General features: G+C 65.7%; 57 protein-coding genes (2 of these 57 running past the window's edge). 26 read left to right on the forward strand and 31 right to left on the reverse strand.

Annotated elements, in window-relative coordinates:
- Window positions 1–169, reverse strand: the 5' portion of a protein-coding gene (dapE, locus tag AQZ49_RS12190) for a succinyl-diaminopimelate desuccinylase (protein WP_067615927.1). 965 nt of this gene lie to the left of the window's left edge; only the first 169 of its 1,134 coding nucleotides appear in the window; the start codon lies at window positions 167–169; the stop codon falls past the left edge of the window.
- A complete protein-coding gene (locus tag AQZ49_RS12195; RefSeq protein WP_067615928.1) occupies window positions 166–831 on the reverse strand; it encodes a glutathione S-transferase family protein in 666 nt (221 codons plus the stop codon). Before AQZ49_RS12195 ends, dapE begins: the two co-directional genes overlap by 4 nt.
- Window positions 832–999: 168 nt before the next feature.
- Here AQZ49_RS12195 and AQZ49_RS12200 point away from each other — a divergent pair, with 168 nt between their 5' ends.
- On the forward strand, window positions 1,000–2,967 hold the full coding sequence (locus AQZ49_RS12200; protein WP_067616122.1) for a putative bifunctional diguanylate cyclase/phosphodiesterase: 1,968 nt from the start codon (window positions 1,000–1,002) through the stop codon (window positions 2,965–2,967).
- Between the two features lie 26 nt (window positions 2,968–2,993).
- Here the strand turns inward: AQZ49_RS12200 and yihA are convergent, their stop codons facing one another.
- The 7 genes from yihA to AQZ49_RS12230 all read right to left on the reverse strand — a co-directional run bounded on the left by yihA (window position 2,994) and on the right by AQZ49_RS12230 (window position 8,403).
- Complete coding sequence (gene yihA, locus AQZ49_RS12205; RefSeq protein ID WP_067615930.1) at window positions 2,994–3,662, reverse strand: ribosome biogenesis GTP-binding protein YihA/YsxC; 669 nt, start codon at window positions 3,660–3,662, stop codon at window positions 2,994–2,996.
- 2 nt (window positions 3,663–3,664) lie between these two features.
- Window positions 3,665–5,482, reverse strand: coding sequence for a membrane protein insertase YidC (yidC, locus tag AQZ49_RS12210; protein WP_067615932.1), 1,818 nt, complete (start codon window positions 5,480–5,482; stop codon window positions 3,665–3,667).
- Window positions 5,483–5,566: 84 nt separating this feature from the next.
- A complete protein-coding gene (gene yidD, locus AQZ49_RS12215) occupies window positions 5,567–5,779 on the reverse strand; it encodes a membrane protein insertion efficiency factor YidD (RefSeq protein WP_067615934.1) in 213 nt (70 codons plus the stop codon).
- Window positions 5,776–6,153 (reverse strand): ribonuclease P protein component, encoded by a 378-nt coding sequence (rnpA, locus tag AQZ49_RS12220; RefSeq protein WP_082701750.1) that lies wholly within the window; start codon window positions 6,151–6,153, stop codon window positions 5,776–5,778. The genes yidD and rnpA overlap by 4 nt, the downstream gene beginning before the upstream one ends.
- Window positions 6,154–6,197: 44 nt before the next feature.
- Window positions 6,198–6,332, reverse strand: a complete 135-nt coding sequence (gene rpmH, locus AQZ49_RS21855; RefSeq protein ID WP_028641598.1) for a 50S ribosomal protein L34 — start codon at window positions 6,330–6,332, stop codon at window positions 6,198–6,200.
- A 403-nt stretch (window positions 6,333–6,735) separates the two neighbouring features.
- The gene (locus AQZ49_RS12225) at window positions 6,736–7,521 is read right to left on the reverse strand and encodes a class I SAM-dependent methyltransferase (RefSeq protein WP_231739208.1); all 786 of its coding nucleotides are present in this window, start codon (window positions 7,519–7,521) and stop codon (window positions 6,736–6,738) included.
- A gap of 102 nt (window positions 7,522–7,623) precedes the next feature.
- A complete protein-coding gene (locus AQZ49_RS12230) occupies window positions 7,624–8,403 on the reverse strand; it encodes a universal stress protein (RefSeq protein ID WP_067615937.1) in 780 nt (259 codons plus the stop codon).
- Window positions 8,404–8,560: 157 nt separating this feature from the next.
- On the opposite strand from AQZ49_RS12230, the gene AQZ49_RS12235 reads away from it, so the two are divergent.
- Window positions 8,561–9,220 carry an HAD-IA family hydrolase gene (locus tag AQZ49_RS12235; RefSeq protein ID WP_067615939.1) on the forward strand — a complete coding sequence of 220 codons (660 nt, stop codon included), beginning with the start codon at window positions 8,561–8,563 and terminating at the stop codon, window positions 9,218–9,220.
- Here AQZ49_RS12235 and AQZ49_RS12240 read toward each other — a convergent pair.
- Window positions 9,217–10,092: a LysR family transcriptional regulator gene (locus AQZ49_RS12240; protein ID WP_067615942.1), complete on the reverse strand. Its 876-nt coding sequence runs from the start codon at window positions 10,090–10,092 to the stop codon at window positions 9,217–9,219. The genes AQZ49_RS12235 and AQZ49_RS12240 overlap by 4 nt on opposite strands.
- 90 nt (window positions 10,093–10,182) lie before the next feature.
- Here AQZ49_RS12240 and AQZ49_RS12245 point away from each other — a divergent pair, with 90 nt between their 5' ends.
- The 3 genes from AQZ49_RS12245 to AQZ49_RS12255 are packed head-to-tail and all read left to right on the forward strand — an operon-like array spanning window position 10,183 to window position 12,211.
- Complete coding sequence (locus AQZ49_RS12245; protein WP_067615944.1) at window positions 10,183–10,893, forward strand: CoA transferase subunit A; 711 nt, start codon at window positions 10,183–10,185, stop codon at window positions 10,891–10,893.
- Window positions 10,893–11,528 carry a 3-oxoacid CoA-transferase subunit B gene (locus tag AQZ49_RS12250; protein ID WP_067616128.1) on the forward strand — a complete coding sequence of 212 codons (636 nt, stop codon included), beginning with the start codon at window positions 10,893–10,895 and terminating at the stop codon, window positions 11,526–11,528. Before AQZ49_RS12245 ends, AQZ49_RS12250 begins: the two co-directional genes overlap by 1 nt.
- The gene (locus AQZ49_RS12255) at window positions 11,528–12,211 is read left to right on the forward strand and encodes a glutathione S-transferase family protein (RefSeq protein ID WP_067615946.1); all 684 of its coding nucleotides are present in this window, start codon (window positions 11,528–11,530) and stop codon (window positions 12,209–12,211) included. The genes AQZ49_RS12250 and AQZ49_RS12255 overlap by 1 nt, the downstream gene beginning before the upstream one ends.
- Here AQZ49_RS12255 and AQZ49_RS12260 read toward each other — a convergent pair whose 3' ends face one another.
- The gene (locus AQZ49_RS12260; protein WP_082701736.1) at window positions 12,212–12,571 is read right to left on the reverse strand and encodes a DUF983 domain-containing protein; all 360 of its coding nucleotides are present in this window, start codon (window positions 12,569–12,571) and stop codon (window positions 12,212–12,214) included.
- Between the two features lie 112 nt (window positions 12,572–12,683).
- On the opposite strand from AQZ49_RS12260, the gene AQZ49_RS12265 reads away from it, so the two are divergent.
- Window positions 12,684–13,298, forward strand: a complete 615-nt coding sequence (locus AQZ49_RS12265; RefSeq protein WP_067615948.1) for a lysophospholipid acyltransferase family protein — start codon at window positions 12,684–12,686, stop codon at window positions 13,296–13,298.
- Here the strand turns inward: AQZ49_RS12265 and AQZ49_RS12270 are convergent.
- From AQZ49_RS12270 to AQZ49_RS12285, 4 genes are all read right to left on the reverse strand, one after another.
- Window positions 13,282–13,650: a (2Fe-2S) ferredoxin domain-containing protein gene (locus AQZ49_RS12270; RefSeq protein WP_067615950.1), complete on the reverse strand. Its 369-nt coding sequence runs from the start codon at window positions 13,648–13,650 to the stop codon at window positions 13,282–13,284. The genes AQZ49_RS12265 and AQZ49_RS12270 overlap by 17 nt on opposite strands.
- A complete protein-coding gene (locus tag AQZ49_RS12275; RefSeq protein WP_067616129.1) occupies window positions 13,650–14,126 on the reverse strand; it encodes a DUF2497 domain-containing protein in 477 nt (158 codons plus the stop codon). The genes AQZ49_RS12270 and AQZ49_RS12275 overlap by 1 nt, the downstream gene beginning before the upstream one ends.
- 83 nt (window positions 14,127–14,209) lie before the next feature.
- The gene (locus tag AQZ49_RS12280) at window positions 14,210–15,688 is read right to left on the reverse strand and encodes a TolC family outer membrane protein (protein WP_067615953.1); all 1,479 of its coding nucleotides are present in this window, start codon (window positions 15,686–15,688) and stop codon (window positions 14,210–14,212) included.
- A gap of 5 nt (window positions 15,689–15,693) precedes the next feature.
- The gene (locus tag AQZ49_RS12285) at window positions 15,694–16,284 is read right to left on the reverse strand and encodes a protein-L-isoaspartate O-methyltransferase family protein (RefSeq protein WP_067615955.1); all 591 of its coding nucleotides are present in this window, start codon (window positions 16,282–16,284) and stop codon (window positions 15,694–15,696) included.
- Window positions 16,285–16,447: 163 nt separating this feature from the next.
- Between AQZ49_RS12285 and AQZ49_RS12290 the strand changes: the two genes are divergently transcribed.
- The 3 genes from AQZ49_RS12290 (at window position 16,448) to AQZ49_RS12300 (ending at window position 20,266) form a co-directional block, all read left to right on the forward strand.
- Window positions 16,448–17,971, forward strand: coding sequence for a fumarate hydratase (locus AQZ49_RS12290; protein WP_197411023.1), 1,524 nt, complete (start codon window positions 16,448–16,450; stop codon window positions 17,969–17,971).
- A gap of 185 nt (window positions 17,972–18,156) precedes the next feature.
- Entirely contained in the window at window positions 18,157–19,521 is a 1,365-nt protein-coding gene (locus AQZ49_RS12295) for a sensor histidine kinase (RefSeq protein ID WP_067615957.1), read from the forward strand.
- On the forward strand, window positions 19,514–20,266 hold the full coding sequence (locus AQZ49_RS12300) for a LytR/AlgR family response regulator transcription factor (protein ID WP_067615959.1): 753 nt from the start codon (window positions 19,514–19,516) through the stop codon (window positions 20,264–20,266). The genes AQZ49_RS12295 and AQZ49_RS12300 overlap by 8 nt, the downstream gene beginning before the upstream one ends.
- 3 nt (window positions 20,267–20,269) lie before the next feature.
- Here the strand turns inward: AQZ49_RS12300 and mdlC are convergent, their stop codons facing one another.
- The 7 genes from mdlC to AQZ49_RS12335 form a co-directional block, all read right to left on the reverse strand.
- On the reverse strand, window positions 20,270–21,835 hold the full coding sequence (gene mdlC, locus AQZ49_RS12305; RefSeq protein WP_067615961.1) for a benzoylformate decarboxylase: 1,566 nt from the start codon (window positions 21,833–21,835) through the stop codon (window positions 20,270–20,272).
- Window positions 21,835–23,136, reverse strand: a complete 1,302-nt coding sequence (locus AQZ49_RS12310; RefSeq protein ID WP_369819122.1) for an MFS transporter — start codon at window positions 23,134–23,136, stop codon at window positions 21,835–21,837. Before AQZ49_RS12310 ends, mdlC begins: the two co-directional genes overlap by 1 nt.
- Window positions 23,137–23,182: 46 nt before the next feature.
- Complete coding sequence (locus AQZ49_RS12315; protein WP_067615965.1) at window positions 23,183–24,184, reverse strand: alcohol dehydrogenase catalytic domain-containing protein; 1,002 nt, start codon at window positions 24,182–24,184, stop codon at window positions 23,183–23,185.
- 19 nt (window positions 24,185–24,203) lie between these two features.
- Window positions 24,204–25,262 (reverse strand): aromatic ring-hydroxylating oxygenase subunit alpha, encoded by a 1,059-nt coding sequence (locus AQZ49_RS12320; protein ID WP_067615967.1) that lies wholly within the window; start codon window positions 25,260–25,262, stop codon window positions 24,204–24,206.
- A gap of 11 nt (window positions 25,263–25,273) precedes the next feature.
- A complete protein-coding gene (locus tag AQZ49_RS12325) occupies window positions 25,274–25,804 on the reverse strand; it encodes a 2,4'-dihydroxyacetophenone dioxygenase family protein (protein ID WP_067615970.1) in 531 nt (176 codons plus the stop codon).
- A 13-nt stretch (window positions 25,805–25,817) separates the two neighbouring features.
- On the reverse strand, window positions 25,818–26,354 hold the full coding sequence (locus tag AQZ49_RS12330; RefSeq protein WP_067615971.1) for a 2,4'-dihydroxyacetophenone dioxygenase family protein: 537 nt from the start codon (window positions 26,352–26,354) through the stop codon (window positions 25,818–25,820).
- Between the two features lie 74 nt (window positions 26,355–26,428).
- A complete protein-coding gene (locus AQZ49_RS12335; RefSeq protein WP_067615973.1) occupies window positions 26,429–29,029 on the reverse strand; it encodes a TonB-dependent receptor in 2,601 nt (866 codons plus the stop codon).
- 356 nt (window positions 29,030–29,385) lie between these two features.
- Between AQZ49_RS12335 and AQZ49_RS12340 the strand changes: the two genes are divergently transcribed.
- From AQZ49_RS12340 to AQZ49_RS12360, 5 genes are read left to right on the forward strand one after another with little or no spacing between them, the layout of a single operon-like run.
- Entirely contained in the window at window positions 29,386–30,600 is a 1,215-nt protein-coding gene (locus AQZ49_RS12340; RefSeq protein WP_067615975.1) for a Tm-1-like ATP-binding domain-containing protein, read from the forward strand.
- The gene (locus AQZ49_RS12345) at window positions 30,597–31,052 is read left to right on the forward strand and encodes an acetyl-CoA carboxylase biotin carboxyl carrier protein (RefSeq protein ID WP_067615977.1); all 456 of its coding nucleotides are present in this window, start codon (window positions 30,597–30,599) and stop codon (window positions 31,050–31,052) included. The genes AQZ49_RS12340 and AQZ49_RS12345 overlap by 4 nt, the downstream gene beginning before the upstream one ends.
- Window positions 31,049–32,383, forward strand: coding sequence for an acetyl-CoA carboxylase biotin carboxylase subunit (locus tag AQZ49_RS12350; protein WP_067615979.1), 1,335 nt, complete (start codon window positions 31,049–31,051; stop codon window positions 32,381–32,383). Before AQZ49_RS12345 ends, AQZ49_RS12350 begins: the two co-directional genes overlap by 4 nt.
- On the forward strand, window positions 32,380–33,849 hold the full coding sequence (locus AQZ49_RS12355) for a biotin carboxyl carrier protein (protein WP_067615981.1): 1,470 nt from the start codon (window positions 32,380–32,382) through the stop codon (window positions 33,847–33,849). Before AQZ49_RS12350 ends, AQZ49_RS12355 begins: the two co-directional genes overlap by 4 nt.
- Window positions 33,846–34,688, forward strand: coding sequence for an HAD-IIA family hydrolase (locus AQZ49_RS12360; RefSeq protein WP_231739210.1), 843 nt, complete (start codon window positions 33,846–33,848; stop codon window positions 34,686–34,688). Before AQZ49_RS12355 ends, AQZ49_RS12360 begins: the two co-directional genes overlap by 4 nt.
- 223 nt (window positions 34,689–34,911) lie before the next feature.
- Here AQZ49_RS12360 and AQZ49_RS12365 read toward each other — a convergent pair whose 3' ends face one another.
- The 4 genes from AQZ49_RS12365 to AQZ49_RS12380 all read right to left on the reverse strand — a co-directional run bounded on the left by AQZ49_RS12365 (window position 34,912) and on the right by AQZ49_RS12380 (window position 40,283).
- On the reverse strand, window positions 34,912–35,922 hold the full coding sequence (locus AQZ49_RS12365) for a zinc-dependent alcohol dehydrogenase family protein (protein WP_067616136.1): 1,011 nt from the start codon (window positions 35,920–35,922) through the stop codon (window positions 34,912–34,914).
- A 72-nt stretch (window positions 35,923–35,994) separates the two neighbouring features.
- The gene (locus AQZ49_RS12370; protein WP_067615983.1) at window positions 35,995–36,696 is read right to left on the reverse strand and encodes a superoxide dismutase; all 702 of its coding nucleotides are present in this window, start codon (window positions 36,694–36,696) and stop codon (window positions 35,995–35,997) included.
- A gap of 101 nt (window positions 36,697–36,797) precedes the next feature.
- Window positions 36,798–38,702 carry an NAD(P)/FAD-dependent oxidoreductase gene (locus tag AQZ49_RS12375; protein WP_067615985.1) on the reverse strand — a complete coding sequence of 635 codons (1,905 nt, stop codon included), beginning with the start codon at window positions 38,700–38,702 and terminating at the stop codon, window positions 36,798–36,800.
- Between the two features lie 75 nt (window positions 38,703–38,777).
- Entirely contained in the window at window positions 38,778–40,283 is a 1,506-nt protein-coding gene (locus AQZ49_RS12380; protein WP_067615987.1) for a YifB family Mg chelatase-like AAA ATPase, read from the reverse strand.
- 175 nt (window positions 40,284–40,458) lie between these two features.
- Here AQZ49_RS12380 and AQZ49_RS12385 point away from each other — a divergent pair, with 175 nt between their 5' ends.
- On the forward strand, window positions 40,459–41,187 hold the full coding sequence (locus AQZ49_RS12385) for a hypothetical protein (RefSeq protein ID WP_067615989.1): 729 nt from the start codon (window positions 40,459–40,461) through the stop codon (window positions 41,185–41,187).
- A gap of 196 nt (window positions 41,188–41,383) precedes the next feature.
- On the opposite strand, the gene AQZ49_RS12390 is transcribed toward AQZ49_RS12385, so the two are convergent.
- Entirely contained in the window at window positions 41,384–41,683 is a 300-nt protein-coding gene (locus tag AQZ49_RS12390; RefSeq protein WP_067615991.1) for a hypothetical protein, read from the reverse strand.
- A 123-nt stretch (window positions 41,684–41,806) separates the two neighbouring features.
- Between AQZ49_RS12390 and AQZ49_RS12395 the strand changes: the two genes are divergently transcribed.
- The 5 genes from AQZ49_RS12395 to AQZ49_RS12410 all read left to right on the forward strand — a co-directional run bounded on the left by AQZ49_RS12395 (window position 41,807) and on the right by AQZ49_RS12410 (window position 44,302).
- Window positions 41,807–42,238 carry a CBS domain-containing protein gene (locus AQZ49_RS12395; RefSeq protein WP_067615993.1) on the forward strand — a complete coding sequence of 144 codons (432 nt, stop codon included), beginning with the start codon at window positions 41,807–41,809 and terminating at the stop codon, window positions 42,236–42,238.
- Window positions 42,239–42,269: 31 nt separating this feature from the next.
- Entirely contained in the window at window positions 42,270–42,602 is a 333-nt protein-coding gene (gene erpA / locus AQZ49_RS12400; RefSeq protein WP_067615995.1) for an iron-sulfur cluster insertion protein ErpA, read from the forward strand.
- Between the two features lie 20 nt (window positions 42,603–42,622).
- Entirely contained in the window at window positions 42,623–43,396 is a 774-nt protein-coding gene (gene xth / locus AQZ49_RS12405; RefSeq protein ID WP_067616138.1) for an exodeoxyribonuclease III, read from the forward strand.
- Window positions 43,397–43,652: 256 nt separating this feature from the next.
- Entirely contained in the window at window positions 43,653–43,793 is a 141-nt protein-coding gene (locus tag AQZ49_RS22570; RefSeq protein WP_197411024.1) for a hypothetical protein, read from the forward strand.
- Between the two features lie 44 nt (window positions 43,794–43,837).
- On the forward strand, window positions 43,838–44,302 hold the full coding sequence (locus AQZ49_RS12410) for a Fur family transcriptional regulator (protein ID WP_067615997.1): 465 nt from the start codon (window positions 43,838–43,840) through the stop codon (window positions 44,300–44,302).
- Here the strand turns inward: AQZ49_RS12410 and AQZ49_RS12415 are convergent.
- Window positions 44,299–44,832, reverse strand: a complete 534-nt coding sequence (locus AQZ49_RS12415; RefSeq protein WP_067615999.1) for a GNAT family N-acetyltransferase — start codon at window positions 44,830–44,832, stop codon at window positions 44,299–44,301. The genes AQZ49_RS12410 and AQZ49_RS12415 overlap by 4 nt on opposite strands.
- A gap of 97 nt (window positions 44,833–44,929) precedes the next feature.
- On the opposite strand from AQZ49_RS12415, the gene dxs reads away from it, so the two are divergent.
- A complete protein-coding gene (gene dxs, locus AQZ49_RS12420) occupies window positions 44,930–46,852 on the forward strand; it encodes a 1-deoxy-D-xylulose-5-phosphate synthase (RefSeq protein WP_067616141.1) in 1,923 nt (640 codons plus the stop codon).
- A gap of 149 nt (window positions 46,853–47,001) precedes the next feature.
- Here the strand turns inward: dxs and AQZ49_RS12425 are convergent, their stop codons facing one another.
- A complete protein-coding gene (locus tag AQZ49_RS12425) occupies window positions 47,002–47,691 on the reverse strand; it encodes an NnrU family protein (protein WP_067616001.1) in 690 nt (229 codons plus the stop codon).
- 164 nt (window positions 47,692–47,855) lie between these two features.
- Window positions 47,856–49,655: a peptide MFS transporter gene (locus AQZ49_RS12430; protein ID WP_067616003.1), complete on the reverse strand. Its 1,800-nt coding sequence runs from the start codon at window positions 49,653–49,655 to the stop codon at window positions 47,856–47,858.
- Window positions 49,656–50,009: 354 nt separating this feature from the next.
- On the opposite strand from AQZ49_RS12430, the gene AQZ49_RS12435 reads away from it, so the two are divergent.
- Window positions 50,010–50,297, forward strand: a complete 288-nt coding sequence (locus AQZ49_RS12435; RefSeq protein ID WP_067616005.1) for an integration host factor subunit beta — start codon at window positions 50,010–50,012, stop codon at window positions 50,295–50,297.
- 150 nt (window positions 50,298–50,447) lie between these two features.
- Here AQZ49_RS12435 and AQZ49_RS23000 read toward each other — a convergent pair whose 3' ends face one another.
- Window positions 50,448–51,401: a c-type cytochrome gene (locus AQZ49_RS23000; RefSeq protein WP_082701739.1), complete on the reverse strand. Its 954-nt coding sequence runs from the start codon at window positions 51,399–51,401 to the stop codon at window positions 50,448–50,450.
- A gap of 216 nt (window positions 51,402–51,617) precedes the next feature.
- On the opposite strand from AQZ49_RS23000, the gene AQZ49_RS12445 reads away from it, so the two are divergent.
- From AQZ49_RS12445 to AQZ49_RS12460, 4 genes are all read left to right on the forward strand, one after another.
- On the forward strand, window positions 51,618–52,508 hold the full coding sequence (locus AQZ49_RS12445; RefSeq protein ID WP_067616007.1) for a prephenate dehydratase: 891 nt from the start codon (window positions 51,618–51,620) through the stop codon (window positions 52,506–52,508).
- A gap of 66 nt (window positions 52,509–52,574) precedes the next feature.
- Entirely contained in the window at window positions 52,575–53,234 is a 660-nt protein-coding gene (locus AQZ49_RS12450; protein WP_067616143.1) for a hypothetical protein, read from the forward strand.
- On the forward strand, window positions 53,231–54,586 hold the full coding sequence (locus tag AQZ49_RS12455; RefSeq protein ID WP_067616009.1) for a hypothetical protein: 1,356 nt from the start codon (window positions 53,231–53,233) through the stop codon (window positions 54,584–54,586). The genes AQZ49_RS12450 and AQZ49_RS12455 overlap by 4 nt, the downstream gene beginning before the upstream one ends.
- Window positions 54,583–55,358 carry the 5' portion of an AAA family ATPase gene (locus AQZ49_RS12460; protein ID WP_067616011.1) on the forward strand. The gene runs 181 nt beyond the window's last position, so the window shows 776 of its 957 coding nt (coding positions 1–776); the start codon lies at window positions 54,583–54,585; its stop codon lies off the right edge, out of view. Before AQZ49_RS12455 ends, AQZ49_RS12460 begins: the two co-directional genes overlap by 4 nt.

A 55,358-nucleotide genomic window follows, 5' to 3' on the forward strand; every position in this document is an offset into this window, starting at 1 on the left:
CAACCGGGCCATCGGGCGCCTCCCCGGCGACGAACCGGTGCACTGCAAACCCCAGCGGTTCCAGCATCGCCGCCAGTTCGGCAAACACAGTGCCGGTGGCGGGGGTCACGCTGTCGCAGGCAATCAGGCGTTCCGTCAAACAGACCGGGTCGGTCACGTCAAAACTCATGCAAGGGGGCTTTCATAGCTGTCGATGCGCCAGGTCTCGGCGGCGGCTTCGGCGCGCCAGGCGGCAATCCACGGGTGTTCGTCGATGATCGCGGCATAGCTCTGCGCAAAGCCGGGCAACGCCACGCCATAGCTGATCAGCCGCAGCACGACCGGGGCAAAGGCAATATCGGCGGCGCCAAACGTGCCGAACAGATAGGGCCCGCCTTCGCCAAACCGCGCCCGCGCCTCGGCCCACAGCGTCAGCACGCGGTCGATATCGGCGGTCACCGCCGCATCGATCGCCACGGGTTCACCCTTGCGTCCCAGATTGAACGGCAGCGCTGTGCGCAGCGCGGCAAACCCGCTGTGCATTTCGGCCACGATCGACCGCGCCAGCCCCGCCGCCGCTGTCTCGCGCGGCCAGAACCGGTCGCGCCCGACCCGATCGGCCAGATAGTCCAGAATGGCCAGGCTGTCCCACACCACCGCCTGCCCATCCCACAGAACCGGCACTTTGCCCGCCGAGGGTGCAAGCGCGGGCAGAGTGCGGCGCACGGCATCCCAGTCGGGTCCGAACAACGGCACCACTTCGACCTCGAACGGCAGTCCCGCCTGGCGGCAGGCCAGCCAGGCCCGCAACGACCAGCTTGAATACCTGCGATTGCCGATCACCAGTTTCATCGTCACGACACGCTCCTGTTGTCGCGGGTGATAGAGGCTTTCCCGCTGCTGCGAAGCCAATATTTCAACCAAATATCTGCAAACTCCCTTCATGCGCAAACGCTACATGGTCCTTTGCCTGTCCGATTGACCGACGGGTCCTTCATCCGGCGATCCGACAAACCCTTGATGACAGATGTTCCCGCCACGGCAGACGACGATGTCGAAACAGTGGTCAGCGCCAGGCTGTTGCCGCTGGCGCAGTATCGCAACCTGTCGCGGCAGGTGCCCGTGCTCTATGTCCTGCTGGCAATCAACGCGACCGCCGTCGGCTGGGCCTATGCGCGGATTGCGCCGCCATCGCTGACAATCGGGGTACCGGTGGTCGGCATAATGCTGGCGCTGTGGCGCATCATACACTGGTCGACGCCGCAGACCACACCGGTGGAGATGCTGCAACAGGCGCGCACCAGCATCCGCCGCGCCGAATACTTCTCGGTCAGCGTGGGGCTGACATTCGTGGCCTGGGCCATCACGCTCGATCGCTATGGCGGGCCCTACGAACACGCCCATATCACGCTGTTCGTGGCGATCACGGTGATCGGATGCATATTCTGCCTGACCTATGCGCCGCGTGCCGCGCGTGCGGTCACGCTGTCAGTGCTGGGACTTTATCTGCCCTATTGCGTGCTGCGCGGGCCGTCAGAAGTGGTGGTGATGGCCGTTGACATCGCCATGGTCGGGCTGCTGGTGCTCAAGGTGCAATCGGACAGCTTTGCCGCGTTCGTGCTGCTGGAAAGCTCGCAATTCGAATTGCGCACCGAACGCAGCCAGGCCCAGCGGCTGGGCGCGGAAAACGCGCTGCTGGCGCACACCGACGCGCTGACCGGGCTGCCCAACCGGCGCCATTTCTTCAACCGGCTCGACATATTGCTGGCCAGCGCAGCGCCCGACACCCGCTTTGCCGTCGGGGTGATCGACCTCGACCGGTTCAAGCCGGTCAACGACACGCTCGGGCACAACTTTGGCGATCGGCTGCTGGCGATCCTGGGCGAACGGTTCGGCGCCATGGCCAACGATCGCGTCACCGTGGTCCGGCTGGGCGGCGACGAATTCGGGCTGATCATCACCGATGCGATCGAGCCTGCCGAAGCGATCACCGCGCGGCTGGTCGAGCTTGTCCAGACCCCGTTCGATCTGGGCGAAGCACAAGTGCGCATCGGCTGCTCGTGCGGGCTGGCCGCCTATCCCGAAGCCGGCGACAACGCGCATGACTTGTTCGACCGCGCCGATTTCGCGCTGTACCATGCCAAAAATCAGCAGCGCGGCGGCATTGTGCGCTTTTCCGAAGCGCTCGAACACCTGATCCGGTCGGAACAGTCGCTCGAATCCGCGCTGCAGACCGCCGATCTGGCGCGCGAGCTGACACTGGCCTATCAACCGATCGTGGTGGCCCGCACCCTGCAATTGAGCGGGTTGGAAGCGCTTGCCCGCTGGGAATCGCCGAGCGTGGGCGCGGTGCCTGCCGAAATGCTGATCGCCACCGCCGAACGGCTGGGCATGGCGCGGCAGGTCACGCTGGCACTGTTCGATCGCGCACTGGCCGACCTGGCCCTGATCCCTGATCATCTGCGCCTGTCGTTCAACTTGTCCGCCGCCGATCTGATCGATCCCGAAACGATCAACGCGCTGGTTGCGCGTATTGCCGCGCTGCGCGGCAGCCAGCGCCGGATCATCCTTGAAATCACCGAAACCAGTCTGATCCCCGATTTTCAGGTTGCTCGCGCGGCGCTGGCGCGGCTGCGCAGCGAAGGCGCAGCGATCGCGGTTGACGATTTCGGCACCGGCTATTCCAGTCTGGCCCGGCTCAACGAACTGCCGATCGATCTGGTCAAGATCGATCGCAGCTTTGCCACGCGACTGACCGACCCGGCCGGGCGCCGGCTGATGGCGGCGGTGCGCAATCTGGCCAGCGCGCTCGAAGTCGAATGTGTGTTCGAAGGGATCGAGACCGAAGGCCAGTTGCTCGAAGCCACACTGGCCGGGTTCCACTATGTCCAGGGCTATTATCTGGCGCGGCCCGACCGGCTCGACCGGGCGCTGCGGTTTGCCACCAGCGAGACCGACGACCGCCCCGACGCAGTCGGCGTCGGCTGATCAGATGGGCTGATCAGATGGGCTGATCAGATTTCCGAATCTTCCAGGATCGCCGCGCGCAGGGCGGCAATGCCAAGGCGCTTTTCCGCCGAGGTGATCATCACCCCCGGATAGGCGGCGATGTGCTTGCGCGCGACCACTTCGGTGGCGGCGTGGACCGCGGCCAGTTCGTCGGAACGGATCTTGTCGGCCTTGGTCAGCACGATGCGATAGCCGACGGCGGCTTCATCGAGCATCGTCATCATGTCGAGATCGACCGGCTTTACCCCGTGGCGCGCATCGATCAGCAACAGCGTGCGTTTGAGCACCACGCGCCCGCGCAGGAAATCGCGCACCAGCTTGCGCCAGGCCTCGGTCACTTTGGGTGGGGCCTTGGCAAAGCCATAGCCCGGCATGTCCACCAGCCGCAGCACGGTCGGTTCGCCCACTTCGAACCAGTTGAGTTCCTGCGTGCGCCCCGGCGTGACCGAGGCGCGCGCAATCGACTTGCGCCCGGTCACCGCGTTGAGCAGCGAGCTCTTGCCCACATTGGACCGCCCGGCAAAGGCGATTTCCGGCTCGACCGGATCGGGCAGGAATTTCAGCGCAGGCGCCGATTTCAGGAATTCGACACGGCCCGAAAAGAGCGCGCGGGCGCGCTCTTCGAGTGCCATCAGGCGCAGCCCTTCTGCATCGGGGCCGGTGGGTGATACCATGATCAGGCTTTCTTGTTGTCGCGCTTGACCACCCGGTTGATGTCGGTCTGATCCTTGTCGGCCTGCGCCTTCAATTGCGGATGGCGGGCATAGAGATAGCGCTGCTGTGCAATCGTCAGCAGGTTCGACGTGGTCCAGTACAGCAACAGGCCCGATGCAAACGTCGACATGACGAACATCATCATCCACGGCATAAGCGCCATGACCTGCTGTTGCGAGGGGTCCATCGCCGCCGGTTGCAGTTTGAACTGCAGCCACATCGTCGCACCGAGCAGGATCGCCAGCACGCCGATGCCGAAAAAGCCGGTAGGGGTGAACGGCAACAGGCCAAACAGGTTCAGCACGTGGCTGGGATCGGGCGCCGACAAGTCGTGAATCCACAGCACGAACGGCTGGTGCCGCATTTCGATGGTCAACGTCAGCACTTTGTACAACGCAAAGAACACCGGGATCTGCAGGAACATCGGCAGACACCCGGCCAGCGGATTGACGCCTTCTTCCTTGTACAGCGCCATGACTTCCTGCTGCGCGCGCTGCTTGTCATCCTTGTAGCGTTCCTGGATTGCCTTCATCTTGGGCTGGATCGCGCGCATTGCCGCCATCGAGGCGAACTGGCGCTGCGCCACCGGAAACATCAGCCCGCGCACGATCAGCGTCAGCAGGATGATCGCCACGCCGAAATTCTTGACCGCGTGGAACAGTCCGTCGAGCAGCCAGAAGATCGGCTTTTCAAACCAGCGGAACCAGCCCCAGTCGATCGCCAGCGAGAAATTGGCGATGCCCTGCTTTTCATAGGCTTCGAGCACGCTGTTCTGCTTGGCCCCGGCAAAGATGCGCGAGCGCAGGGTGATCGTCTGATGCGGCGCGATCGTCACCGGCTGATAGACCAGATCGGCACGGAACAGCCCGCCGCCCAGCGCGCGAAAGCTGCCCGCCGGATGCGCACCCGCATCGGGGACCAATGCCGACAGCCAATAGATGTCGGTAAACCCGATCCAGTTGGCCTGGCCCGCCGGGGTCACTTCGCCCGCGGTGGCGACATCCTTGTACTTGTTGGCAAAGCTGACTGCGCCGTCAAAGGCGCCGATCGGGCCCGAATGGATCTGCCACGAATCGAGGCTGGCGGTGCGGTCGGTGCGGTTGATCAGCGCAAACGGCTGCACCGTCACCGGGCTGGCCCCGGCGTTGGTCACGCTCTGTTGGACCGTCAGCATGTAATTGGCGTCGATGGCGTATTTGATTGCGAAAGTCTGCCCGGTGGCATTGGCCCAGGTCAGCGTGACCGGGGTGGCCGGCGTCAGCCGACGGCCATCGGCCTGCCACAGCGTGTTGGCCGCAGGCGTCGCGATACCGTTGGTGCCGACCCAGCCGGTTTGCGCAAAATGCTGCGCCGGGGTCCCGGCAGGCGAAAACAGGCGCACCGGCGCGCTGTTGGGCTCGGCCGTTTCGCGATAGTTGTTGAGCGTCAGATCATCGACCAGTGCGCCGTTCAGATTGATCGAACCCTTCACGCCGGGCGCATCGATCGCCACGCGGGTCGGCGCGGCCAATGCGGACTTCAGCCCCTGCGTTTCGGCCAGCAGATCGGTCGGGTCCTGCAGCCCGCCTTCACGGGTCGGCTTGGCCGGCATCGCATCGGCGCCCACCGGCGCGGTATGGACCGTATGGATCACCCCGCCGGGGCCGGTGACCGGGGCACTGGCGGCGATCACCGGCTTTTGCCCGAGGTGGGGGTAGAAATAGCGAAGACCCAGATCCCAGCCGATCAGGATGATCCCCATCAGGACCACCGCCCAGATCATGTTGCGCTGATTTTCCACTCTGCCTCACATTGTTTGGTCGGTACGGGGTTTGATCGGTTTGGGAACTGGTCGGGGGCCACCTGGCCACCCCACCCGATGCCGTCAGGGAACGGGATCGAACCCGCTGCCACCCCACGGGTGGCAGCGCAATAGCCGCTTCAACGTCAACCAGCCACCCCTAAACGCACCGTGGCGTTCCAGCGCCTCGATGGCATAGGCCGAACAGCTTGGGGCAAAGCGGCAGGTCGGCGCCATGACCGCCGAAGGGCCGATCTGCCAGGCCCGCACCAGCAGGATCAGCACCCGCCGGATCATCGTTTGCCGCCCGGCCGTGGCTTGCGCGGCGGATCGCCCTTGCCGGCAGCGACCCGTGCCAGCGCGGCCTCAAGCTCGGCGCGCAACAGCGCAAAATCGCGTTCGACCCCGCCTTCGCGACCGATCAGCACATGATCGGCGCCGCCAATCCCCTGCGTCGGCAGGATGTCGCGCAACAGCGCGCGAAACCGGCGCTTCATACGGTTGCGGCAGACCGCGTTGCCGATCTTGCGGGTGACCGTCACGCCAAAGCGCACCTGATCAACCGCCTGCACACCGGGGCGCACCAAAAGCACAAATCCGGGCCTTGCGACCCGGACTGCATGGTTGGCCGCGACGAAATCCGCGCGTTTGCGGATGACGCCAAGGCGCATCGGGCTGCGCAGCGCGGGGGATTCATCCCCCAGCACCGGCTGGATCAGGCCGACAGCTTCTTGCGGCCGCGCGCGCGGCGGGCGCGCAGGATGTTGCGGCCACCGACAGTCGCCGTGCGGGCGCGAAAGCCGTGACGACGGGCGCGGACAAGACGGCTGGGCTGAAAGGTGCGCTTCATGGTTCTGCTCTTTTAGGTTCGAATGAAAGGCGCGGATCGGCATCGGCACGCAGGCGAATCTGCGCAAAGCTACCCCCCGTGCTCGGGAATCAGGCGGTGGCGGATACGCAAAGCATGGGGTTTCGTCAAGTTGCGAAGATCCGGGCAAACTTGCGGTGAACCGGGCACCATTCGCTTGCCCCAAACAGCCCGGTCAAAAAAGCCCGACCCAAAAAAAAGCCCGACCGTTGCCGGCCGGGCCTTGAAAGTTTGGGAGAGGATGCCTGAAAGGCAGGATCTATATGCAGTGCACCCGGAATTTGTGCAAGTGCGAAATGATACGGATAACTTGCATTTTTTGCATGCGTCGCAATTTTTGCTGCGTCTCGTCCGGCAATCGCTTGCCATTACCCGATTCGGCGGCTCACGATGGTTTCACGAAGCGCAAGACAAAGCGGTCGGTGTGCCCGCGCACGCTTGCGTCGAACACCGGCACGGTGTGCGGATCATCATCGCGGTGCAGCACGGCGCTTTCTTCTTCGAGCACGAAGCCCGCACGCGCGAAATCGGCCTTGACCCGCGCGGGATCGATACGGTGGAATTTCTCGACCGTTTCGCGCGGATCTGCGCCCAGCGCGGCATGATCGACCACGATCACGCGCCCGCCGGGACGCAGCGCGGCAAACCAGTTGCGCACCACCGCATCCACATCGCGGGTCGGGTAATGGTATTTGGCCGATGTCCAATAAAGATCATGGTATTCGAGGTGTGCGAAAATCGCATCCAGGCTGTTCGGCGCCAGCGCCTGCGCATCGCCCGGTACGAACAACGGGCGCACATTGGCGTGATGCGCCAGCACTGGCGCCCAGGCGTCGGCATGGTAATTGGCGGCAATGCCGATGGCATAGACCACGCCCTTGGGCCCGACCGCATCGGCCAGCAACTCGCTGTAATACCCCGCGCCCGCACCCCAATCGGCCACCACGTCGCCGCGCCGCAGTTTCGCAAAGGCGAGCACCGCCGCGGGCTTGCGCCCCTCATCGAGCGCGCGGTTGTCGGCCTCGCGCGTGGAATCGGCCACGGCCGCCGCGATCTGCGCGGGCGAGACGGCGGGGTGATCGTCGCCGCTGCCTTTGGCGGCAGCCATGGCCGGGGTCAGCGCAATCAGCGCGACGGCCATCAGCGATCGGGTCAGGTGTAGGGATGACATGGCGGGGGGCCTCCTCTGCTGTGTGCGGCGTGATGGTGTCACGACCGCGCCCAGCATCGGCAGGCTACCCCGCCTGCGTCAATTGCGATTCGGTGAACGACGTCAGTGCGCGAGAAGTAGCGGCAGCACCGACCGGTCGAGCAGCGCGCGCGACACCCCGCCCAGCAGCAATTCGCGCAGGCGGCTCTTGCCGAACAGCCCCATCACGATCAGCCCGGCCTCGATCTCGCGGGCAAAGGCCTCGATTGTCGCCGAAATCGATCCCGTGGGTTCTGCCTCGTGGCATTCGGCATGGATGCCATGGCGCGACAGATAGCTGGCCGCATCGGCGGCGGGATAATCGTCGCCCTTTTCGCGCACCGTCAACAGATGCACCGCGCTTGCCAGCCGCAGTAGCGGGATCGACGCGCGCAAGGCCGCCGCGCTTTCATGCCCGCCGTCCCAGGCCACCACCACCGGCTTGTCGAATGCCAGCAACGGCGCGCCCTTGGGTACCGCCAGCACCGGCGCGCGCACGCCAAGGCCGATTTCTTCGAGCGTCGGATCTTCCAGGCTGGTCACCACAATGTCGGTGAAACGCGCCGCGCTGGCCACGCCCTCGATCCGCCCTTCATCGACCACCACCACATCGAAAGCCACGTCCTGCGGCGCCAGCCGGGCATCGAGGTCGGTGGCCAGCCGTTCGTCCGACGCGCGCACCTGGTTGATCGCCTCGGCCGACAGCGCGGCGCCGCCAAACGGTTCCCACAAGGCCAGTTCGGCAAACGGCGTGGCGATCTGGAACGTGACATGGCCGCCGATCACCCGCGCCAGCGCCAGCGCGGTTTCAACGCGATCATCAAGCGTCGGGGAATTATCGACGGGGCACAAAATGGAGCGCATGGGGATCCTCCTTCGTTGTCGGTCACGGACTTGCGCCGGATGAATCGAGTCGGCCATGATCCAGGTCAATTCCGCGACTATTGACCCCTTGCCCGATTTAAGCGAGCCATTAAGAAGAAAATGGACCTGACAAGTCGTTGAAACAAGGGAAGGCAAGATGGCCACAGCACAGCGGTTTCAGGCCGTCGTCTTCGATTTCGGCGGGGTGATCACCAGTTCGCCGTTCGAGGCGTTCAACCGGCTGGAGGCGGAACGCGGCCTGCCGCACGATTTCATCCGCCGCGTCAACGCCACCGATCCCGACAGCAATGCCTGGGCGCGGTTCGAACGCGCCGAAATCGATGCCGCCCAATTCGACGCGCTGTTCGCTGCCGAGGCACAGGCGCTCGGCCATCCGCTCGACGGCGCATCCGTGCTGGCGGTGCTGGCAGGGGCCGTGCGCCCGGCCATGGTCACCGCGCTCGATCGCCTGGCCGAGGCGGGCTATCGCCTGGCCTGCATCACCAACAATGTGCCCACCGGCCACGGTGCGGGCATGGCGCGCAGCGGCGACCGCGCCGATGCGCTGGAGGCAGTGTTCGCGCGGTTCGAACATGTCATCGAAAGCTCGAAAGCGGGCGTGCGCAAGCCCGATCCACGCATCTATACGATGATGTGCGATCATCTGGGCGTGCCGCCGCAGGCCTGCGTCTATCTCGACGATCTCGGCATCAACTGCAAACCCGCCAGCCAGCTTGGCATGCATGCCATCAAGGTGACCAGTGGTGAACAGGCGCTGGCCGACTTGTCGGCGGTGCTGGCCATCCCGTTGATTTAGGGATCGATCTGCAAGAGCGACGCGCGGCGGAACAGTTCGAGCACCAGCGGGTCGCGTTCGGTTTCGCGGATCGCGGCTTCGAACTGCAACTGACGGCGCGGGCGCGGTGCCACTTCGACCAGCGCGCCGCTGGCCAGATCGGCGCGCACCATCGTTTCGGGCATCACCGCCGCGCCGCACCCGGCCAGCACGATATCGATCAGCGTGCGCACGTTGTCGCACGTCGCCACCGCACGCGCGGATATCCCGGTCTGCGCCAGGCATTCATGCGTTACCGCGTTGAGCGGCGAACTGGCGGGCAGCGCCCAGATCGGGATCGGGTCCCGGCTCGGCGCGATCGTCGCCGCCGTGGCCGCGCTGGCGGCAAACACCAGTGCCACCGCGCCGATCGGCGCGGTGCGGATGCCCGGATTGGCCACCGGCCCGGCCAGAAACACCAGATCGCTGCGCCCCGCCATCAATTGCTGCACCATGCGCGTGGTCAGATCGAGTTCCACCTCCAGCGTGACGCCGGGCAGATCGCGTTCGACATCGCGCACAAACCCCGGCAGGCACCCCGCGGCGGCGATCTCGCCCGCGCCCACCCGCACCACGCCGGCCACCCCGGCAAAGCCGCTGGCCCTGGTCAGCGCGCGTTCGAACCCCGCGCACAGCGGTTCAACTTCGCGCACCAAATCGCGTCCACGCGCGGTCAGCACCATCACCCGCCCCTCGCGGCGGAACAGTGCGACGCCAAGCTGATCCTCGATCTCGCGCACCCGCGCCGAAATCGCCGGCTGGGTGGTGTTCAACCGCTCCGCCGCAGCGCGAAACGTGCCGAGCCGGGCAATCCACAGCAGGGTGTCGAAGTGATAGATGGCCAATCGAGACATGCCCAAGTCTTATCGGATTTCATAAAAAAGTATCGCTGTTTTCGATTGATGGACGCGCATAGGATGGCGCCAACTCGATGGGAGAGATTCATGGCCAACAAGCTCTATCCCGACGCCGCAGCCGCGCTTGACGGCGTGTTGCGCGACGGATTGCTGATTGCGTGCGGGGGCTTTGGCCTGTGCGGCGTGCCCGAACGGCTGCTCGACGCGGTGCGCGATGCGGGCGTGAAGGATCTGACCTTTGCCTCGAACAACGCTGGGATCGACAACGAAGGCATCGGCAAGCTGTTGCGCACGCGGCAGGTCAAGAAGATGATTTCGTCCTATGTCGGCGAAAACAAGGAATTCGAACGGCAATATCTGTCGGGCGAGCTTGAGGTCGAATTCTGCCCGCAGGGCACCCTGGCCGAACGCATGCGCGCAGGCGGCGCGGGCATCCCCGGTTTCTATACCAAGACCGGCGTCGGCACGCTGGTGGCCGAGGGCAAGGAAGTAAAGAATTTCGACGGGCAGGACTACATCCTCGAACGCGGCATCTTTGCCGACCTGGCGCTGGTCAAGGCGTGGAAGGCGGATGAAACCGGCAACGTGGTGTTCCGCAAGACCGCGCGCAATTTCAACGTGCCGGCCGCGCAATGCGGCAAGATCTGTGTGGTCGAAGTCGAAGAGATCGTGCCCACAGGCAGTCTCGACCCCGACGCCATCCATCTGCCCGGTGTCTATGTGCAGCGCCTGATCGTCGGCGCGCCCTATGACAAGAAGATCGAATTCCGCACCACCCGCGCACGGGAGAACGCATGATGCCCTGGACCCGCGACGAAATGGCCGCCCGCGCCGCGCGCGAATTGCAGGACGGGTTCTATGTGAACCTGGGCATCGGCATCCCGACACTGGTGGCCAACCACATCCCCGCCGGGATGACGGTGACGCTGCAATCGGAAAACGGCATGCTGGGCATCGGCCCGTTCCCTTATGACGAAGACGTTGATCCCGACCTGATCAACGCCGGCAAGCAGACCATCAGCGAACTGCCGCAATCGGCCTATTTCGACAGCGCCGCCAGCTTTGCGATGATCCGTGGCGGGCATATCGACCTGACCGTGCTGGGCGCGATGGAAGTGTCGGAAACGGGCGACATCGCCAACTGGATGGTGCCCGGCAAGATGATCAAGGGCATGGGCGGCGCGATGGATCTGGTCGCGGGCGTCAAAAAGATCATCGTGGTGATGGAACACAACGCCAAGGACGGCAGCCCCAAGTTCATCCCCGCCTGCACCCTGCCACTGACCGGGGTGGGTGTGGTCGACATGATCGTCACCGACCTTGCGGTGTTTGCGCGCCCGGATCATGCCAGCCCGTTCCATCTGGTTGAACTGGCCCCCGGCGTCACCGCGCAAGACGTGGCCGCCAGGACCACCGCGCATTACGTGGCGTGATGGTTACGCTGGTCACCGCCAACCGCAACTATTCAAGCTGGTCGCTGCGTCCGTGGGTGCTGATGCGTGCGCTGGGAATGGCCTTCGAAGACCGCATCGAGCCCTTTGCAAAGCCGGTGAACTGGCAGGAATTCCGCGCCTTTTCGCCCAGTGGACAAGTGCCCGTGCTGATCGACGGCGATGTCACGGTGTGGGATTCGCTGGGTATCACACTGTACCTGGCCGATCGCCACGACGGGATCTGGCCGACCGACCCCACTGCCCGTGCCTTTGCGCAATGCGTGGTGGCCGAAATGCACGGCGGGTTTTCCGCGCTGCGCAACCGCTGCACGATGAATGTGGGCGTGCGCGCCGCGCTGGCCGAAATCCCTGCCGATCTGGCGCGCGATGTGGCCCGCATCACCGAGATCTTTGCCGAAGGGCTTGATCGGTTCGGCGGGCCCTGGCTGGCCGGTGCCGATTTCACCGCCGCCGACGCCTTCTATGCCCCGGTCGCGTTCCGCATCCGCACGTATGGGCTGAATGTCGGTGCCAAAGGCGCGCAATGGGTCGAAACCGTGCTGGCCCACCCGGCGATGGTCGAATGGGAACGCGCCGCGCTGACCGAAACCTGGCGCGAGGCCGAGCACGAGGCCGATCTGGCGCGGTGCGGCCGCGTCACCGCCGACTATCGCGCGCAATGATCACGGCGCGTCGTTGACATATTGCGAGGCGACCAGCCAGCCCTTGAACGGGCGGAGCGAACCGAGGCAACCAAGGGCCAGGATGGGCGCCGACACCAGCGCGTGAACCCACCAGGGCGGCGAAAACGTGACCTCAAGCCAGACCGCGACGAACACCAGCGGAAACGCGGTGATGCACAGCGCAAAGAACGCCGGGCCATCGTCGGCATGCGCAAAGCCATAGTCGAGCCCGCAGGCGGGACAGCGATCGACCAGTTTGAGCCAGCCCCGGAACATCGACGCCTGGCTGCATCTGGGACAAGTGCCGCGCCAGCCCGACCGCACGATGAACCTGAGCTTTTCATTGCCGAGCAAGCCCATGCTGCATCTCCCGCGCGTTGATTTGGGGGGACCGTAGGCCATTGCACCATGGCCCGGCAAGCCGTTCGACTTGGCGCGCATTGCCGTGTAAGGCCGCGCGCGGGGGAGAGGCATGATCGAGACGACCAGCACACCAGCCATCGGCACGCTGTCGCGATGGACGCGCGCGGCGCTGTTGACGTTTTACCGCCGCCAGGGCTGGCGCGCGGTGGGCACGCCGCCGCCGGGCGGGCGCTATGTGATCATTGCCGCGCCGCACACGTCGAACTGGGATTTCGTCTATTTCCTGGGGCTGGCGGGCGAACTTGGGCTCGATCTGCATTTCATGGCCAAGGACAGCCTGTTCCGCTGGCCGATCGGCGGCTTCATGCGCGACATGGGGGGTATTGCGGTCAACCGGTCGGGCCGTCACGACATGGTGGCGGCGATGATCGCCGAATTCGCACGGCGCGACCGCTTTGCGCTGACCATCGCGCCCGAAGGCACGCGCAGCAAAGTCGGCACCTGGCGGACCGGGTTCTACCATATCGCGCTCGGCGCCGGGGTGCCGATGGTGATCGGCATGATGGACTATGCCAGACGCACCGGCGGCCTGGGCCCGGCGATCATGCCCACCGGCGATTACGCCGCCGACATGAAACTGGTGGTCGAGGCCTATCGCGATGTCACCCCGCGCCATCCCGAGCGCGCGACCCGCGATTTCGGCACGCTCAGGTCGGCGGATTGAGGCGGTATTCCTCGACCGGGCGGCCTTCGCCCAGGTGTTCGACGATGATCCGTTCGAGCACCTCCGGGGTACACGAATGGTACCAGACGCCGTCAGGATAGACCACCGCGACCGGCCCGGCGACACAGACGCGCAGGCACCCGGCCTTGTTGCGCAACACACCCGCCGATCCGCCCAGCCCTAGCTCGCCCAGCCGCCGTTTCAGATAGGACCAGCTTTGCTGGCCCTGCTTGCGCGGCGCACACTTGTCCTTTTCGGGATCGACGCACAGGAAAATGTGCCGCTGCGTCGTGAAACCGCCCAGTTTGGCCAGCGCGCTTTCGGCCTCGGCAACGCGATCGGCCTTTGCCATCATGCCTTTTTTCGCACGATCCGGGCGATTTCGGCCGCTACCAGCCGGTCGACCAGCGGCGGCAAGTGCTGATCGAGCCATTCGGCCAGCATCGGACGCAACATTTCGCGCACCAGACTTTCAAGCGAGGTTTCGCCCGAACGCACGATCTGCGGCTGCACACCAGGGGCCGACAGCATCGCCAGCGCGGCCAGCGAATCGTGCATCGTCGACACCGTGGTTTCGCTCAGCAGCGGGCTGTCGGCGCCGGTGTCGGCCACCGGTTCGGCACCCAGCACTTGCGCGGCCACCTCGCTCAGGTCGAGCACGTCGAAACGGTCGCGCAACGCGGCATCGGCACCGGCGGAATGGGCATTGGCGGATTGGGTATTGGCGGCTGGGTCGCGCCGCGCGGTTTCCACGCGGTTGTCGCGCGCGATCACTTTCTTGATCGACGCAAGAATCTCTTCAACTGAGGGTTCACCCGCCTGGCGCATGCTCATTCTATCCCCGAACCGCAAAGACCGCCGCAGCTAACGCCGAATCGACCGCCCCATCAAGCCTTTGTCACGGCGCATTATCACGGAAGCGCGCGCTGCGGAACCGTGGCGTCCTGTGCCGGGGTGGTGTCGGTCGGGGTCGACTGACGAACCGGAGCGGGATCGCGGTGCCAGTCGTTGGCATCGCCCGCATCGCGATCATAATGCGTCTGCGGGTCATAGAGCGCGGCGCCCAGGTCTTCATCGAGCGCCAGATCCCTGGCCTGCGCCTTGCCCATCGCGGCCAGCAGGTTGAAGCCTGCGACATAGGCGTTGCGCTGCGCGGTCACCAGGTTGACCTCGGCGTTGACCAGTTCCTGTTCGGCATCGAGGATGTTGAGAATGGTGCGGTTGCCCACGGTGTTTTCCGCGCGCACGCCTTCCAGGCTCAGTTTCGCCGCGGCAACCGCGGTTTCATTCAGCCCGATCGAATCGTTGGCCGCCCGCCACGCGGCAAAGTCGGCGCGCACGGTGGCGATCACTTCGCGTTCGACCGAAATCTCGTGCTCGTCGGCGGCGCCTTCGTTGGCCTGGGCCTGGCGAATCTGCGCGCTGGGCAAGCCACCCTGATAGAGCGGGATGGTCGCCTGCAATCCGATCTGCGCAGTGCCGGTGTGCGGCAACGTGCCCAGTTCGACCGCCTGCGCGGGCAGGGTGCCCAGATAGTTGGTATAGGCGGTCGATCCCACCATCGCCACTTTGGGCAGGCGCGAGGCATCGGCGGTCTTCACGTCATAGCCCGCCGCCTTGGTCGCCAGCCGGGCCGCGACCAGATCGGGATTGGTGTCGAGCGCGAATTCCACCGCTTCATCGGGCGCCTTGGGCAAGCCGATCAGCGGCGGCGGGGTTTCGAGCGCGCCGGGGGCATGACCGACCTCCTGAATATAATGTTCGCGCGCGGCGATCAGGTTGGATTCGGCGGTGCGCAGCGTGGCGCGCCCTTGCGCCAGCCGCGAATTCGACTGCGCCACGTCGGTGCGGGTGACATCGCCGATTTCAAACCGGTCGCTGGTCGCCTTCAGGTTGACTTCGAGCACTTGCACGTTGTTGCGGTTGAGCGCGACAATCGCGGTGTTGAGCGTGACATCGAGATAGGCCGCGACGACCTGTGAAAACACGCTGATCTCGGTGCTGCGCAGCGTGGCCTGGCCCTGCTTGACGCGCACTTTGGCCGCATCGATCGCGCTGCGCACGCCGCCACCCGAATAGAGCGGCACGTTTACCGAAGTGTTCGCCTGGAACGTGTCGGTGGGATAGAAATCATAGGCACCATAGGCCAGCTTTTCGAGGGTCTTGGTATAGCTTACCGAACCTTGCAGGCTGGGCAGCCCGGCCGCACGCGCGATCGGCACGTTTTCATCGGTGCCGCGCTGGGTGGCGCGCGCCGAGGCCAGGTCGGGGTTGTTCTTGTAGGCGGCGACCAGCGCCTCGCGCAGTGTTTCGGCCTGCGCCCATCCCGGCGCCGCGATGATTGCCACACCGATCAACCACCGCGCCCATTGCCCCCCCCGGCGTGGCATTGCGTTTAGAAACTCCAGCTTTTCTTAGCCGCAAATTCGGGCAGCGGGGCAAAGTCGGCCTCACCCAGGCGGGTGAACACCAGTTCGCCGGCCGCACGACGACCGATTGCCAGCCGCGCCACGCCGCGTTCGATCAGGCCCGTCACCACCCGGCCCTGATCGGCCAGCACGGCGGCAAGCCCGGCGGGCGCGACTTCGATCGCGCCATCGATCAGCACCAGCGAATAGGGTGCCGCCGCCGTCCAGTCGCCGTCGGGCGCGGCTACGGTTACCCGCGCGGCCAATTGCGCGGCGAGCGCGCCGAGATAGGTCCCGGGCTTGCCGATCACCAGTACGTGGTCGTCGGCGACCGGCACTGCGGCGGTCAGCATCTGCCCATGCGTCAACGCCGGGGCGAGCACTGTACCATCGCCCAGCGGCACGGCGCGGTCGATATAGGCAATCGCGCGGGCCGCATCGGGCACGTAATCTTCGCGCGGCAATGCGGCAAATGCGGTCAGGATGGCCGGATCGTTCACCCCGCTGACTCGCAACTGGCTGTCGATCATCGCGCGGCGTGCCGCATCAAACCCCACGCGGTCTTGCACCAAGGTCATGAATTCCCTCGTTAGCTGATGTCCGGACGCACTGGCGCCGCACAAGACTTGTTGCCAAAGCCCTAGATTATCATGCGACGCGCGCCAAGTTATTTGCATGTCGTCCGTCGAGGCGTAAGGGCGTTCGTCGAGTGCCCGTGCCACAGCAAAGGTGACAAGACACATGGCCAACATGGTGACCATCCGCGAAGCAGACCTGATCGACAGTGTCGCCGACGCGTTGCAGTACATCAGCTATTTCCACCCGATGGACTATATCCGCGCCCTGGGTCAGGCCTATGAGGCCGAACAGGGCCCCGCCGCGCGCGATGCCATCGCGCAGATCCTGACCAACAGCCGGATGTGCGCCGAAGGCCACCGCCCGATCTGCCAGGACACCGGCATCGTCAACGTGTTCATCAAATGGGGGCAGAACTGCCGGCTGGAAAGCGACCAGAGCCTGCAGGACGTCGTCGATGAAGGCGTGCGCCGCGCCTATCTCAACCCCGACAACACGCTGCGCGCCTCGGTGCTGGCCGACCCGGCGTTCACCCGCCGCAACACCCGCGACAACACGCCGTGCGTGCTCCATGTCGAAATGGTCAAGGGCAGCAAAATCAGCGTCGATGTGGCGGCCAAGGGCGGCGGCAGCGAGAACAAGTCGAAGTTCAAGATGATGAACCCCAGCGATTCAATCGTCGACTGGGTGGTCGAAATGCTGCCGCAGATGGGCGCAGGCTGGTGCCCGCCGGGCATGCTGGGCATCGGCATCGGCGGCACTGCCGAACATTGCGTGCTGCTGGCCAAGCAGGCACTGATGGAACCGATCGACATGGCGCAGTTGAAGGCGCGCGGGCCGCAGACCGATATCGAGCGGCTGCGCATCGAGATCTTCGACAAAGTCAACGCGCTGGGCATCGGCGCGCAAGGGCTGGGCGGGCTGTCGACCATCCTCGACGTCAAGATCATGGATGCGCCGTGCCATGCCGCCGGCAAGCCGGTGGCGATGATCCCCAATTGCGCCGCCACCCGCCATGCGCATTTCACGCTCGACGGATCGGGGCCCAGTTATCTCGAAGCGCCCCGGCTCGACGAATGGCCGCAAGTGCACTGGGCGCCCGATGCGGCGGCCAAGCGCGTCAATCTCGACACGCTGACCGCGCAGGACGTGCAGGGCTGGAAACAGGGCGATCGCCTGTTGCTCAACGGCAAGATGCTGACCGGGCGCGATGCCGCGCACAAGCGGATCAAGGACATGCTGGCCAAGGGCGAACCACTGCCGGTCGATTTTGCCGGGCGCGTGATCTATTATGTCGGCCCGGTCGATCCGGTGCGCGACGAAGTGGTCGGTCCCGCCGGACCCACCACCGCCACGCGGATGGACGGGTTCATGGACATGATGCTCGATCTGGGCCTGCTCGCCAGCGTCGGCAAATCCGAACGCGGCGCGGCGGCCACCCAGTCGATCGCCAATCACAAGTCGGCCTATCTGATGGCAGTCGGCGGCGCGGCCTATCTGGTGTCGCGCGCGATCAAGCAGTCCAAAGTGGTCGCCTTTGCCGATCTGGGCATGGAGGCGATCTATGAATTCACCGTCGAGGACATGCCGGTGACCGTTGCGGTCGATTCCGAAGGCCAGAATGTCCACCAACTGGCCCCGCTGGTGTGGAAGAAAAAGATCGCCGCCGAGGGCCTGCTGCCGGTTTGAGCATCTGATTCAAAATTCGCGGAAGAGCGAATTTTGAAGGCCGCACCGGCCCGCTCCCCATTCGACCAACGACTGATGGGCCCCGATTGCCGCACTGGCGCAATCGGGGCCTTTCGTTCTAGACGTCAGGTGATGGCCAGCTTTTCGAATGATGTGTGCGTCCCTTCCGCCTGGCAGAGGATCGCATGAACGACGTACCCCACGTTCCCGCACGACAGGTGCTGGCATCGGCGGTTGCGCTGTGGCTGTGCTATTTCGTGCTGATCACGATGCGCGCGCTGGTGGTGGAACTGGGCGAATTCAGCGACATGCTGTGGCGGCGTGCGCTGGTCACGCTGGCCGGGATTGTCGTGACGATGCTGGCCTGGCCGCTGTTGCGCAAATTCGACGGGCGCGCCACGTCGGTGCGACTGGCGGCGGCGCTGGTGATCATGCTGCCCGCCGCGCTGGCGCTGGCGATAGTCAACCAGCAGGCGTTTGCCCCGGTCGAAGCGCAGATGATCGCCCGGCTGACCGACCAGACCCACGATCAGGCCCGCGACCAGACCCACAATCAGTCCATGCCGCCAATGCCCGTGCCGCCGGTACCCCCGCCACCAATGCCGGCATCGCCCGTACCCCCCGTACCCCCCGTCCCGCCCAGCCCCCCGCACACCAAACTGCGCATCGCCCATGATCCGTCGGGCAACATGCTGGTCGATCTTGATGATGATGACACCCCCGACACGGCCCCGTCGGCCAGCCCGGCGCGGCCAATCACGGTGATCCAGAATCCGGTCGAGCAGGAAGGGCTGTGGCGCCAGTTGACCGATGTGGCGCTGGGCCGTTATTTCCTGCTGATCGCCTGGGCGGCGCTCTATCTGGCGCTGGGCAATGCCGAAATGGTGCGCGCCGCCGAACGCCGCGAAGGCGAATATCGCCGTGCTGCCAAGGCCGCCGAATTGCGATCCCTGCGCTATCAGGTCAATCCGCATTTCCTGTTCAACACGCTCAATTCGCTGTCGGCGCTGGTGATGACCGGGCGCGCGGCGGCGGCCGAGCAGATGATCCAGACGATGTCGAGTTTCTACCGCCACAGCCTGGCCGCCGAACCCAGTGCCGAAGTGCCGCTGAACGATGAAATCGCGCTGCAGCGTCACTATCTGGAAATCGAGGCGGTGCGCTTTCCCGACCGCCTGAAGACGGTCTATCACGTGCCCGGCGATCTGGCCCATGCCCCGGTGCCGGGGATGATCCTGCAACCGCTGGTGGAAAATTCGATCAAATATGCGGTTGCCGCGACCACCCGCGCGGTGACCATCACGATCACCGCGCGCAGCCATGCCGGGCAACTGGTGCTGACCGTGGCCGACGACGGCCCGGGCAAGACCGGGCACGAAGCCGGCACCGGAATCGGCCTGGCCAATGTGCGCAGCCGTCTGGCCGCGCGCTATGGCGCGGACGCATCGTTGCACAGCGGGCCGTGCGCCGGCGGAGGCTATGCCACCACGCTGACGCTGCCGCTGCTGCCCCCCGACCATCATCACCAAGGCGGCCCGTTCGATGCATGATCTCCAACCCTTGCGCACATTGATTGTCGATGACGAACCGCTGGCGGTCGAACGCCTGCAGATCCTGGCCGCGCGCATCCCCGCGCTGCATGTTGTGGGCACTGCCAGCGACGGGGCGCAGGCGCTGCGGCTGGCCGAGGCGCTGGCGCCCGATCTGCTGTTGCTCGACATGACGATGCCCGAAATCGACGGGCTTGCGGTGGCGCGGCAACTGGCTGCAGGCGCCAGTCGTCCGGTGGTGATCTTTGTCACCGCGCACGACCAGTTCGCGGTAGAGGCGTTCGACTGCGATGCTGTCGATTATGTGCTCAAACCCGTTGCGCAGGATCGGCTGACCCGCGCGGTCGAACGCGCGCTGGCGCGGCGGACCAGCGACGCGCCTGCGGCACCCCCGGCCGAAGTGGAACCGGGCGACTGGCTGGAAGAATTCTGGGTGCCCCATCGCAGCGAGCTGATCCGGCTGGCCGCGGCCGACATCGACCGCATCGATGCCGAACGCGATTATGTGCGCTTGCACGTCACCGACCGGTCATACCTGATGCTGCACACCATTCAGGGGCTGGAAGACCGGCTCGATCCGGCGCGGTTCATCCGCCTGCACCGTTCGACGATCGTGCGCCGCGACCGCATCGCGGGGCTGCGGCACGACGGGCTGGGCGTATGGTCGGCGGAACTGGCCGATGGCAGCGCGCTGCGCATCGGCCGGACTTATCTGCCCCGCGCCAAGGCGATGGCCGGGCGCTGACCGTTATCTGTCCAGAACCACTTCGATCAATGTCGGGCGGGGCGTGGCAAACGACCGGGCCAGCGCGGCATCCCAATCGTCCGCCGTGTCAACGCGCACCGCGTCCACGCCTTGTGCCTGTGCCAGCCCGGCAAAATCGAGTCCGCCCAGATCGGTGCCCGGCACAATGCCCAGGCCGAACATCTCGGCAAAACTGTGCAGCGCCTGATAGCGCGCGTTGTTGAGCACGACAAAGCTGATCGGCAGATCGAGCCGGGCCGCGGTCCACAGTCCCTGGATCGCATACATCGACGATCCATCGCCCAGCAGCGCGATCACGCGCGTACCCGGGCGCCCCAGCGCGACACCGATCGCGGCGGGCAGGCCGTGGCCCAGTCCGCCCGAGGCCGTGGTGTAAAAGCTGTCGGGTGCGACCATCGGCAGGTGCGTCTGCATCGTCGCGCGGTGGCTGGGCGCTTCTTCGACCACCACGCTGCCCGGCGGGCGATGCGCCGCCAGCAGCGCCAGCGCCTGATCGGCGCGCAACCGGCCACCCGGCGCGGGCGGCACGATCCGGCGCAAGGGCGGCGCGGGCCGCACCGGCGCAGGTGCGCGCAACAGCGCATCGAGCGCGGGGCGCAGACTGGTGACGATGGCGGTACCGACCGGCAGGGCACTGGCGGCGGCAGGATCGTCGACCAGTTGCCACACACCGGCACCTGGCGGCACATGCGGCCCGGCACCCTCGGCGTGATAGGTGAACACCGGCGCGCCGAGCACCAGGATCAGGTCGTGCCCGTCGAGCGCGGCCACGATCGCTTCGCGGAAGGCGGGCAGGAACCCTTGAAACAGCCGATGGTTTTCGGGAAAGCCGTTGCGCGCCGCCATCGGCGCCACAAACACCGCGGCATTGTGCGCCTCGGCCAGCGAGACGGTCTGTGCCCAGGCATCATCGCGCGCCACGCCTGCGCCAACCACGATCGCCGGACGCCGGGCGGCGGCGAGCGCATCGGCCAGCGCATCGAGCAATGCGGCATCCCCGCCGATCTGCCGCGCCATCATGGTCACCGTGACGGGCGCACAGACCCGGTCCCAGTCATCGACCGGCACCGACACGAACACCGGGCCGCACGGCGGGGTCATCGCGATATGCCAGGCGCGCAGAATCGCCCCCGGCACATCTGCGGCGCGCGCGGGCTCGATCGCATATTTGACATAAGGGCGCGGGAATTCGGTGGCGCGTTCGGCAAACAGGAACGGATCGTGCGGCAGGATCGCGCGCGCCTGCTGGCCCGCTGTCACCACCAGCGGGGTCTGGTTGCGAAACGCGGTGAACAGGTTGCCCAGCCCGTGGCCAAGGCCCGCCGCCGAATGCAGATTGACCAGGGCGGCGCGACGGGTGGCCTGTGCATAGCCATCGGCCATGCCGATCACCACGGATTCCTGCAGCCCCAGCACATAGCGGAAATGCGCCGGAAAATCGCGAAACAGCGGCAATTCGGTCGATCCCGGATTGCCGAACACGGTGGTCATGCCCAGCGCATCGAGCAGCGCAACGGTGGCCTGGCGAACCGTGTGCGGCGCGGTCATCAGCGCGCCTGAAGCCTGAACCGCGCCAACAGCGCGAACGCCGCCAGCGACCCGCTGCCCATCACCATGGCCACCACCGGCAGGCCCAGCCCGCCCTTGAACAGATATCCCGCCAGGATCGGCGACAGTGCCCCGCCGAACCGCCCGATGCCCACCGCAAAGCCGGTGCCGGTCGCGCGCACATGGGTGGGAAAGCCGGCCGCAAAGCTGGCATAGAACCCGACGATCGCGGCATTGGCAAAGACCATGCCCAGCGATGCGGCCAGCGACCATACCAAAAGGCTCGACGCCTTGTCATGCAGGCCGAACGCGGCGATCCCCGCCGCCGATGCCAGCAGCGCGATCAGCGTCGGGCGCTTGATGCCAAAACGGTGCATGAACACCCCGAAACAGGCGCCGCCCAGCGCCCCGCCAAGATTGGCCGCCGTCAGCACGCCCGCCGCCTGGCTGGGCGAATGGCCCAGATCGGCGATGATCTTGGGCGCCCATTTCAGGATGAAATAGAAGCTGATGGCGTGAAAGAAGTACCCCAGCGTCAGCACGGCCGTCGTGCCGATCAGGCCGGGTTTGAGAATGTCGAGCACACTGGCGCGCGCGGCATCGGCGCTTTGCGGCGCCAGCCGGTCGAGCGTGGGCAAGCCAAACCGCGTCAAGGTACGATTGATCCTCGCCAGCGCCCCGGCCGGGCGGCGTTGGTCGAGAAACGCCGGGGTTTCGGGTACAAACAGCCAGACCAGCGGGATGAACACCGCGGTGGCCACCGCGCCCAGCATGAACACCGCGCGCCAGCTTTGCCCCTTGAGCACCTGACCGACGATCAGCCCGCCGATCACCCCGCCCAGCGGATAGCCGATGACCATGATCGCCATCGCCAGGCTGCGGTGGCGCAAATTGGACAGTTCCGCCGCAACCGCGTTGATGGCCGCCAGCATGCCGCCGATACCCAGCCCGGTGATCAGCCGCCATACCGACAGATTGAGCGGGCTGGTGGCGGTGGTGGCCATCACCATGCCCAGCGTCATCACGCACAGGCACAGCAGGATCGTGCGCCGCCGCCCGACCATGTCGGCCAGGCCGCCCAGCACGATCGAGCCGGCAACCATGCCCCACAATTCCATCGACAGCACCACGCCCAGCGCTTCGCGCCCGACATGCCATTGTGCCGCGATGCCCGGCGCGGCGAACGCGCTCGACAGGATATCGAACCCGTCGAGCGCGTTGAGGCCGATGGTGATACCCACCGCCACCCATTGCAACGGGTGCATGCGACCATGTTCGAGAATGCTGCGCGCCGTCGTCAAGGATCGTCCCCCGGGTCATTTTTTGTGATGATATATAGCAATGACATCAGGGCGCAATCAGCACTTTGCAATCATGGGTGCGGCGGCGCAGCGTCTCGAACCGCAACGGTGTATCGGCGAGCGTGATCGTGCCCGTCACCAGGAGGCGTGGTTCGGCAGCACCCGCATCCAGCGCATCGAGCGCCGCCTCGTATTCGCCGCGCGTGAAAAACGCCGAGGTGATCAGCCGCAGTTCCTTCGACAGCATGGCAAAGCTGTTGATCGTGTCGGGCCGCGTGCACAGACCCAGCAGCACGATCGTGCCGCGATTGCGCACCTGATCGACCGCTTGCGCGATCAGGCCGGGCACGCCCACGCATTCGAACACCACATCGGCCTTGCCGCCCAGTGCACGCTCTGCGGCGCCGACCGGGTCGGTGGGGTCCACGGCAAACCCGGTCGCCCCCATTGCCAGCGCGCGCGCCTGCTGGTGCGGGGCAATGTCCTGCACCACCACATGCGTTGCGCCGCGCCGCCGCGCCCAGAACGCTACGGCCAGCCCGATCGGCCCGGCCCCGAGCACCAGCACCCGGTCTCCCGGGCGCAATCCCGACAGGCTGACCCCATGCAACGCGACCGCCAGCGGTTCGATGATGGCGCCATCGGTCAGGCTGACCGAACAGGGCAGTTTGATGCACTGGTTGGGGCGGGTTACCGCAAATTCGGCATAGCCGCCGCCCTGCAGGCCGAACCCGGCGCACCAGGCGGGCTCTCCGGCCAGGCACGATGCGCACGTGCCGCACGATTGCAGCGGAATCACCGAAACCAGATCGCCGGTCGCCACGCCTTGGGTGCCGCGCCCCAGCGCCACCACTTCGCCCGCGAATTCATGCCCCAGCACGTCGCCCGCGCGTTTGCCGTAAGTCGCGTCTTCGGTCATGTGCAGGTCCGACCCGCAAATGCCGCAGCGCCCGACCCGGACCACCAGTTCGCCCGGACCCGGTGTCGGATCGGGCAGCGTGGCCATGGCCAGGGGCCGCCCCAGCCCCTGCATGACCACGGCCCTCATTGGGCCCGGCCCCTGCCGATCATGACTGTATCGCCTGTTCGGCGGCGATCATCTTGCGCAACTGGCGCCGCGCGCGGATACCCCCGCCATCGCCATCGAGCACCAGCGGACGCAAATCCCAAAAGTCCTGCCCGGCCATCAGCCGGTGCGCATCGCGGATCAGCGGCATGTCCTCGTGTTCAAAGGCATGTTCCAGCGCGCCGCGCATGGCATCGGAAAACGCCGCATCGCCCACCGCGAAATCGCGGCCCGTGGCCCACAGATAATGCGTGGTGTCGGCGGTTTGCGGGGTGAACGCGTGGAGCGAGGGCATGTTGCCCAACTGTTCGAACGGCGTGCCGGGCTCTCCGGTGCGGAAATCGAACGACAGCGTCGCAGGCGCATGCCACACCACATGACCGTCGAACGCTTGCTTGCGCCTGGTCGTACCCAGGATCGCGGAAATGCCGACCGACAGATAATCATCGGGCTGCGCATAGTGCGCGTGGACCGTGTCGCCCTCTTGCCAGAACCGCCGCGCGCCCTCGGTAAACGCGCTGGCGACCAGTGCAGGGTGCACGAAATTGGCATGGCTGAGATCGAGGATATTGTCGCTGTAGAGCTCGTAATGCCCCTCTGCACAGGTGGCGCCGCGCACCACGTCCCAGCGCGGATCGGCCAGCCAGGCGAAATCGGGGATCGTCGCCGGATCGGCATGCGCGGGATCGCCCATCCAGATCCACAGCAGCGCATGGCGTTCGACCAGCGGATAGGCGCGCACCGCCGCCTGCGGCACATTGCCGCCCGGATGCGGATTGAACACACAGGCGCCATCGCTGCCAAAGCGCAACCCGTGATAGGGGCATTGCAAGGCGCCATCGACCACCACGCCCGCCCCCAGCGGCGCAAAACGGTGCGGACAGCGCCCGCCGATGGCGGTGGCCACGCCCGAGCCATCGCGGAACAGCGCCACCGGCTCTTCCAGAAAGACTTGGGCCTGCGGCGCATCCCCCAGACCATCGGCCCAGCCCGCAACATACCAGGCATTGCGCAGATAGGTGCCGCGCGGGCCGTTCAGCTTTGGCATCGCGTCGCGCATGGCCGCCCCTGTCAGAGATAGAGCGCCGGGTTGATCGGCAGGCCGTGTTCGCGGCAATATGTCTCGTAATGGTTGATGAACCACCAGACATCGAGCGTTTCGACATGGTTCCCGTGTTCGTCGTAGAACTCGTTGGCGCCCTGCATGTGGAACAGCGCCTTCATCCCGCCCGGATCATCGGTTACCAGCGTATGCGCGGTGCCGGGGGTTTCGGTGATGAATTCGCCCGGTTTGCACACCCAGTCATATTCGAGATAGCGAAAGCTGCCTTCGAGCCCGATCGCCCAGACCCGGCCGCGATGCTTGTGCGTGCCGATCACCCCTGGGCCCTTGATCCACAGGATGTTGACATAGACATTGTCGCGCACGTCGAACGCCAGATGGCGGATCGCCGCGTTGTCGCCAAATGGCACCCACGGGCTGTCCGCCTCGCTGCCGCCGACATAGGTCCCTTCGACGCCCAGCCGCCTGATCGTGTCGCCATAGAGTTCGGGAACCGCGACAATCTTGTAAGCGCCCGAAGGCGGGGCCGTCATCGCCATGATTGGTGACCCTTCACAGATAGAGCTTGGGATTGAGCGGGACGCCGTGCGCCTTGCAGTGGGTTTCGTAGTGGTTGATGAACCACCACACGTCGGTGGTTTCGACGAAATTGGCATTTTCGTCGTAGAATTCGATCGGTCCCTGCATCCATCCAAACAGTTTGACGCCCTGCGGGTGGTCGGTGACCAGCGTGTGGCTTTCGCCCGGCACTTCGAGGATCAGCCCGCCTGGCGAGGCGACCCAGTCGTATTCGAGGTATTTCACGCTGCCTTCGAGGCAAACCATCATGATCGTGCCGCGATGCAGGTGCGTGCCGATCACGCCGGGTTCCCTGATCCACAGGATGTTGGAAAAGATCCCCTGCCGCACGTCGAACGCCAGATGCTTGATCGCCGCCTTGTCGCCGAACGGCACCCACGGGCTGTCGATATCCGACTGAGCGTCGATATAGCGCCCGCCGGGGCTCAGCCGCGCGACGATCTCTCGATGGGCAAACGGCACATCGACAATCGCGGCCTTTGAGGACGGGGGCGCGGTCATGGTGGTCATGGCTCAATTCCCGATGCTGAGTAGATGGAAAAAGAGCGGGGCATCGCTGCCCCGCCCGATGCCGTGCAGTGCGCCTAGAACCGCACCCCGACCCGCGCATACCATTCGGACGGGCGGTTGTAGGTGCCGGTGATCGCGCCTGCGGCCAGGTTTGAATCGCCGGTGATCAGATAGCGCTGGTTGGTCAGGTTGGTGCCACCCACGGTCAGATCCCAGATGCCGTCGGGCGCCTTATAGGTGATCGACCCGTTCACGATGTCGGTGCCCTGCCGCATGATCAGGTACGTGCCGAGCGAATCGTTCCACATGCTGGTGGTGTGGGTCCAATCGGCCAGCAGCACGATCTTGCCCTTGGGCAGCGCGATTTCGTAACGCGGCGACACGTTGATCTTCCAGTGCGGTGCCTTGGGCAGCGGAGCCCCGGCATAGACGCCCGCTTCATAGGGGTTCGATCCCGGCGCGATATAGGCCGAATTGCCGTTGCAGAATCCCTGGTACACCCCGCCCTGACCACAGACATACGTGTAATGCGCGTCGAGGTACGACAGCGACGACTGCACGGTAAACCCGCCGCCCGGCGCGATGGTGGTTTCCAGTTCGGCGCCGCGATTGATTGCCTTGCCCAGGTTGAACACGGTCGGCGAGGCACCGATCTGTTCGTTCAACTGGATGCCGTTGTACTGGGTGTCGAACAGTGCCGCGTTTACTTGCAGCTTGCGGTCGAGCAGGGTCGACTTGATGCCCAGTTCATAGGTCGTCGCATGTTCGGGCCCGAATTCGGGCGCGGCCAGCAGCGGGTTGGACAAACGCGTGGTCCAGCCGCCCGACTTGTACCCCTTTGACCAACTGAAATAGCCCATCACGTTTTGCGACGGGTGGATCTGGATCCCCAGCTTCGGACTGAAGTTGTTGAAATCCTGCGAATTCGGTGTGGCGGGGTAATAGTCGAGATATTGCGCCAGCGATCCCAGATTGGCGCCATAGGTGAACCCGGCGGAATTGTTGTTGTTGACCGGGAAGCAGGCGGTCGGCTCCATCGCGCACAATTGCGCCGCGCCGGCCGCGCTGGGGGTCAGATCGAACGGCAGCTTGTAGCTAAGACCGTTGTCATCGGCCTGGCCGCCGTAATAATTCTTGTGCTCGTGGGTATAGCGCGCACCGGCGGTGACGCTGATCAGATCGTTGAACTTGTAATCGAGCTGCGAATAGGCGGCCAGCGCGTCGGTGTTGATCCGGCCCGGACCATCGACTTGCAAGATGCCGTCGTCAAAGTTGACATAGTCGTGCAAGTTGCCGGTTTCGTTGAAAAAATAGGCCCCGAACACATAGTTCAGCTTGTCGTTGATGGCCTTGCCGGTCAATTGCAGTTCCTGGCTCCACTGGTGCTGATCCACCGTGAAATCGACCATCAGGATGTTGAGCGGCGATCCGTCCTGGTTGGTCCCGGCGTTGAGATCGACCTTGCGGAACGAGGTGATCGATTTCAGCGTGGCCGACCCGATCGGCTGTTCCAGCGTCAGCCCGACGCCCCACTGCGACACTTGCGAATAGTTCTGCCCGGTGGCGTACGTGGTGTCCTTGTTGCCGGTGATGAACTGGTTGCCATATGTCTGATAGCCGTTGGCCCCCTGCCCGGCGAGCCCAGGCAGCGTGTTGTACCCGTTCACCCCGCCGCGCGGGCCGCACACCCCCGCCAGCGCAGTCTGCGCCAGCACCGAGGCCGGCAGCGAGATACAGGTGTTGTAGATCGACAGCAGACTGGCGTTGTAGACACCGGCATAGGCGGGCGTCGAGGTGTTGTTGACCGTGCCGAGCAGCGTACTGGCAGTCGATTCCTGGTTCACATGGGTATAGTCGAATTCGACCACCGCCTTGAAGCCGTTGACCCCGGTATATTTCAGCTTGGCGCGCATGTTCCAGGTGTTGTCGCCGCCAAACCGGCCATCGCCACCGTTGTGCCCGGCCCCGGCAAAGCTGGTGAAGCTGTCGGTGGTATATTGGCCGGGATAGGGGATCTGGTACTGATAGCCTTCGCGGTTGAGGATCCCGAACGAAATCGACGAGGTCAGATTGTCGGCCAGCGGCACGTCCATCGTCGCACGCGCCTGCATGCGGTTGTAGCTGCCGGTAGTGAAATCGCCGATGAAGCGATATTTGTCGCCCGGATCGTGGGTGACGATGGAAATCGCGCCGCCGATGGTGTTGCGGCCAAACAGCGTGCCTTGCGGGCCTTTCAGCACTTCGATGCGGTCAACGTCGAGCAGATCCTGGTTCGCCCCGACCGACCGGCCCAGATAGACGCCATCGACATAGACGCCGACCGCCGAATCGATGTTGAACGCAAAATCCGCCGCGCCGACCCCGCGAATCGAGGCGCCGAGCACCGCCGATGATCCCGAAAACGGCGTCGAGGCATCGAGCGTGACATTGGGCGACAGGCCCGACAGCGCCGACACGTCGCCGACCGCGCGTTCCTTCAGCGCGTTGGCGGTAAAGGCGCTGATTGCGATCGGCACGTTCTGCACGTTTTCCGACCGCTTTTGCGCGGTTACCACGATTTCCTGAATGCCACCCTCGGTGGGGGGCGTGGTGGCCGGTTTGGATTGTGCATGGGCTGTGCCGGTCATCAGCACGCCAAGCGCAACGCCCGCAAGAATCCCCGATGGTCGATTCATGTCGCAACTCTCCCTGTTCACCGGCGCAAACTTCCCGCTGCGCTCGATGCGTGTCGAACATTTGTATGTTTCACTCACATATTTGTATGCGAGGCAAACGAAGTCAACTGCGAAAATTCCGGGGCGGGTGGTCGCCTGCCAGGTGTGGCGCGTCTGCCTGCGCGCAAGGGATTGCGTCCGATGGACGGTCGTTCCCGTGTCCCCTTCCCCAATGAGTCTTGTTTGTACGCGAAACAAACAGAATTGCGCCGCGTCGGCAAGCGCAATCGTCGGGCGCGTTTTTGCTTGCACTCGGGGGCGATGGCCTGCACTTTGTATGCAACAAATACAAAAAGCGGTTGGCCGGGAGAGCTGCCATGAACGAGAAACCCAGTGTCCTGCTGGTAATCACCCAGGACACCAAGCAGGACGAGGCGCGCTTTGTCCGCCAGACGCTCGAATCGGCCGGGGTCGAGGTGGTGCATCTCGACCCCAGCGTGCGGCGCAGCGTCGGCGGCGCGGAGATTTCGCCCGAACAGGTGGCCGAGGCTGCCGGTCATACCATCGAAGCGGTGCGCGCGCTGGGCCATGAAGGCAAATGCCAGGCGGTGATGATCGAGGGATCGATCAAGGCCGCCCATGCCTGGCACGCGGCACGCCCGGTGTCGGGCGTGCTGGCGGTGGGCGGGTCGATGGGCACCGCGCTGGCCGGGGCGCTGATGCAATCGCTGCCTTATGGCCTGCCCAAACTGATCATCTCGACCATGGCATCGGGTTTCACCGCGCCCTATGTCGGGGTGAAGGATATCGCCATGCTGAACGCGGTGACCGACATCGCCGGGATCAATTCGATCAGCCGCGAGGTGTTCCGCAACGGTGCGCTGGCGGTGGCCGGCATGGCCAAAGGCTATGACCCGGCGCGCACTGCGGACAAGCCGCTGGTGCTGATGACCACGCTCGGCACCACCGAACAGGGCACTCGCCGCATCCGTCAGGCGCTCGAAGCCGATGGCGCCGAAGTGATGGTGTTCCATTCCTCGGGCGCGGGCGGCGCCACGCTCGACAGCATTGCCGCCGAGCGCGATGTGGCGCTGGTGCTCGATCTGTCGGTGACCGAGATCATCGATCATCTCAACCATGGTCTGGCCGATGGCGGGCCCGATCGCGGCAAGGCGGGCATGGCCAGGGGTGTGCCGACGATCTGGGCGCCGGGCAACGCCGATTTCATCATCGCCGGACCGATCGAGGCGGCGCGCGCGCAGTTTCCCGACACCCGCTATCACCAGCACAACCCGCAATTGACCGCGGTGCGCACGCGCCTGCCCGAATTGCAGGTGCTGGCCGACCATCTGTCTGCACTGGTGGCCGACGCGCGCGGCCCGGTCGAAGTGTTCACCCCGCTGCACGGGTTTTCCAGCCATGACAGCCCCACCGGGCATATCCAGGACACCAGCCTGCCCGGCCCGTTTGCCGAATATCTCAAACAGATGATGCCAGCACATGTGCCGGTGACGGCGGTCGACGCGCATTTCAACGACGCGGCGTTCGCCGACGCCATCATCGCCGCCGCCCGCCGGATGATCGCCGCATGAGCACGCCCGATCTGCCGCTGTCGCCCGAGGATGTCGCCGAAATCGCGGCGATTCTTGATGGCACCGCCTATCAGCGGCTCGATGTCACCACCGCCCGCTTTCGCCTGCGCGTGGCGCGCGACGGCGATGGCTTTACGCAGGAGTGGACCTTTGGCGAGGATGCGGCGCCCGCCGCAACGGTCGAAGCCGTAGCGACCGCCGACACCGGGCCGGGCATCCGCGCCCCGCTGCCCGGCACATTCTATCGCGCCCCGGCGCCAGGCGCGCCGCCGTTTGTCGAACCGGGCGCAACCGTCGGTCCCGACACAGTTGTCGGCATCATCGAGACGATGAAGCTGATGAACCCGGTCCACGCGGGCGCCCACGGGACAATCGCCGAAGTGCTGGTCGACAATGCCACGATGGTGGCCAAAGGCACCGTGCTGATGCGGTTGGACGATACTGCACCATGATCCGGCGGCTGTTCATTGCCAACCGGGGCGAAATCGCGCTGCGCATCATCCGCACCGCGCGCGCGATGGGGCTGGTCAGCGTGCTGGGCGTGTCGGAGGCCGATCGCCACAGCCTGCCCGCGCTGAGCGCGGACGAAGTGGTGGTGATCGGCCCCGCGCCATCGGCGCAATCCTATCTCGATGTCGCCGCGGTGGTCGCGGCGGCCCGCGCGGGGCGCGCCGATGCGGTGCACCCCGGCTATGGCTTTCTGTCGGAAAACGCCGCCTTTGCCCAGGCCGTGGCGGCGGCGGGGATGATCTTTGTCGGGCCCGATCTGGCCAGCCTGACCGCGATGGGCGACAAGCTGATGGCCCGCACGGTGGGCATTGCGGCAGGGCTGCCGGTGGTGCCGGGCGGCGAGGCGGCAGACAAGGCGGCGGCGCGCGCGCAGGCGGCGCACACCGGCTATCCCTTGTTGTTGAAGGCGGTGTCGGGCGGCGGCGGGCGCGGGATGAAGCGGGTCGATGCGCCCGACCAGCTCGACGCGCAGATCGATATGGCGATGGCCGAGGCACAGGCCGCGTTTGGCGATCCACGCGTCTATGTCGAACGCTTCATCGCGCGCGGTCGGCATGTCGAAGTGCAAGTGCTGGGCGACGGGCACGAGGCGATCCACCTGGGCACGCGCGACTGTTCGATCCAGCGCCGGTTCCAGAAACTGGTCGAAGAGGCCCCGGCGCCCGCGATCCCCGCCGACAAGCGCGCCGCGATCGAGGTGGCGGCGGTCAACCTGGCGCGCCACTTGCGGTATCGAGGCGCGGGCACGGTCGAATTTCTGGTCGATGCCGAAACGTTTGATTTCTACTTTCTGGAAATGAACGCACGCATCCAGGTCGAACATCCGGTGACCGAGGCGATCACCGGGGTCGATCTGATCGAACAGCAGATACTGATCGCCGGCGGTGCGCGGCTGTCGCTGCGGCAGGGCGATATCCGGCCACTGGGCCACGCGATCGAAGTGCGTATCAACGCCGAAGACTGGCGCGCCGATTTCCGCCCCTCGCCGGGCCGGGTGACCCGCGCGGCCTGGCCCGCCGGGTCGGGCATCCGCATCGACACCCATATCGCCAGCGGGGGCGAAGTGCCGCCTTATTACGATTCGCTGATCGGCAAGCTGATTGTTGCCGCCCCCACCCGCGCGCAGGCCGTCGCGCTGCTGGCGCGCGCGCTCGACCACCTGACCATCGAGGGGGTCGATACCACGCGCGATCTGCACCGCGCGATTGTCGCCGACCCCCGGTTTGTCACCGGCGGCGTCGATACGCGGTTCTTTGAAGGTCTGGCCGCATGACCATCCAGCTTGTCGATGTAACCATGCGCGACGGCAACCAGTCGCTGTGGGGGGCGACCGGGCTCAACACCGCGCATATGCTGCAGGCCGCCGCGCTGACCGAGCGGGCCGGGTTTCGCGCGGTCGATTTCACCTCGTCCAGCCATATGGCGGTGGCTGTACGCTATTTCCGCAACAACCCGTGGGAACGCATCCGGCGCATGCGCGCGGCGATGCCGACCACGCCGCTGCAACTGATCACCACCGGCTTGCGCTTCATCGCCTGGCAACAGGCCGATCCCGAATTCATGCGGCTGGTCTATCGCTGTTTGCAGGATTGCGGCATCCGGCGGTTTGTCGTGCTCGATCCGATGCACGAAGTGCCCGCCGTGATCGCGGCTGCGCGGATCATCAAGCAGGAGGGCGAGGCCGAAGTGATGGCCGCGCTGACTTTCACGCTGTCCGATGTGCACGACGATGCGTTCTATGCCGGATTTGCCCGCGCCCTGATGGCCAGCCCCGACATCGACCTGTTCTATATCAAGGACCCCAGCGGGCTGCTGTCGGTCGATCGCGTGCGCACGCTGGCCCCGGCGGTCAGGGCGGCAATTGGCAATCGTCCGCTCGAAATCCACGCGCACAACACGCTGGGGCTGGGCGAACTGTCTTCGCTGGAGGCGGCGAAGCTGGGCATTTCGGCAATCCATGTCGGCATCGGGCCGGGCGGCGACGGGTCTTCGCTGCCCGAGGCAGAGCGGATGGTGGCCAACCTGATCGAGGCAGGGCACGAGGTGGCGATCGACCGTGCGACTTTGCGCCAGTTGTCCGCCTATTGGTCGCGCCTGGCCTTTGCCGAAGGTCTGCCGCCCGGCACCCCGCAGGCGTTCGACGCCAGTTTCCTGCGCCACCAGATCGCGGGCGGGGTGATGACCACCACCCGGCGCCAGTTGGAGGAACTGGGCATGGGCGACCGGCTGGCGGCGGTGATTGCCGAAACCGAACAAGTGCGCGCCGAACTCGGCCATCCGATCATGGTCACCCCGTTTCCGCAGATGGTGATGAGCCAGGCGCTGTTCAACGTGATCGGCGATCGCCGCTATGCCCAGGTCAGCGATCAGGTGATCCGCTATGTGATGGGCAAGTTCGGCAAGCCGACGCGCCCGGTCGATCGCGCGGTGGAGGCAGCCATTCTCGATCGCCCGCGCGCGCGTGAACTGGCCAACGAGGGCGATTTTCCGGCGCTGGGCGATCTGCGCAAGACATTCGGCCACCACATGCCCGACGAGGAATTCCTGTTGCGCGCGGTGATGCCCGGCGATCAGGTCGATGCCATGTTGGCCGCCGGGCGCAGCCGCGCGACATACACGCCCGAAGCCGCGCCCTTGTTCAAACTGCTGCGCGAACTCGCCGCGCGCCCGGCAGCGCGCGATATCGTGATCGATCGCCCCGGCCTGCGCATCGCCCTTCATGCCGGAGCCTCGCTGTGACCCCCGACATCGCCGACCGCGTGCGCCAGGCCAGCGGCTTCATTTTCGACATGGACGGCACGATCGCGCTGGGCGATGCGGCCAGCGGCGGCCATCGCGCGCTGCCCGGCGCGATCGAACTGCTGGCGGCGATCAAGGCACGCGGCATTCCGCTGTGCGTGTTCACCAACGGCACCGCCAAGCCGCCCGCCGCCTATGCCCGGTCGCTGCGATCGGCCGGGTTCGACCTGGCCGATGGAGAGATGATGACGCCGTCGTCATCGGCAGCGGCATGGTTCGTGAAGCGGGGCATCCGCCGCGTACGCGTGCTGGGCAATGCCGGAGTGGCCGCGCCACTGCGCGAGGCGGGGATCACCTGCATCGGCCCCGCCGAACGCGCCAGCGAGGTGGAGGCGGTCTATACCGGCTGGTTCCGCGAATTCACCTTTCCCGATCTCGAAGCGGCGTGCCAGTCGGTGTGGGACGGTGCGCTGGTCACCACCGCCAGCCACGTGCCGTTTTTCGCCACCGCGCATGGCCGCGCGATCGGCGCCAGCTTTGCGATCAACGCGATGATCGCCGCGATGACCGGCAAGCGCGCCAAAGTGCTGGGCAAACCCTCGCGCACCGCGTTCGACACCGCCGCCGACGCGATGGGCATCGCCCGCGCCGACCGGGGCCGGATCGTGATCGTCGGCGATGACCCCGCGCTGGAAATGCGCATGGCCCGCACCGTGGGCGCCACCGGCATCGGCATGACCACCGGCATCATGAAGCCCGCCGCCCTCGCCACCCTGAAACCCGCCGAGCGCCCGCATGCGATCATCGAAACGCTGCGGGCACTGCATGACCTGATCTAGCCAACATTGCCCCTTTTCGATCCTCCCCGGCACGGGGAGGGGGACCGCCCGAAGGGTGGTGGAGGGGCTTCGCGGCTGGGTAAAACATTGAAAATAAGCGCCATAACCCCCGGCACCATGGTCCATCTTCGCGACGTTGCGCAATCCGGCGGGGCCCCTCCACCAGCTTCGCTGGTCCCCCTCCCCATTCTGGGGAGGATTTGGGTTGGCGGATCAGGCGCGGCTACAATGTAATCACCACTTTGCCGAACAAGTCGGGCGAGGACTGGTAGCGATAGGCCGACAACGCATCGGCGATATCGAAGCGGCGGTCGATTACCGGCTTGATCCGATGCGCGTCGACCAGATCGTTCAGCCCCTGCGCCATCGCGCGCGATCCGACGAAAATGCCCCGGATCGATGCGCCCTTGAACATCAGGCCGTGAGGGCTGGTGTTGCCTTCGCGGGTCAGCACGCCGATCAGCGCGATTTCCCCGGCATAGCCCACCGCCGCGATCGACTGCGCCAATGTGCCTGCACCGCCGACTTCGACGACATGGTCGATTCCCCCGGTCAGCCGGGCCGCCTCGGCCCCCCATTCGGGAACGCTGCGATAATTGATCAGATGATCCGCGCCCAGCGCGCGGGCGCGGTCCAGCTTGGCATCGCTCGATGATGTGGCGACCACGGTGGCGCCCACCGCCCTGGCGATCTGCAAGGCCAGCAGCGACACCCCGCCGGTGCCCAGCACCAGCACGCTGCCCCCCGCCCTGAGCGGGCGCGGCCCGGCCATCAGCGCGTTCCACGCGGTTACCCCGGCACAGGGCAGGCAGGCGGCTTCTTCGAAACTCAGGCTGCCGGCGATGGCGATCACCCCGCCGGCGGGCAGCGCCACCAGATCCTGCAACATGCCGGGCGCGCCCGCCGCGCCCAGCGCCACGCCCATGCCCGCCGAGGGCGGGCCATCGTGCCAGCCTTGAAAAAACAGCCCGGCCACCCGGTCACCCACGGCAAAGCCGGTGACCCCGGCGCCCAGCGCGACAATCTCTCCGGCGCCATCGGACAAGGGCACCGTATCGCTGGCGACCGGCCCGCCCATATAGCGGCCCAGCGGGATCGCCTGATCGCGATAGTTAAGCGAACAGGCGCGCACGCGCACCAGCACTTCGCCCGGCCCCGCCACCGGCTCTGGCACATCGCGCAGATGCAGGCCGTCGAGCGAGGTTGCCCCCTGGTTGATGATCCACTGCCGCATCGTCGCACTCCCACCCATCGGTTATTGTATGCCTTGCTTACAATAACCGATGGGTGGGTGTCACCTGCGGATTCAGGCGGCGTAGCGCTGCGACGCCCCAGCCCAGTCGAGCAGCGGGATCACCGCGCTGACATAGTCTGCACGGCGGTTCTGTTCGTCGAGGTAATAGGCGTGTTCCCACACGTCGATCACCAGCAGCGGGGTCAGGCCATCGGCCACCGGCGTGCCTGCGTTCGACGTGGCCATGACCTTCAGCTTGTCGCCATCGGCCGCCAGCCAGCCCCAGCCGCTGCCGAACTGGCCGGTCGCCGCTTTGGCCAGTTCGGCGTCGAGCGCCGCCTTGCTGCCGAAATCACGCGCGATCGCCGCCGCCAGTGCGGCACTGGGCGCGCTGCCGCCGGGGGTCAGGCTTTGCCAATAGAGGTTGTGGTTGAGCGCCTGCGCCGCGTTGTTGAAAATTGCGCGCGATTCGCCCTTGCCGGCGGTGGCCAGAATGATCGCTTCGAGAGAGGCCTGTTCCAGCGGGGTGCCCGCCACCAGCTTGGCCAGATTGGTGAAATAGCCCTTGTGGTGCTTATTGTAATGGAAATCGACGGTTCGCGCCGAAATCGCCGGGGCCAGCGCATCGGGCGCATATGGCAGTGGCGGCTGGACTTGCGGCGAATGGCCGACGGCGCGCGCCGCCGCACGCGCGGGTGCCGCGCCCGCCGCCAGGGCAACCCCGCCCACGGCAACGGCGGCACGCAGAATGTCGCGGCGATTGGTGGTATCCATGATGCGATGTCTCCTGTCGGAACCGTCCGATCTGCGCATATGTCTAGCCGGAATTGGCCGCCATGCATCATGCCATCGGGGGCAGCGCGATCATAGCCTGCCTAACCCAGCTCCGCCACCGCGCGCGCCGCCATGTCGATCGCCAGTTCGGTCGAATCGGTGCCGCCCGAATCGGTGTTGGCAATCGTGATCGCGCCGACCGGCTGCCGCGCCAGCAGATGCGGCGGCGGCCCGCCGGTCTTCAGGAAATCATCGTACAGCGCCGAATACCAATAGGAATAGCCGTGGCCCCAGCGGTTGACGGTCAATCCGGCAATGTCGCGCGCCGGATCGAAGCCCGACGGGCCCAGCGCCGAGGCCAGTTGCGCGCGGGTTTCGCGTTCGAACGTGTCGAAGGTGGTCGCGTAGAGTTCGGCGCGACCTAGGCGGAACTGGTCCTTGATCGGCAGGCCCGGCGTTTCATAGCCGCGCAGCATCGTCAGCACGGTCGGATCGTCGGGCGAGGCCGAATGGGCATAGCCGCCCAGCGACACCGGCTGTTCGAGGATCAGCGAGGCATAATAGCTGCCGGGCGCATTCATGAAACAGGTGCCCGCCCGGTGAAACGCGCGCCAGTTGTTCAGCCAGACATTGACCCAAAGATTGGGCGTCTTGACGTTATAGGCCAGCGCCTCGCGCTGCGGCGCGGACAGTTCGGGGCAGATATAGGGGATCACATAGTTCCAGCACGCCAGCACGCAGTGTTTGCCGCGCGTGCGCATCCGCGCGCCATTGACACCGCCCAGGGTATAGCTGACCTCGACCCCGCCACGCACATTGGCAACGTGATAGGCCATCGCATTGAGGCGGATGCGCGTGGCGTTGCCCGGTTGGTCGAGCACGCCATAATCGACCCGCGCCAGCATCGATTCGCCCGGCGTGCGCGCGGCGAGCGCGCCCGGCACCAACCGGGCGACCAACAGCCGCGCAACCGTCGCGTTGCCTTCGGGGAAGTGATAGCTGGTGCCCGATTCGTCGGTATCATAGGCGGCGGGCAGGCCCAGCCCGGCAAACCCGGGCAGGCCAAACCGCTGATGCGCCGACAGCGCGGTGGTCGACGACAGCCCGCGCCCGCTGCCGAACGTGCGATCGCGCAGATATGTCGCCACCATCGGATCGCACCCCGCCGGGCCGGTCAGGAAATCGGCATAGCTCATGGTGTCGAGCCGATGGACTTTTTCGGCAGCGCTCAGCCCTGGCAGATAGTCGGTGGCGGCATGATAGAGCCGGTACAGATCGGCCCTCGCGCGCTCTGGCAAGGGCGCCTCGGCCATGAATCGCGCCCAGCGCGCATCGGCATCGGGCGGCGTCGTCGGCGAGTAGAGAAACGTGAAATCGGTCCACGGCGCGGGATCGGGCAACAGCACGTCGCGGCCAAACGTGGCGCGGTCGAAAAACACCCCCTGCCCCATGCCCAGCCGGTGATAGAATCCCGGATCGACGGTGTCCCTGGCCAGCGCCGCTATATCGATGCCCAGCGCGCGATAGAGATCGACATGCGCGCCGCTGTCGTGATCGTCGGCAAACACATTGAAACTTCCCGCGTTCGACAGGCGCATGGCGGCACCGGTGCCGAATTCATTGCGTTTGGCATGGCCGCCGAAATCGTCGTGGTTGTCGATCACCAGCACCCGCGCGCCGCCGCCATGGCGCTGCTGATAGAACCATGCCGCCGCCAGCCCGCTGATCCCGCCGCCGACCACGATCAGGTCATAGCTGTCGGCACTCTCGCTCGCCGCCGGGCCGGGGGCAAAGTCATGATCGCGCAAGGCATGCCCGGTGGAATAGGCCCCCGGATAGCCACTGCCGCGCATCCCGGTCAGCGCGGGGGGATAGGGGCCCGAATCGGCCGCCCGCGCCCGTCGCCCGGGTGCCAGCACGCCGGCTCCGGCCATCAGTACCCCGTTGAGGAAATCGCGCCGCTCGATCGGGCGCCCCATGCCAAGTTCGCGGTCGCTGATGGTCATTGTCGCTGGTCCTGCGCGGTTTTTTCAGATCGCTGCAGCCATAGCGCGACCCACTTGTCGGCGCGTCAACTTTGTTCAGGCGCGCGGGGCCACCCGGCGATAACTCAACGCCTCGGCCACGTGCACACGCGTAACCTGGTCCGCCCCGGCCAAATCGGCAATCGTGCGCGCGACGCGCAGGATGCGGGTATAGCCGCGCGCCGACAGCTTCATCGCGGTGGCGGCGCGGGTCAGCAGATCCTGCCCCGCGGCATCGGGCTGGGCATGGGTTTCCAGCAAGTCGCCATCGAGTTCGGCATTGCTGCGCCGCCCGGTCCCCGCCAGCCGTGCGGTCTGGCGCCCGCGCGCCACAGCCACCCGCTGCGCCACTTCGGCAGAGCCCTCCAGCGGCGGCGGCAGTGCCATGTCGCTGGCCGCCACCGGATCGACCTCCACATGCAGGTCGATCCGGTCGAGCAGCGGGCCCGAGATCTTGGTCTGGTAATCGGCGGCACAACGCGGCGCACGGCTGCACGCCAGCGCCGCATCGGCCAGATGGCCGCACCGGCACGGGTTCATCGCCGCTATCAACTGCACCCGCGCCGGAAACGTGACATGGGCATTGGCGCGTGCCACGGTCACTTCGCCGGTTTCGAGCGGCTGGCGCAGCGAATCGAGCGCGGCGCGCTGAAATTCGGGCAATTCGTCAAGAAACAGCACCCCCAGATGCGCCAGGCTGACTTCGCCCGGCCGCGCCTTGGCGCCGCCGCCGGTCAGCGCCGCGATCGAGGCGGAATGATGGGGCGCCCGAAACGGGCGCGCGCGACTGATACGCCCTTCCTCCAGCGTGCCCGCGACCGAGGCCACCATCGACACTTCCAGCGCCTCGGCCGGCGTCAGCGGCGGCAGAATGCCCGGCAGGCAGGCCGCCATCAGCGATTTGCCCGCGCCCGGCGGCCCGATCATCAGCAGGTTGTGCCCCCCGGCAGCGGCGATTTCGAGCGCGCGCCGCGCCACGTCCTGGCCTTTGACCTGTTTCAGGTCGGGCCCGCGCCGGGGCGGATCGGGCTCGCCCGGTTGTGGCGGGGGCAAGGCCTGCGTACCCTTGAAATGGTTGAGCAGGCCGATCAGATCGGGCGCGGCAATCACCGCGGTCCCCGCCCAGCTTGCCTCGGTGCCTTGCGCGGCGGGGCAGATCAGCCCGCGATCGGTCGCGCCTGCGTGCAGGGCGGCCAGCAGGACGCCGGGGCTGGCAATCACCCGCCCGTCGAGCGCGAGTTCGCCCACCGCGACCTGATCGGCCAGCGCCTCGCGATCGATCACCCCCATCGCGCACAACAGTGCCAGCGCGATCGGCAGGTCGTAATGCGATCCTTCCTTGGGCAGATCGGCGGGCGAAAGGTTGACCGTGATGCGTTTGGGCGGCAGCGACAGGCCCATCGCGGCCAGCGCCGAATGGACCCGTTCACGGCTTTCGCCCACCGCCTTGTCGGGCAGACCGACCACGCGAAAACTGGGCAGGCCCGACGACAACTGGCACTGCACTTCGACCGCGCGCGCCTCCAGCCCGAGATAGGCGACTGTCGCCACGACTGCGACCATACGCTTGCGCTGCCCCCTGTTTTCGGCCCAGGGTCCTGCCTAGCGCGCGCAGGGCCCTGCGGCCAAGGGCACGATCTCGCCCATTTTGGCGCGATCACCCCATAGAACAACGTAAACCCGGCATTCACCGCATCCCTTGGGGCGAATACAAGGTCTGTGGCCCAGACAGGGCATCATGCGGTTCCACGCCCTTGCCCTGTCTGTGCTGATGCTTGGCGTCTTGTGCCTGCCCGTTGCGGCGGGGGCAGAGGCGGCAGGGGCTGAGGCGGTGTCGACGCGTAGCTGGACCGATACGGCGGGCGTGGTGTGGACCGAAACCACCCGGGTCGAGACCGGGCCCGAACGCGCCGACCGGTTGGTGGGCGTGGCCGATCACGCCGCGCGGCGCGGGATCGCGCGGTTCGGGCCGTTTGTGGTGATCGACAAGGCGCATGCCGCGCTGGTCGATGCGACCGACGCGGCCAGCCCCGCGCGGTTTGCCGCGATGCTGCACGCCTATCCCGCGATCCGTGTGCTCGAACTGGCCGATTGCCCCGGCACGTATGACGATGCCGCCAATCTGCGCCTGGGCCGGATGATTCGCGCCCATGCCCTGGCCACCAGCGTTCCTGCGGGCGGGTCGGTGCGATCGGGCGCGGTCGAGCTGTTTCTGGCCGGAACCACGCGCCATGCCGCGCCCGATGCCGATTTCGGCGTGCATGCCTGGCTCGATGATGCCGGGCGGGGGCCCGCCGACTTTGCCGCCAATTCCCCGGTCAACCGCGCCTATATCGACTATTACCGCGCCATGGGGATGACCCCCGGCACGGCGGCGGCGTTCTATGCGCTGACCAATTCGGTGCCCAACACCCGCGTGCGCTGGCTGCACACTGCCGATATCGCGCGCTATGTGGCGCTGAATTAGGAGCCTGACCCGAAACTCGCGAAAGGGCGAGTTTCGAAGACGGCACCGGCCCGCTCCCCGCGACGAAGAGCACGAAAACGTCCGGGGGACGTTTTCGCTGAGGAGCCGACCACCCAATAACATACACTTACGTGGGTGGTCGGGTGGGGGAGCGGGCCGGTGCCTTCTTCCTGAAATGCGAGCTTCGGGTCAGACACTAACGCCAGGTTTCGTCGTCGAGCGGATCGTCGATGGCATCATCGTGGCCGCTGTTGTGCGATACGAACACCAGCCCCATCAGCGCGCCGAACAGCATGACCATGACGCCGACCCCCAGCGCGCTGGCGATATACAGGTGGATCGAGACCAGGCCGAATTCGTGGTAGAGCAAGACCCACACCACCCCGATCAAGCCCACCGCCAGTTCCGCCGTCCAGCGCAACATGCCGCGGTAATGCGCCCAGGCCCGTTTGGCCTGCTGCGGGTCGTCGAGCGGGGACGGGCGGGGATCTGCCATGGCAAAACTCCATGCGCCAATCGGCACGGCGCGGCAATCGCCTTGCACCCGGTCGCAGTTGTGTCATGCTGTGCCAACGGCAACAAAAACAGCCGTATCTTGGGGCAGCGAAAGGAGGATGCAATGACGATTGCAAGGCTTATTGCCGGACGGTCCGGCCCGGTCTGGAAAATCAGCGCCGAAGCTTCGGTGGCCGATGCGATCAACCTCTTGGCCGAACATCGCATCGGCGCGCTGCCGGTTGAGGATGCCGGGGTCGATGTCGCGGGGATCTTTTCCGAACGCGACGTGCTCTATGCCCTGCGCCGCCACGGCGCCGAAGTGCTGCAACGCAAAGTGCGCGACGTGATGACCGCGCCGGTGATCTCGGTCAGCCCCGACCAGTCTGCGCTCGAAGCCCTGGCACTGATGACCCGGCGCCGGTTCCGCCACTTGCCGGTGGTCGATGGCGGGCGGATGGTGGCGTTCATCTCGATCGGCGATCTGGTGAAATACCGCATCGAACGAATCGAGGCCGAAGCCGACGCGATGCGCAGTTTCATCCAATCCGCTTGAGGTTGGGCACAGGCCTCCCTATCTAGGGGGTATGAACGCCCAGACCATCGCCTTGTCCCCCAGTGCGGCCGCGCGCGTCGCGGCGATTGCCGCGCGCACGCAAAAGCCCGCGATCCTGCGCCTGTCGGTCGAAGGAGGCGGTTGTTCGGGATTCCAGTACCGCTTTGGCCTCGCCGATGCGCCCGACAGCGATGACATCGTGGCCGAAACCGACGGGGTGCGGCTGGTGGTCGATCCGGTCAGCCTCGATCTGGTGGCAGGTGCGGTGGTCGATTATGTCGAATCGCTGGGCGGTTCGGCCTTCCAAGTCGAAAATCCGCAGGCGGCTTCTGGCTGTGGCTGCGGCGCCAGCTTCAGCGTATGAGTGACGGAACTGGCGGTGCGATCACCATCGCCTCGTTCAATGTCAACGGCATCAAGGCGCGGCTGCCCCGGCTGATCGAATGGCTGGACGAAACCCGGCCAGACGTCGCCTGCCTGCAGGAAATCAAGACCCAGGACGAAGGCTTTCCCGCCGCTGACCTGGCCGCGATCGGCTATCAGGCGATCTGGCACGGCCAAAAGGGGTTCAACGGCGTGGCCATTCTGGCGCGCGGCGAAACCCCTGTCGAAGTGCAGCGCGGCCTGGCCGGAGAGCCGGAGGACGAACAGGCGCGCTATCTCGAGGCCTGTGTGTTCGGCATTCGCGTGGCGGGCATCTATCTGCCCAACGGCAATCCCCAGCCCGGCCCCAAATTCGATTACAAGCTGCGCTGGATGGAACGCCTCGCCGCGCGCATGGCGACAATCTATGCCGACGAAGTGCCCGCCGTGGTGATCGGCGATTACAACGTCATCCCCGACGATCACGATATCTGGGACCCGCGCGCGATGGCCGACGATGCGCTGATGCAGCCGCAATCGCGCGCCGCCTATCGCCGCCTGCTGGGCGCGGGATGGACCGATGCGCTGGGCCTGCACAATCCGCGCGGCGGGGTGTGGACATATTGGGATTACCAGGCCGGCGCCTGGCAACGCGATCACGGGTTTCGCATCGATCACGCGCTGTTGTCACCCGAACTAGCCGACCGGTTGCAGGCCGCAGGCGTCGACAAAACCTTTCGCGGTCGCGAAAAGGCCAGCGATCACGCGCCTGTCTGGGTGCGTGTGGCGCGGTGATCCGCACTGTCTGTGCGACCAGTCGCACGGGGGCAGATCGACTTGAAGCGTTGTTTTCGCTTAAGAGCCGCTTGTATTGTGCGGCACGCATTCCCATCTCGCGAAATCGCAGAGACACTGTAACCGGTTGCGGTGCACATGCGAATGGCAGGCACCGCCGCCGCACGTGTCGATCGATCGGGCCCCTCGTGGCGTCGGCCCGATTTCGGCCCCCTCCCCCCCGGGGGTGCGGCAAGAAGGATGAAACAGACTGGGTATGAAGGCTTTCGGCAAGGAATTTTACCGCGCGCTGGCGATCGGGTTCCTGATCGGGTGCGCCGGGATGGCGCTGAGCGCGAATGGGGTGGCCACCCATGCGCGTGCCGCCACCAGCCACGTACAGAGCGCCGTCCACTAGGCCGGTATCTTTACGCGCGCGCCGGGCAGGCCTATCGTTGAAGCATGACAGGGCACTTGCATCATGATCTGGCGGGCGAGCATCTGATCGACGCGGCGCGCCAGGCGCTGGTCGCCGCTGGTGAACAATGGACCGACATGCGCGCCGACGTGTTCGAGGCGCTGACCACGCGGGCGACGCCTGCATCTGCCTATGACATTGCCGAAAATGTCGGCACAGTGCGGGGCAAGCGGGTTGCCGCCAACACCGTCTATCGCATTCTCGATCTGTTTGTGCGCGCCAACCTGGCGCGCCGGGTGGAAAGCGCCAATGCCTATGTCGCCAATCCGCATCCGGGCTGTCGCCACGATTGCATCTTTCTGATCTGCGATTCGTGCGGCACGGTCACCCACCTCGACGATGACCGCCTGACCGGATCGTTGCGCGAAGCGGCGCGCCATGCCGGGTTTGCCGACGTGCGCCCGGTCGTCGAAATCCGCGGCCTGTGCAGCCGCTGTGCGGCGGCCTAAATTTCCTTGCGCATCCGCTTGAGCGGCACCGGCGCGCCGCCGCGATCGTCCTCGATCTCTTCGATCACGCGATAGCCGGCCGACAGATAGAGCGGAATTCCCGCCATCGTGCCCATCAGTTCGCACGTCGTGAACCCTTCGGCGCGCGCTGCCGCTTCGCAATGGGCCAGCAGGGCCCGGCCAACCCCGCGCCGGGCATGATCGGGATGGGTGTACATCGCGCGGATGCGCGCCGGTTCGCTGGCCGGATCGAGCAGGCGCGGTTCGCGCAAGCCCGCGCTGTGATCCCCGCCATAGAGCGTGGCGCGTCGGCTCCAGCCGCCGCACCCCGCCATCGCCCCCTCGATCAGCGCGATAAAATAGGTTCCATCGACCACCAGTTGCCGATCGAGCCCCATCACCGCCCGGCTCGACACGATCTGTTCGGCAGACAGGAAACCGCGCTGCAATTCACCGATTGCGGCATCCATCACTGTGCGCAGGGCATCGAGATCGGCAAGTGCGGCGGTGCGAAAATGAATGCTGGTCATGATCAGGGGGTTTGGCGGGCCCGGCGCGATGTCGCAATCCCGTTTTGCCCACAACGTGACGTTCGACAGGACCGATATGAGTGTGTATGACGTTGCGATGTCCGCAAATCCGGCCACGCCGCTTCTCGATACGGTCGACACTCCGGCCGACCTGCGCAAACTCCCCCAGGCGCAACTGCGACAACTCGCGGATGAACTCCGCGCGGAGATGATCGCTGCCGTGGGCCAGACCGGGGGTCACCTCGGTTCGGGGCTGGGCGTGGTCGAACTGACCGTCGCCGCGCACTATGTGTTCAACACGCCCGAAGACCAGTTGATCTGGGACGTGGGGCATCAGGCCTATCCGCACAAGATCCTGACCGGTCGTCGCACGCGCATCCGCACATTGCGCCAACCCGAGGGGCTGTCCGGATTCACCCGGCGCAGCGAAAGCCCCTATGACCCGTTCGGCGCGGCGCATTCGTCGACCTCGATCTCGGCGGCGCTGGGGTTTGCGATCGCCAACAAGCTGACCGGGCGGCCGGGCAAATCGATCGCGGTGATCGGCGACGGCGCGATGAGCGCAGGCATGGCCTATGAGGCGATGAACAACGCCGGGCTGGCGGGCAACCGCCTGATCGTCATTCTCAACGACAACGACATGTCGATCGCACCGCCGGTGGGCGGGCTGTCGGCCTATCTGGCGCAACTGGTGTCGTCGCGCCCGTTCCTCGAACTGCGCGATCTGGCGCGGCGGCTGACCCGCCGCCTGCCGCGTCCGCTGGCCACCGCTGCGCGCAAGACCGACGAGTTCGCGCGCGGCATGGCGATGGGCGGCACCTTGTTCGAAGAGTTGGGCTTCTATTACGTCGGCCCGATCGACGGGCACAATCTCGACCAGTTGATCCCGGTGCTGGAAAACGTGCGCGATGCCGCCGAAGGCCCGTGCCTGATCCATGTCGTGACGCAAAAGGGCAAGGGCTATGGCCCGGCCGAAGCGGCCGCCGACAAATACCACGGCGTGCAGAAATTCAACGTGGTGACCGGCGAACAAGTCAAGAGCGCGCCCGGCGCGCCCAGCTATACCACCGTGTTTGCCGATGCGCTGGCGGCCGAGGCCACGCGTGATCCGACCATATGCGCGATCACCGCGGCGATGCCGTCGGGCACCGGGCTCGACCGGTTTGCCAAGGCGCACCCCGATCGCATGTTCGATGTCGGCATTGCCGAACAGCACGGGGTGACATTTGCCGCCGGGCTGGCCGCGCAAGGCATGCGCCCGTTCTGCGCGATCTATTCGACATTCCTGCAACGCGCCTATGACCAGGTCGTCCACGATGTGGCGATCCAGAATCTGCCGGTGCGCTTTGCCATCGATCGCGCCGGTCTGGTCGGCGCGGATGGTGCCACCCATGCCGGATCGTTCGACGTGACCTATCTGGCCAGCCTGCCCAACATGGTGGTGATGGCCGCCGCCGACGAGGCGGAACTGGTGCACATGACCCACACCGCCGCGATGCACGACACCGGACCGATCGCGTTCCGCTATCCGCGCGGCAATGGCACCGGCGTGCCGCTGCCGACGGTGCCCGAACGACTGGCCATCGGCAAAGGCCGCGTGCTGCGCGAAGGCAGCAAAGTGGCCATCCTGTCGCTCGGCACCCGTCTGGCAGAAGCATTGATTGCCGCCGATCAGCTTGATGCACGCGGATTGCCGACCACGGTTGCCGATCTGCGCTTTGTCAAGCCGCTCGATGCCGACCTGATCCGCCGCCTGATCCTCAGCCACGATGTCGTGGTGACGATCGAGGAAGGCGCGATCGGCGGTCTGGGCGCGCATGTGCTGACCATGGCAAGCGACGAAGGGCTGACCGATGCGGGGCTGAAAATCCGCACGCTGCGCCTGCCCGACGTGTTCCAGGAACACGATGCGCCCGACAAGCAGTATGACACCGCCGGCCTGACCGCGCCGCACATTGTCGACACCGTGCTGGCCGCGCTGCGCCACAACAGCGCGGGCGTTCACGAAGCGCGGGCCTAGAGCATCGGGGAAATTCGAGCATCGTGCAAAAAAACGGGTAGCGGTTTTTTGCAATAATCGATGCGAGAACAAACACGCCCTGCGCATGATGCGTTTCAGATTGAACGTATCATGCGCTGGAGAGCGCTTCGCTGTTCAGGCACGGGTATTCAGGTAAGGCCGGGCAGCCAGTACCACGCCCCGATCGGGGTAAGCGTAACGTGCGATTCCAGCCAGGTGAGCGTCAGCCAGAGCGCGATCCCGAACAGCCAGGACAAGCCCAGCCTGCGCCACCGCCGCAGATCGGGCCAGAACGGCGTGCGGCTGGCCCACACCGACCATTCGCGGCCGGTCTGCGCTATCTTCTTGCGGTCCTGCAATCGCGAACCGGCCAGCGCCAACACCACGAAACCGCCAAATACAATGAGATTGCGCACGGTGGGATTGATCAGTGTCTGTTCCACCGACCAGATCGCGATGGCGAACATCATCGGATGGCGGGTGATCAGATAGACCCCCGAGGGCGGCCGCGTCGACAGATCGGCGATCTGCGCGCCGATAAACGCCGGATTGTCGATCAGCGAAGCGACAAACAGGGCCGCGGCAAAGCAACTGCCCACGCTGAACACGATCTGCAGCACAAGATTGTCCGACGACCAGTACACCGGGGCGTGCGGCGCCCGATGATAGGCCACCAGTGCCAGCAACAGCAGCGTGACCGACACCAGACCATAAAGGAGCTGAAAGCCCCCTTCGCCCAGCGCGCCAACCAGAGGCGCCCGCAACGGATGTGACAGCACAAAATGCGTGCCCACAAAGGCCACCACGGCGACCAGAAGCGCAATCAACCCTTCAATCATGCATTCCCGACACCCTGCCCCCGCCCCACCGAAACATCGCGACGAAGCGGTTAATTTCCCATTTGCAACTTAACGACCGTGGTACAATCGCAGGCAAGTGGGAAGCCCATATTAGGTCCATCCCGGATGCCATTCGGCCCCGGGATGACACAATCTGGTCGAGATCAGTTGACCGCGTGCATCAGGCGGCGGATCGGCCAGGCGAGCAGCAGCAGCAGCGCACCGATCCCCACGGCGACCCAGCCGATCGTGGTGAACACGTGCACATACGTATCGAGGCTGAGCTTGGGGTTGGTCACTTCGCCGCCAACCGTATCGACACTGGCAACCTGGGCAATTGCGCCCGCGACATATTGCGCCACCGCGATCGACAGGAACCACACCCCCATCATCAGCCCGACGATGCGTGCCAGCGACAGCTTGGTGATCATGCTCAGCCCGACCGGCGAAATGCACAGTTCGGCAATGGTGTGGATCAGATAGAGCCCGGCCAGCCACCACACCGAAACCTTGAATGCGCTGTCGGCATGGCCCGCGCCCCACACCAGAAACAGAAAACCCGCGCCGACACCGGCCAGCGCCAGCCCGAACTTGACCGGGGTCGACGGTTCGATGCCGCGCCGACCAAGCCATATCCACAATGCCGAAATCAGCGGCGCCAGCGTGATGATGAAGAACGAATTGAAGAACTGCGTCTGCGCGGCCGGCATGGCCCAGCCGCCGATGATGGTCAGATCGGTGTTGCGATCGGCAAACAGTGTCAACGATGACCCCGCCTGTTCGAACAAAGTCCAGAACACGGTGTTGAACGTGATCAGCACCATCGCGGCGACCATCATCTGGAATTCTTCGCGATTGCCGCTGGTCCAGGCATAGCCGAGGATGGCCGGCACCGCGATCAGGAACGTCCCGAACAACAGCTTGCCCATCAGCGGCAGCGCCAGAACATAGCCCAGAACACCCGAACCGGGCACCGCGGGGGCCGCGCTCATCAGGTTCTGGAACAACAGCATGACCAGTGGCACCGCGACCAGCGCCCCGACAAAGATCGGCAGCGCGCGTGCATTGGGCTGGTCGGCCGGGGGATTGCCGAATTGCGCCAGCCGCCCGCCATCGAAGTGGATCAGCGCCCACGAGACCAGCATGCCGATCGCGGCGAGCAGAAACCCGGCCCACCACCCGACCACATCGGCCAGGATCGGGCAGAGCACCTGCGACAGCAGCGCGCCCAGATTGATGCCCATATAGAAAATGGTGAACCCGGCATCCTTGCGCGTATCGCCGGGGCGATAGAGTTCACCGACCATGGTCGAGATATTCGGTTTGAAAAATCCGTTGCCGACCGTGATCAGCGAAATTGCCAGCAGGACCAGCACCGTGGTCAGGCTCGACCGGTCGCCACCCGACTGAAACCGGTCGGCGGCGACCTGACGCACGACATGTCCATCGCCGGCCACCAGCGCGATCGAGCCATCGGCCTGGCCATGGATCGCCAGACGCTGGCGGTCGATCACCACATAGCGCTTTTCCTGCCCGTCGGACGTGGGCCGATCGACCACGTGTTCCTGCACCACGGTATGGCGCACACCGTCGATCTTCGCCCAGGGCTGCGCCGCCTCGCCGCCGAAACACAGCACGAAATAGCCCAGCGCCATGACCAGCGCACCGAATTTGACCGAGCGCTTGGCGCCCAGATAGCGATCCGCCAGCAATCCGCCGACCAGCGGGGTCAGATAGACCATCGCGGTAAAACCGCCATAGATGCCGTTGGTGGTGCGGTCGCTGAACAGGAAATGCTTGGTCAGATAGAGCGTCAGCAGCGCCCGCATGCCGTAATAGCCAAACCGTTCCCACATTTCAGTGGTGAACAGCCGGGCCAGTTGTCGCGGATGGCCAAACCAGGCGGGATCGGATGCCACTGCTGCGGGCTCATCGCCCGCCGTAACCGGATTGTTCAATCTCATGCTCCCGCACCAAGGGGGGCCAGCGCCCGCCGCCTCGGACTTCGCGCGACTCCTAGCGCCCGCGATCTTGTAGGCAAAGGGGCAAATTGTGCACCCGCAAGGCACCCCGGAAAGCCAAAAATCGGCAAATCGCGCAGACTTGGTCTCATTTGGACCAAAAAATGTCACAGATCGGGTCAAACTGCTTGAATAGCACGCAAAACCGGGCAATTTCAGCCCTTCGACCCGATTGTCTCGGCGCTTGCGCTCTGGCATGGTCGAAACGGCACGGCGATTGGGGCGCTGTGCCGGGGGACAGGAAAAACCTGAAAAGGCTTGGGGGATGTCTTTGACATCCGGTGGAGGGACGTACGGATGATCAGATCCGAATTGCTGCAAGCACTCGCGAAAGAAAGCCCGGACATGCGCGGCGAAGAGATCGAGCGCGTGGTCGAGGTGTTTTTTGATGAAATCGGCAAACGCCTGTCCGAAGGTGGACGGGTGGAGCTGCGCGGGTTTGGGGCGTTTTCAACCCGCACCCGCGATCCACGCAAGGGGCGCAATCCGCGCACGGGCGAAAATGTCGACGTGCCCGGCAAGCGCGTGCCCTATTTCAAACCTGGCAAGGAAATGCGTCTGCGCCTGAACGCCGACGGCGATTGAGGCACGATGCGACTGTCGCTGCCTCCCCTTGCCCCGCGCGGGCAAGGGGCGGCAACGGTGGCGGCACAAAAGGCCATAAAAAAGCAAGGCCATAAAAAAGGGGGCGCCAGGCGGCGCCCCCTTTTTTCGTCTGGATCGATCTGACCCGGTTTACTTGGCCGCACCCGCCGGAGCAGGCGCCGCGCCGAGCGTCAGTTTGCCGCCCTTGGAATTGAGATAGGCGATCACGTCAGCGCGCTGTTTGGCGTCATCAAGACCCGCGAACGTCATCTTGGTGCCGGTGGCGAATTTCGCCGGGCCCGACAGCCACTGGTCGAGCGTCGCCGCGTCCCAGTTGCCCTTGTGCGCCTTCAATCCGTCGGAAAAGGCAAACCCGCCCCGGCCTTCGGCAATTGCATCACCGGCAATGCCATAGAGATTGGGGCCAATGCCGTTGGGCGCGCCCTGGTCGATGGTGTGGCAGGCCTTGCACTTGGCAAACACCTTTTCACCGGCGGTCGCATCGCCGACCAGCGCCACGGCAGGCGTTGCCGCCGCCGCCCCGGCGGCAGGCGCCGCGCTGGCCGCGACCGGTGCCGGCAGCGGCAGGTTCGAACCCTTGGAATTGAGATAGAGGATGACATTGGCGCGATCGACCGGATCAGTCAGCCCGGCAAACGTCATCTTGGTGCCGGTGGCAAAGGCCGCGGGCGAGGTCAGCCACTTGTCGAGCTGATCGAAATCCCACTTGCCGGTGTGCGCCTTCAGGCCATCCGAAAAGGCAAAGCCGCCCCGGCCTTGCGCGATCGCATCGCCGACCACCGCCCACAAGTTCGGGCCGATTCCGTTGGCCGCGCCCTGGTCGATGGTGTGGCAGGCCTTGCACTTGGCAAAGATCGCCTCACCCTTGGCGGCATCGGCCTTCGCCAGACGGTTGGCAATCGGTTCGACTGCTGCCGCGCCGCCGCCAGTGCCTTCGTCGGCGCCGGCAATCGCATAGCCCATGGTTTCGGGGCGTTCATGCTTGTCGGCCTGGAAATAGTGGCTGGAAAGGCTGGACAGCCCCAGCGCAACAATGCCGCCGAACAGAGCCCAACCCGCAATGGTATTGAAACGGTCGTCCATGCCCTTCCTCGAATCCCTGTTATGTTGCCGTGCCGACTTCCCGCGCGATCACCACTTTTTGCTTTGTCGCTCCGCTCTAGTGATCGCCCTGCACCCGCGCAAGTGCGTTTGAGCACCCTTTGATCCCGCATGTGCGGCATGCCCGACAGTCGGCGTCCAACGCGGTTTGCCATTTGGCTTGTCCCCTGGCGCCTTCACGCCTAATCGCCTCGGCCCATGGCCAGTTTTCCTGCACCCGCGCTCGCCCTTGTCGAATCAATGACCGCCGCTGCCGCGGCAGATCCTGCCCGCGCGGTTGCGTTTCAGGGCGCACCCGGCGCCAATTCGCACCGCGCCGCAATCGAAGCCGTGCCCGATGGCCTGCCGCTGCCGTGTTTCAGTTTTGAAGACGCGCTCGACGCGGTGCGCGAAGGGCACGCCGCCTCGGCGATCATCCCGATCGAAAATTCGCAGCATGGCCGCGTTGCCGATATCCATTTCCTGTTGCCCGAATCCGGTCTGTCGATCGTCGGCGAACACTTTCTTGATATCCACCATTGCCTGATGGGGCTGGGCCATGGGCCCTTCACCGCCGCCTACAGCCATCCGCAGGCGCTCGGCCAGTCGCGCCATTACTTGCGCGAACGCGCGATCACCCCGCTCAGCCACGCCGACACGGCGGGCGCCGCCGCGTTTGTTGCCGAACTGGGCGATCCGGCGGTGGCCGCGCTGGCGCCCCGGATTGCCGCCGAACTCTACGGCCTCGACGTGGTGGAGGAAAATGTCGAGGACGCGCACGACAACACCACCCGGTTTGTCCGCCTGGCGCGCCAGCCGCTTGACCCCGCGACGATTACGGGCGAGGCGATCACCACCTTCATCTTCGAAGTGCGCAACATCCCCGCCGCGCTGTACAAGGCGCTGGGCGGGTTTGCCACCAATTCGATCAACATGACCAAGCTGGAAAGCTATCAACAGGGCGCCAGCTTTGCCGCGACCACGTTCTATTCGGATGTGGTGGGCAAACCGGGTGATCGACCGCTTGACCTCGCGCTCGAAGAACTTGCGTTTTTCGCAAACAATTTGCGCATTCTGGGCACATATCCCCTGGAACGCGAGCGCGGATAGCATTTCGGGTAGAATCAATACAAAATAAGGTCTGCGCGCTTGCCGCTGGTGTGGCGACATGCCAGCATGGCATTTGTGACGCAGAGCATTCCCCACCCCGGTGCAACGCCCGCTGCCGATGCGGCCTGGGCCAAAGTCCGGGCGATGGGTGATATCCAGTTCACGCCGCTGTCACCCCCGCCCACACCTGTGCAACAAACCCCGCCATGGCTGCGCGCGCTGGCGGCATGGCTGGAAAAATGGCTCGGGCCGGCGGGGCTATGGCTGGCACAGCATTGGCGCGCGATCGAAATTGCCACGGTGGTCGTGGTCGCGCTGGTCGTGCTGTGGGTGCTGTGGTCGGTGCTGCACGACCGCCCGGCCAGGCAGCGCCGGGCCGCCGCCGAGCCTGCGCCCGACTGGCATCCCGATGCGGCCATGGCCAGCGCGCTGCTGGCCGATGCCGATCAGCTTGCCGCAGCCGGGCGCTATGACGAGGCGGTGCATCTGCTGTTGCGGCGCAGTTTTGACGATATTGCCAAGGCCCGGCCCGACTGGCTGACCCCGGCCAGCACGGCGCGCGAAATCGCCGGGCTGGCCCCTTTGCCGGGGGCGGCGCGCTCGGCCTTTGCGGTGATCTCGGGTGAAGTCGAACGCAGCCGCTATGCGCTTGCACACCTCGACCATCCCGACTGGCTACGCGCCCGCGCCGCCTATGCCGCGTTTGCGGTGCCTGCCGCGCCATGAATACCGTCGACAACCCCGCTGCCTTTGGCCCCCGCCGCACTTTGGCGATGATCGTCGCCGGATTTGTCGCGTTTATCGTATTGCTAGCGTGGCTGGGGGTGGGCGAACCGCCGGGCAACAACGGCGGCGCGCACGCGCTGGGCAAGGGCATCGCCGGCTATGCCGCGCTGGCCACGATGCTGGCCGAGGAAGGACAGCAAGTCGGCTACAACCGGGTGCCCAAGCGGGTGGGCGGGCGCGAATTGCTGGTGCTGACCCCGCTGGCCAATGCCGACGCCAGGGATATGGCACGCCTGGCCACGGTTCGGCGGGCGGGGATGGGGCCGACCGTGGTGGTCACCCCCAAATGGTTCACCATCCGGTTGGGCAGCGATCCGCGTGTGCCGCCAAGCCTGTGGACGCGCACCTTCGGCCCCCCCCGCGCGCCTGCCGGGTGGACCACCATCGTGGCCACTCAACCGCCGCAATGGCGGGGCTTTCTCGACCATGTGAACGTCACGCTGGGCCAGGCCAAAGGCCCCCCGGCAGGGGGCTGGCGCAGCGGCGACGGCGCCTCGGGACCTTTGCCCGATGAACATGTGGTGCTGTCAGGGGGCGGCAGCGATGATGCGGGCGCGCCGCTGGTGCCGCTGGTGCGCAGTGGCGACGGACGGATTCTGGCGGGCTATTTCGCCGATGGCGGCGCCTATCCCGCGCTCGATGCGATGGCTGGCGTCGATCCCACCGGCAGCGATGCCGCCCGTCAGCCGCTGATCATCGTGTTCGAGCCCGACTTGCTGAACAATCGCGGGATGGCCGATGCGGCGACTGCGCGCAATGCCCGCCGGCTGATCCTGGCGGCGGCCGGGCGCGGGGTGCCGCGCGTGGTGTTCGACGTGTCGCTGGCCGGGCTGGGCGCGCCGCGCAATCTGCTGACGCTGGCGTTTACGCCTCCGTTTCTGGCCGCGACGATCGGCCTGATCCTGGCCATGGCCGGGGTGATCTGGCGCGGGTTCGTGCGGTTTGGCCCGGCGCGGATCGACGCTGTCGGTGTGCCCGCAGGCAAAGCCGCGCTGGTCGGTGGCGGCGCGGCGCTGCTGCTGCGCGCGCGGCGCCATCACTTGCTCGCGCAGCCCTATGTCGATGCCACGCGCGAACGGCTGGCGCGCGCGCTCGGTCTGCCGAGACCGCGCACGCCCACGCAGACCGACGCGGCGATCGTGCGCATCCAGCACGAGGTGGCGCCCGACAGCGTGCCGTTTGACGATGTCGTCACCAAGCTGCTCGCCGCCACCGGCCCGCACGCCCTTGCCGCGCAGGCTGCCGAGCTTCACGCCATCGAAAACGCCTTGTTCCAGAAAGAGAGATCATGACACCAGACGATGTGCGTGCGCTTGCAACCGCGATCCGGGGCGAAGTGGCCAAGGCGATTGTCGGGCAGGATGACGTGATCGATCACTTGCTGATCGCGCTGTTTTCGGGCGGGCATGTCCTGCTCGAAGGGCCGCCGGGCACTGCCAAGACCCTGCTCGCGCAGAGCTTTGCCGCCGCGCTGGGGCTCGATTTCGGGCGCATCCAGTTCACGCCCGACTTGCTGCCCGGCGATATCCTGGGATCGAACTTGTTCAATTTCCAGACCAGCCAGTTCACCCTGACGCGCGGGCCGATCTTCTGCGAGCTGCTGCTGGCCGACGAAATCAACCGCACCCCGCCCAAGACGCAGGCCGCCCTGCTCGAAGCGATGCAGGAACGCCGCGTCACGCTCGATGGCGTGGCGCACAGCCTGTCAGACCGATTTACCGTGATCGCCACGCAAAACCCGATCGAAAGCCAGGGTGTCTATCCGCTGCCCGAGGCACAGCTTGACCGGTTTGTGTTCAAGGTGCTGGTCGAATATCCCGCCGCCGCCGACGAGGCCGCGATTGTCCGGCGCTATGCCCGGGGAGGCGGCACGCCGCGCCCCGCCGCGCTGGGTGTGACCGCGGTGACCGATGCCGCGCAATTGGGCGTGGCGATCGCCGCCACCGGGGCCGTGACCATTGCCGACAGCATTGTCGATTACGTCGTGCGGCTGGTGCGTGCCACGCGTGACAGCGGCGATCTGGTGTCGGGCGCATCGCCGCGTGCCGCTGTGCTGCTGGCAGG

Source organism: Novosphingobium sp. FSW06-99, assembly GCF_001519065.1.
Taxonomy (GTDB): Bacteria; Pseudomonadota; Alphaproteobacteria; order Sphingomonadales; family Sphingomonadaceae; genus Novosphingobium.

Coding starts and splice junctions, on each gene's coding strand:
- AQZ49_RS12300 (WP_067615959.1), top strand. CDS start 19,514: ATGCATGATCTCCAACCCTTGCGCACATTGATTGTCGATGACGAACCG.
- AQZ49_RS12395 (WP_067615993.1), top strand. CDS start 41,807: ATGACGATTGCAAGGCTTATTGCCGGACGGTCCGGCCCGGTCTGGAAA.
- AQZ49_RS12270 (WP_067615950.1), bottom strand. CDS start 13,650: ATGGCAAAGGCCGATCGCGTTGCCGAGGCCGAAAGCGCGCTGGCCAAA.
- AQZ49_RS12230 (WP_067615937.1), bottom strand. CDS start 8,403: ATGCGCTCCATTTTGTGCCCCGTCGATAATTCCCCGACGCTTGATGAT.
- AQZ49_RS12375 (WP_067615985.1), bottom strand. CDS start 38,702: ATGACCATCAGCGACCGCGAACTTGGCATGGGGCGCCCGATCGAGCGG.
- AQZ49_RS12225 (WP_231739208.1), bottom strand. CDS start 7,521: ATGTCATCCCTACACCTGACCCGATCGCTGATGGCCGTCGCGCTGATT.
- AQZ49_RS12245 (WP_067615944.1), top strand. CDS start 10,183: ATGGCCAACAAGCTCTATCCCGACGCCGCAGCCGCGCTTGACGGCGTG.
- AQZ49_RS12265 (WP_067615948.1), top strand. CDS start 12,684: ATGATCGAGACGACCAGCACACCAGCCATCGGCACGCTGTCGCGATGG.
- AQZ49_RS12340 (WP_067615975.1), top strand. CDS start 29,386: ATGAACGAGAAACCCAGTGTCCTGCTGGTAATCACCCAGGACACCAAG.
- AQZ49_RS12425 (WP_067616001.1), bottom strand. CDS start 47,691: ATGATTGAAGGGTTGATTGCGCTTCTGGTCGCCGTGGTGGCCTTTGTG.
- AQZ49_RS12380 (WP_067615987.1), bottom strand. CDS start 40,283: ATGGTCGCAGTCGTGGCGACAGTCGCCTATCTCGGGCTGGAGGCGCGC.
- AQZ49_RS12430 (WP_067616003.1), bottom strand. CDS start 49,655: ATGAGATTGAACAATCCGGTTACGGCGGGCGATGAGCCCGCAGCAGTG.
- AQZ49_RS12320 (WP_067615967.1), bottom strand. CDS start 25,262: ATGCGCGACGCGATGCCAAAGCTGAACGGCCCGCGCGGCACCTATCTG.
- dxs (WP_067616141.1), top strand. CDS start 44,930: ATGTCCGCAAATCCGGCCACGCCGCTTCTCGATACGGTCGACACTCCG.
- AQZ49_RS12415 (WP_067615999.1), bottom strand. CDS start 44,832: ATGACCAGCATTCATTTTCGCACCGCCGCACTTGCCGATCTCGATGCC.
- AQZ49_RS12325 (WP_067615970.1), bottom strand. CDS start 25,804: ATGGCGATGACGGCCCCGCCTTCGGGCGCTTACAAGATTGTCGCGGTT.
- AQZ49_RS12435 (WP_067616005.1), top strand. CDS start 50,010: ATGATCAGATCCGAATTGCTGCAAGCACTCGCGAAAGAAAGCCCGGAC.
- rnpA (WP_082701750.1), bottom strand. CDS start 6,153: ATGCGCCTTGGCGTCATCCGCAAACGCGCGGATTTCGTCGCGGCCAAC.
- AQZ49_RS12350 (WP_067615979.1), top strand. CDS start 31,049: ATGATCCGGCGGCTGTTCATTGCCAACCGGGGCGAAATCGCGCTGCGC.
- mdlC (WP_067615961.1), bottom strand. CDS start 21,835: ATGACCGCGCCGCACACGGTTCGCCAGGCCACCGTTGCGCTGCTCGAT.
- AQZ49_RS12260 (WP_082701736.1), bottom strand. CDS start 12,571: ATGGGCTTGCTCGGCAATGAAAAGCTCAGGTTCATCGTGCGGTCGGGC.
- AQZ49_RS12335 (WP_067615973.1), bottom strand. CDS start 29,029: ATGAATCGACCATCGGGGATTCTTGCGGGCGTTGCGCTTGGCGTGCTG.
- AQZ49_RS12315 (WP_067615965.1), bottom strand. CDS start 24,184: ATGAGGGCCGTGGTCATGCAGGGGCTGGGGCGGCCCCTGGCCATGGCC.
- AQZ49_RS22570 (WP_197411024.1), top strand. CDS start 43,653: ATGAAGGCTTTCGGCAAGGAATTTTACCGCGCGCTGGCGATCGGGTTC.
- AQZ49_RS12250 (WP_067616128.1), top strand. CDS start 10,893: ATGCCCTGGACCCGCGACGAAATGGCCGCCCGCGCCGCGCGCGAATTG.
- AQZ49_RS12365 (WP_067616136.1), bottom strand. CDS start 35,922: ATGCGGCAGTGGATCATCAACCAGGGGGCAACCTCGCTCGACGGCCTG.
- AQZ49_RS12445 (WP_067616007.1), top strand. CDS start 51,618: ATGGCCAGTTTTCCTGCACCCGCGCTCGCCCTTGTCGAATCAATGACC.
- erpA (WP_067615995.1), top strand. CDS start 42,270: ATGAACGCCCAGACCATCGCCTTGTCCCCCAGTGCGGCCGCGCGCGTC.
- AQZ49_RS12355 (WP_067615981.1), top strand. CDS start 32,380: ATGACCATCCAGCTTGTCGATGTAACCATGCGCGACGGCAACCAGTCG.
- AQZ49_RS12290 (WP_197411023.1), top strand. CDS start 16,448: ATGGCCAACATGGTGACCATCCGCGAAGCAGACCTGATCGACAGTGTC.
- AQZ49_RS12455 (WP_067616009.1), top strand. CDS start 53,231: ATGAATACCGTCGACAACCCCGCTGCCTTTGGCCCCCGCCGCACTTTG.
- yidD (WP_067615934.1), bottom strand. CDS start 5,779: ATGATCCGGCGGGTGCTGATCCTGCTGGTGCGGGCCTGGCAGATCGGC.
- AQZ49_RS12200 (WP_067616122.1), top strand. CDS start 1,000: ATGACAGATGTTCCCGCCACGGCAGACGACGATGTCGAAACAGTGGTC.
- AQZ49_RS12345 (WP_067615977.1), top strand. CDS start 30,597: ATGAGCACGCCCGATCTGCCGCTGTCGCCCGAGGATGTCGCCGAAATC.
- AQZ49_RS12240 (WP_067615942.1), bottom strand. CDS start 10,092: ATGTCTCGATTGGCCATCTATCACTTCGACACCCTGCTGTGGATTGCC.
- AQZ49_RS12255 (WP_067615946.1), top strand. CDS start 11,528: ATGGTTACGCTGGTCACCGCCAACCGCAACTATTCAAGCTGGTCGCTG.
- AQZ49_RS12280 (WP_067615953.1), bottom strand. CDS start 15,688: ATGCCACGCCGGGGGGGGCAATGGGCGCGGTGGTTGATCGGTGTGGCA.
- AQZ49_RS12285 (WP_067615955.1), bottom strand. CDS start 16,284: ATGACCTTGGTGCAAGACCGCGTGGGGTTTGATGCGGCACGCCGCGCG.
- AQZ49_RS12195 (WP_067615928.1), bottom strand. CDS start 831: ATGAAACTGGTGATCGGCAATCGCAGGTATTCAAGCTGGTCGTTGCGG.
- AQZ49_RS12235 (WP_067615939.1), top strand. CDS start 8,561: ATGGCCACAGCACAGCGGTTTCAGGCCGTCGTCTTCGATTTCGGCGGG.
- AQZ49_RS12370 (WP_067615983.1), bottom strand. CDS start 36,696: ATGGATACCACCAATCGCCGCGACATTCTGCGTGCCGCCGTTGCCGTG.
- AQZ49_RS12450 (WP_067616143.1), top strand. CDS start 52,575: ATGGCATTTGTGACGCAGAGCATTCCCCACCCCGGTGCAACGCCCGCT.
- AQZ49_RS12385 (WP_067615989.1), top strand. CDS start 40,459: ATGCGGTTCCACGCCCTTGCCCTGTCTGTGCTGATGCTTGGCGTCTTG.
- AQZ49_RS23000 (WP_082701739.1), bottom strand. CDS start 51,401: ATGGACGACCGTTTCAATACCATTGCGGGTTGGGCTCTGTTCGGCGGC.
- yihA (WP_067615930.1), bottom strand. CDS start 3,662: ATGGTATCACCCACCGGCCCCGATGCAGAAGGGCTGCGCCTGATGGCA.
- AQZ49_RS12410 (WP_067615997.1), top strand. CDS start 43,838: ATGACAGGGCACTTGCATCATGATCTGGCGGGCGAGCATCTGATCGAC.
- AQZ49_RS12275 (WP_067616129.1), bottom strand. CDS start 14,126: ATGCGCCAGGCGGGTGAACCCTCAGTTGAAGAGATTCTTGCGTCGATC.
- AQZ49_RS12330 (WP_067615971.1), bottom strand. CDS start 26,354: ATGACCACCATGACCGCGCCCCCGTCCTCAAAGGCCGCGATTGTCGAT.
- AQZ49_RS12390 (WP_067615991.1), bottom strand. CDS start 41,683: ATGGCAGATCCCCGCCCGTCCCCGCTCGACGACCCGCAGCAGGCCAAA.
- rpmH (WP_028641598.1), bottom strand. CDS start 6,332: ATGAAGCGCACCTTTCAGCCCAGCCGTCTTGTCCGCGCCCGTCGTCAC.
- AQZ49_RS12295 (WP_067615957.1), top strand. CDS start 18,157: ATGAACGACGTACCCCACGTTCCCGCACGACAGGTGCTGGCATCGGCG.